Here is a 57671-nt window from a genome sequence, read left to right as displayed (position 1 = left end):
GCGAGCGTCTCGTAACCTTCACGGGAGCTGAGGTGTAATGAGATCGTTTCGGATTGCGGTTTTTGCTTCCGGCAGAGGCAGCAACTTTCAGGCTTTGGCAGACGCGCAGCACAGGGGGGCTTTGGGCGGGGTAATCAGCATTCTGGTATGCGATAAGCCGCAGGCTCCCGTCGTGGAGCTGGCTCAAGCGGCGAAGGTGGATGTATTCGCGTTTCAGCCGAAGGAATATGCCACGAAGGAAGATTACGAACGTGAAATTGCGGTAGAGCTTCAGCAGCGCGGTGTCGAATTAATTGTCCTTGCAGGATATATGCGGTTGTTGAGTCCGTCCTTTGTCGAGTTCTATAGCGGCCGGATTATTAACATTCATCCTTCGCTGCTGCCTGCTTTTCCCGGTAAAGACGCGATTGGCCAAGCGCTGGACTATGGCGTAAAGATGACCGGTGTCACGGTTCATTTCGTTGATGGCGGCATGGATACCGGACCGGTTATTGCTCAGAAAGCTGTAGAGGTCAAGGAAGGTGATACGGCGGAATTGCTGGCACAACGTATTCACGCGGTGGAGCAGAAGTTATACTCTGAAGTCGTTTCCTGGTTCGCCCAAGGGCGGATTTCGCTGAACGGGCGGAATGTGACGATTACCGAATAAGCTTTTGTAATAAAAGCGAACAAGGTCTTTCGGTGAATCGACATGTTCGATATTTCTCGGGAAATAATTTGCAATTATGGATCTTCGACAGCATCTACGGAATCAAGACAGGCTTACTTAATTGATTTTCATTCAAAATAGGGGGTATGAACGTGGGTATCAAAAGAGCTTTGGTCAGCGTTTCGGATAAAACCGGCATCGTGGAGTTTTGCCGCGAGTTGTCTTCATTGGGTGTAGAGATCATTTCGACAGGGGGAACCAAGAACCTACTCGCCAAGGAAGGCGTACCTGTCATCGGCATTTCCGATGTGACCGGATTCCCTGAGATTCTGGACGGACGTGTCAAAACCCTTCATCCAGCCGTACACAGCGGCCTGCTTGCCATTCGCGACAGCGAAGAGCATCAGCGTCAGATGCAGGAGCTTGGCCTCGATTATATCGATATGGTCGTGGTTAATCTGTACCCATTCCAGGAAACGATCGCGAAGCCGGATGTCGAGTATGAAGATGCAATCGAAAATATCGACATTGGCGGTCCAACGATGCTTCGTTCGGCTGCGAAAAACCATGCTTTTGTGAGCGTGGTTGTCGATGCGGCGGATTATGGCAGCGTGATCGAGGAAATCCGCGGCGGCGGCGACACGACCTTGGAAACCCGTAAGCGTCTTGCAGCCAAGGTGTTCCGTCATACGGCAGCTTACGATACGTTGATTTCCGACTATTTGTCGAATGTGACTGGCGATCCGCTTCCTGAGCGCTTTAGCGTGACCTACGAGAAAATTCAGGACCTTCGTTACGGTGAGAATCCGCATCAAAAAGCGGCATTTTACCGTAAACCGCTGGCACCTGCGGGTACCTTGACGACAGCGGAGCAGCTGCACGGCAAAGAGCTCTCCTACAACAATATCAATGATGCGAACGCAGCCCTGCAGATCGTGAAGGAGTTTGACGAGCCGACCGTGGTGGCCGTGAAGCATATGAACCCTTGCGGCGTTGGCATCGGGACGAACGTGCTGGAAGCTTATCAAAAGGCTTATAACGCCGATCCGACATCCATCTTTGGCGGCATCGTGGCAGCGAATCGGACGATTGACGCTCCTACGGCGGATCTGCTGAAGGATATTTTCCTTGAAATTATCCTGGCACCGGACTTCACACCGGAGGCGCTGGAGATTCTGACGAAGAAGAAGAACATCCGTCTTCTGAAGATGGGCGAGTTCGGCTCGGCCAAGGAGCGCCAAAGTACGCTTGCCGTGACAACCATCGAAGGCGGCATGATTGTACAGGAAAGCGATGTGCATTCCCTGGATGCCACTGACCTGCAGGTTGCAACAGATCGCAAACCAACGGAAGAGGAGCTGAAGCAGCTGCTCTTCGGCTGGAAGGTTGTAAAGCATGTGAAGTCCAATGCAATCGTATTGGCAGCAGACGACATGACCGTTGGCGTTGGTGCAGGTCAGATGAACCGTGTCGGCTCAGCGCGCATTGCGGTGGAACAGGCAGGGGAGAAAGCCAAGGGCGCCGTTCTTGCTTCCGATGCGTTCTTCCCGATGGGAGATACCGTGGAGCTTGCCGCGAAAGCCGGCATTACCGCTATCATTCAGCCGGGCGGCTCCATTAAGGATGAGGAATCCATCAAGGCTGCCAACGAATACGGGATTGCCATGGTCTTCACCGGGGTGAGACATTTTAAGCACTAATTCATAAGCCTAAAAAGGTAGCTTCGCTGCAGCCGTCAGGCTGCAGCTGAAGGATCACTTTTCATTCAGCAACTTATAGAGGCGACGCCGCTCTCAGAGCGCGCCGCCTTTAAGTTTAAGGAGACAAGAAGGTGAAAGTGATCTCACGCTTCGCCTTGTAAATCATTCATGTTATGAAATTCTATCGGTAAATTGAAATGAAGCGGGAGGGAAAACCATGGATATTTTGGTTATCGGAGGCGGCGGAAGAGAGCATGCCATCGTATGGGCACTGGCGAAGAGCCCGAAAGCGGATAAGATTTACTGCGCACCCGGCAATGCCGGCATCGGACAGCTGGCCGAGTGCGTACCGATTGCAGTATCGGAGTTTGATAAGCTGGCGGCATTCGCCGTGGAGAAGCAGGTGGGACTCATTGTCGTCGGTCCGGATGATCCGTTGGCTGACGGCATTGTTGATGCATTTGACGCTACAGGCATCCCGGTTTTCGGTCCGCGTAAAAATGCAGCCGAAATTGAGGGCAGCAAAACCTTCATGAAGGATTTGCTCCATAAATACGGCATTCCGACGGCAGCTTACGCGAAGTTCGACAATTATGAGGAGGCGCTCGCTTACTTGCGCGAGCAAGGCGCGCCGATTGTCGTGAAGGCGGACGGGCTTGCAGCCGGCAAAGGCGTTACTGTTGCGCGGACGATCGAGGAAGCCGAGCAGGCGCTCAGCGACATTATGCAATCGAAGGTATTTGGCGAAGCCGGAAGCCGGGTGGTCATCGAGGAGTTCCTGGAAGGCCAGGAAATGTCGATCCTGGCCTTTGTGGATGGTGAAACCGTAAAGCCGATGTCGGCGGCCCAGGATCATAAACCGGCTTATGATGGAGACCAGGGCCCGAATACGGGAGGAATGGGAACGTATTCGCCATTGCCTCATATTCAGCCATCCATCATTGAAGAGGCGATTGAGACGATCATCAAGCCTACGGCAAAAGCGATGGTAGCCGAAGGGCGTCCGTTCCGTGGCGTTCTGTTTGCCGGATTGATGATCACGCCGGACGGCAAACCGAAAACCATTGAATTCAACGCCAGATTCGGCGATCCGGAAACACAGGTTGTATTGCCGCGTCTGAAGACCGATCTGCTTGACGTTTTCCTTGCTGCCGTAAATGGAAACCTGGCTGATCTCGAGCTGGAGTGGAGTGATGAAGCGGCGGTATGCGTCATTCTGGCTTCTGGCGGATATCCTGCATCGTATCCGAAAGGAATTGCGATCACTGGGCTGGACAACGAGCAGGACGGGACGATTGTATTTCATGCGGGTACTTCTCGCGATGCTGATGGAACATGGAGAACGAATGGAGGACGTGTCCTGGGCGTTGTCGGTTTAGGAGCTGATATCGCTTCAGCACGTGCGAAAGCCTATGAACGGGCAGAAGCGATTTCGTTTGAAGGCAAGCAAAACCGGTCGGATATTGCGCTGAAGGCGCTTGTCTAGAGTCATTTTCTGGCTAATAAAATATACTTACAAACAAAAGGAGTCTTCATCGAGAAGACTCCTTTTGTTTGTAATCATAACCAGATTCACGAACCAACGTCTGTCCGACTTCTTGTATTATTCGATCAGTTGTAACATAAATCCCTGTCTGGAACTGCCAAAAGGGCCCATATATGCTGTGCCGTGAGAGGAGTAAATAACCGTGCTCTGCATAATGATGCCTTTTATTAATTTATACTTTGTTCAGTTTCTGTTTACCTAATGTTAACTTTGCCCCGATAGGATGATTAAGAAAGGATAGAGTCGATCCATTTCTTGCACCTCTTAGCAGATAATCTGAGCTTTTGGGAGATGACTCTGTTATATAATAAAATCAGCAGTTTGTTAAAATATGAAATAATGGAGAAAAATGCTATGGATAATATTTCTGTACTGCTTGTGGATGATGAACAGGGGTTATGCGATATGTTGACTACCGTGTTGAAGAAGGAAGGCTTTCGGCATATTCGAAGCGTGGGTACAGGGCAGGAAGCGGTGCGAATATTAACGGAGTTTAATCCGGACGTGATCATACTGGATGTCATGCTCCCGGATGAAGACGGCTTTGAGGTGTGCCGAAAAATTCGCAAAATGACCGAAACGCCGATTCTCTTCCTTACTGCCCGGGACTCTGATTTGGACAAGCTGATGGGGTTTGGCATTGGCGGGGACGATTATATTACGAAACCGTTTAATCCATTGGAGGTCGTTGCCCGGACCAAAGCTCGTCTGAAATATAAAATACAGCGGGAACAAGAGGCTCAGCCGCGATTAATTCAACTGGATTTTGGTTATTTTCGACTGGATCTTGCAGCCGGGGAACTGATCGTGAATGGCAAGCAAGTGGAGTGCCCGGCACGCGAATGGGAGCTGCTTGTGTTCCTATGCCGAAATCCAAATCGTATTTTTAGTACACGCCAATTATACGAATCCGTTTGGAACGAGTCATACCTTGGGGATGAGAAGACGGTTGTTATCCATATCTTCAGACTGCGAAAAAGGATGGAGCCTGATCCCGGAAATCCCCGGTTTCTTGTTAACGTAAGAGGACTTGGCTACAAAATGTTGGCTCCAAGGAAGGAGCAGCAATGAATCCAATGGTCACAATGGCTTTTCGCTTTATCAAGGTAACCATTATTTTGGTGATGATGTTTGTCCTGAGTTTTATTTTATGTGCGGTGATATTTATATATCTTCAGGATTGGATGGATCCCCGGGGCACGATATCCATGAAGACTTTTTTAGCTGTTACGGGCATCGTGCTAATGGCTATTTTTTTCATTGCTTTCGGTTGGTGTGTGGGCAAACCGCTTACTTATTTAATACGCTGGATCAACCAATTATCCGAAAGAAATTACAGCCAGCCGCAGGAACATTTCCGTCAGCCGAGCGAAGGCTCATTACATCATAACAACTATCGTTATCCGTATGTCTTATATAAAGAATTATTTGATCGAATGACGCAATTATCGAATCAACTGCTGCAAAGTGAGACCGAGCGATTAAATATGGAGGTCAAGAAGCAGGAATGGATTGCGTCGATCAGCCATGATCTCAAGACGCCTTTGTCGTACATCGAAGGCTATGCTCATATGCTCGCGGCCGCTGATTATGATTGGACCGATGAGGAGAAACAGAATTTTAGCAGGCAGATCAGCGGCAAGACCATGGAAATGAAGCAGCTAATCCATGACTTAAACCAAACAGGCCGGTGGTCAGTCGAACAGTTCCCGATGAATAGAGAATCTGATGATATAGTGAATTTTCTGCGCGATATGATGATAGATATCGCAAACCACCCGTTAGCTGAGAATGCTTCATTTATGTTTACTACCGAAAAGGATGTTTGCATGATGGATTTTGACAGAAAGCTGTTAGGACGAGCCTTTCAAAATGTATTAATGAATGCGGTTATCCATAATCCGTTCGGCACCCAGGTTCAATGCGATATCTCTGTAAAGGAGAACTATTGTTACATTGTGATCGAGGATGATGGAAACGGGATCGAGGATACGAAATTAAGACAGGTTTTAGATCAATCGGGTAAAGGAATAGCTATAGCCAATGCCTTTGTTGAAGCTCATTCAGGCGACATGAGCATTCTACCGGGGGATTGCAAGGGCACCCGGGTTGAATTTGTATTGCCAATCAGCCCCTAAATTATCCTGTCGTTCATTTCATGTTTACCTCTTGTTTATTTCCGATTGCTAAACTTTAAATGTTAGTTAAGCCAAGCAGGAGGAATAAGAGATGAACGAATATGCTATCGATACACATCAACTGACCCGACGATTCGGGCAGCGGGAAACAGTAAAGCAGATTAATATGAAGGTTCCCAAGCGGGAGGTCTATGGATTTTTGGGACCAAATGGAGCGGGTAAGACAACAACGATTCGGATGCTCCTAGGACTCATCCGCTCGTCATCCGGGGAGATTCGTATACTTGGCAAGGATCTGAAGAAGAACCGAATGGACATTCTGAAAGATGTGGGTTCTCTCGTAGAATCTCCATCTTACTATGCTCATCTTTCAGGATACAATAATTTGAAAATCATGGCGCTAATCCACGGTATACAAGAATCCAGGATTCAGGAGGTTCTGGAATGGGTGAGGCTTAATCATGCAGCTCATCAGTCGGTCAGGAGTTATTCACTTGGTATGAAACAGCGGCTCGGGATCGCAATGGCACTTATTACGAATCCCAAATTATTGATTCTGGATGAGCCGACGAACGGACTAGATCCATCGGGAATTCAGGAAATTCGAGAGCTGATTACAAGACTTCCTCGGGATTTTGATATAACGGTTTTGCTCTCAAGCCATCTATTGAGCGAAATTGAGCAGGTTGCAACCTGGGTGGGAATTATCAACCAGGGGGAAATGATTTTTCAAGGACCGCTTCAGGAATTAACCGACCGAAGTAAGCCTTATGTATGGATTGAAATGGATCGGCCTGTAGAAGCAGCAGCTGCTCTGAACGATCATGGATGGGATGCGGAACCTGAAATAACAACAGGTCAGATCAGAACTTCCATGATCACCAGGCCGCAATCGGCGGAATTGATTCGCTTTCTTGTGAATCGGCAATATGATATATACCGAGTAACGGAGAAGAAGAAGACCCTGGAGGAAATCTTTTTGGAATTGACCGGTCAGGAGAACAGCTTATGATACTGGAACTGATGCGTGCAGAGGGATTGAAGCTGAAGCGGTTATGCCGGTGGATGCCTCTCATTCAAGGCATTATTTTGATCAGCATGACAGCTCTTGAGTGGTATCTTTATTTTCGTCAAGGTCCCGGGGGGATCTACGCTGGTTTTGCTGTCATGTATATGTTTTTATCTTTCATTTTTTTATTGGGAATTACGCTCCTAGCCAGCATTATGGCTGGTACCGAGCACGAAACAAAGGCATGGAAGCAGCTTCTCGCGATGCCTGTTCCTAAAGGCTCTGTATTCCTGGCAAAACTGGCGTGGATATTTATTTTGCAGCTATGTACCGTAATCATTACTATTGCTGGCATGTGCATGATCTGGATTCTATACTCGGATGAACTGATACCATGGGGAATTATGATATTGCAGCCTCTATTCGCATGTTTGGCAACACTGCCGATGATGGCTATTCAGCTCTGGCTGTCTACTGTATTTTCCAACCAGGCATTACCGCTGGCTATAGGGATATTTGGATCTATCTCCAGCTTGTTTTTAGCTCGAAGCCATTCTTTTGTGATTCAGATCCTTCCCTGGTCGTATCCGTCATTATCCAGTCCGCTTATCCCTGGTCATATGCAGTGGATTGGAATCTCACTTGGAATAGGGGGAATGCTGTCGGTTCTGGGAGCTCTCCTGTTTGCCAGGCGAGAATTTGAATAGGGGGTTGCCGGATCATGAGAATGTTGTTACGTGCTGAAGGAATGAAGCTTCAATGGAGCATTATATTTTTACTCATTGTATTGGATACGCTGATTAACTCAGCGATGGGGGCGATGCAGCTTCAGAGTTTAAGAGACTTTTTTCCGCCTAGCTGGTCTACACTTTATATACACAGCGTCAATCTTCATTCTATGTTTTTCTATCCGCTGTATAGCGGGATTGTAGCCTCCTTATTGTGTTTATATGAGCATAAAGATGGAGGCTGGAAGATCACGATGAGTTTGCCGGTCCCCCGTTATAAGATCTTTTACGCGAAATATATTTGGTTGGTCGGGATTCTAGCGTTGGTACAGATCGTATTTTTGCTCGGTTATCTTGGAGCTGGTTATCTTGTCAAGGCTCCTGAAAGGATTCCGTGGGAGACATTACTGTATTCAGTCATTGGGGGATGGATAGGAGTTTTACCACTCGCTGCTTTACAACTTATGGTTTCGATAAGAGTGCGTAATTTCGGAGCCTCGCTGGCCATGTCCATAGGTTATGTGGTACCGAATATCGTGCTGACAGGTTTTCATTCTGCGATCGGGGCTTGGCTTCCATTTACCATTCCCTACTATGTTATGATGCCACAGGCAGCGATTTACGCGCCAAGAGTTGAACCTTATAGCTTGTGGTCAATTGTGTTATTTACAGGATTGGTGTATTTGTTGATAGGGCAGAGATTTGTTGAAAAAAGAGATTGGTTGTAGCCCATTCGCTAACATATAGGTGGTAAATAGGTTTTCTTTACCCTGGTGTACGAACACCGGGGTTTGTTATATCATGGGATCCCTGGTTACAGAGTTACCCTTCTAACTCATTTTTGACAAAGATAGGGAAGGAGCTAGGCTAATTTCTGAAACGGAAACGTCTATCCTATGGAGCTCAACGGTACGTTTATCGGTGAAAGAAGAAGTAGAAGTCATTGTGCAAACGTTTGTTCAATAAACAAGCATTTATTATGGATTCTTGTCTAAAATAACGCGGAAAATGACAGGATTGCACAGCATATGCACAATTATTTTTATGATAACTTACGAAATAGAGTGAATAGTGAAGGGAATAAGAGATTATTTGCTTAAAACGGGTAAAAATGATCTGTGCAAACGTTTTTACATTCACAATTAAATGTTGTATGATGTTTTCAGTGAATGAAGCGCTTTCTCAACGGGATTTTTCCTGAGTATCTCGCCAGATGCTACATAGAAAAAGAGTCGGTGAAAATTTTCTGAAATCGTTTGCGCAGATTTCCAACATTTTCTGATCATTTATTGAGAGGGGTAATCATGGAATGAAGATGAAGAAACTACTTACGCTAGCTGCAACCTTCACGTTGGCGTTCTCCATTACAGCGTGCGGAGGAAATTCACCTGCTCCTGCTGCTGAGGCACCTGCTGAGAATCCACCGGCACAGGAGACGCCGGCCGAAAATACAGAAGCACCGGAACTTAAGCCAGAGGAAGGCGCTAAACTGATCGTATGGGAAAGTAGAGACGAAAGAGCCTATACGGATGCGGTAGCTAAAGAATTTACCGAAAAATACGGCGTTGAAGTAACCATCGAAGAATTGTCTCCAACCGACCAAGTGACCAAGCTTCAACAAGACGGACCATCCGGATTGGGTGCTGACGTTGTATTGTTCCCTCACGATAACCTGGGTAAAGCCGTAGCTACAAACCTGGTTTTACCGAACGATTTTTTTGAAGAGAAAACAAAAAGCAGCAACACGGAAGCCGCTATTCAAGGCGTAAGTTATGACGGTGTTCTGTACGGATACCCGCGCGCTGCTGAAACTTACCTGATGTACTACAACAAGGACTTGGTAAAAGAAGTTCCAGCAACGATGGAAGAGGTTATTGAGTTCAGCAAAACCTTCACAGACAAATCCAAGAACAAATATGGATTCATGTTCGAGACAGGTAACTTGTACTTCGCCTATCCATTCCTTGCTTCCAACGGCGGCTACATCTTCGGTAACGGTGGTGCGGATGTCAACGATATCGGCCTCAACAATGAAGGCGCAGTCAAGAGTATGGAAGTTTACGCAAGCCTGAAGGAAATCCTTCCGGTTAAATCCGGCGACATTACGCCTGATATCAAACGCGGACTGTTCACATCCGGTGACCTGGCTATGGACATTAACGGACCTTGGGAGCTTGGCGGATACAAAGAAGCGCTAGGCGACAAGCTTGGCGTTGCTCCAATCCCAACCATCGGCGGCCAGCCTGCTGTATCGTTCTCCGGTATCAAAGCTTGGTACGTAAGCTCGTTCACGAAATATCCGCAAGCCGCTCGCCTGTTCGCGGACTTTGCAACAAGCAAGGAAGCTCAATTGAAACTGAGCGCATTGGTTGGGTCGGTTCCGACAAACAATGAAGCTCAAGAAGATGATCAAATCAAGAATGACGAGTATGTATCCGCATTCACAGAGCAATTTAAATCTTCCCAACCGATGCCATCCGTTCCTGAAATGGCTAACGTATGGTCTCCTGTAGGTGCTGCACTGGCTGAGATCTGGGATAACAACAAAGACGTGAAAGAAACGCTTGATAAAGCTGTAAATCAAGTAAAAGATCTCAACAGTGGTGGAGCTAGCGAGTAATTACGTTCTTATATAATACGAGAAAGAAGAAGAAGTTCACCCGCCGAACAACCGGCGGGTGATTCCTCGATTATATGGAGAGGAGAATGGAGGGAGCATGCGTCAACATCGTACGACAGCAGCCGTATTATCAGCCATCTGTATGGGTCTGGGTCAGCTTTACAACCGGCAATGGATCAAAGGCGTTCTTTTACTTATCGTAGGTATATTCAGTCTGTATTACTTCATCAACAACCTGGGTGATGCCATCTGGGGAATGACAACTTTGGGGGAACAGGGAAGCCATTTAGAGAAAGTCAACGGTTTAACCCAAATGGTAGCAGGTGACCACTCCATCAATCTCCTGATTGAAGGACTTATCACCATGATTATGTTTGTGATTTTTCTTATTGGGTATTATGCCAATATCAAAAACGCATATAACGCTGGAAAACTAAGGGAACAGGGTGTAAAACCCAACAATTTCAGACAGACCCTTTATTATATTTTTGAATGGAAATTCGCGCAATCTTTCCTGACACTGCCGGCGATCGGTATTTTGTTTTTTACGGTCATGCCGATTATCTTCATGGTCATGCTGGCGTTTACGAACTATTCCGCTCCAAACAATCTGCCGCCGGCGAACCTGGTTGACTGGGTCGGTTTCAAAACCTTTACCAATCTCGTTGCATTGAAATCGTGGAGCCACACCTTCTTCGGTGTCCTGACCTGGACGATCATCTGGGCGGTGCTGGCAACGGTAACAACGTATTTTGGCGGTGTGCTGGTTGCACTGCTTATTCAACAAAAAGGAATTCGTTTCAAAGGCGTATGGCGTGTCATTCTGATCATTCCATATGCGATTCCACAGCTGATCTCGCTGCTCGTGATGCGTAATATGTTTAACGGGCAATTCGGACCGATCAACCAGTATTTAAGATATTTCGGTTTGGAAGGCCTGCCATGGCTGACCGATCCGGTCTGGGCTAAAGTGACCGTTATTATCGTTAATATGTGGGTAGGTATCCCGGTATCCATGCTTCTTGTCATGAGTGTCCTGACTACGATTCCGAAGGATCTCTATGAAGCGGCCGATGTGGATGGAGCGACGGGATTCCAGAAATTCAAGATCATCACCCTACCGATGATTATGTTCTCGACGGCACCGGTTCTGATTACGCAATTTGCCGGTAACATTAACAACTTTAACTTGATTTTCCTCCTGACGAACGGGAACCCGGTTGTGGGTGACTATCAATACGCGGGGGCGACGGACCTGCTGGTAACCTGGCTCTATAAACTGACGCTGGATCAGCAGCGCTACAGCATGGCATCGGCTATCGGTATTATCATCTTCATGATTATTGCGACCTTCTCGATTTACAATTATCGCAGAACCAGATCCTTTAAAGAGGAGGATATGATCCAATAATGGGAATTAAAATGAGAAATGCGATTCGCCTGACGGCAAGTTATATCACGCTTGTTATCATCGCGATCGGTTGTATTTACCCGGCGCTCTGGATTGTTCTGGCCTCTTTCCGTCCCGGAAAGTCGTTGTACAGCAAGTCCCTGATTCCAGAATCTTTTACGCTCAGTCATTATAAAGAATTGTTTACGTCCCAAAGCTTTCTGTTTGGCACGTGGTACATGAATACGTTGAAAATTGCGATTTTCTCTATGATTATCGGGACCATTCTTGTCCTGCTTACAAGTTATGCGGTATCCCGCTTCCGGTTCAAAGGCCGGCAGAATGCGCTATCGGTCATTCTTGTGCTGGGGATGTTCCCGGGCTTCATGAGTATGATCGCCTTGTATATCCTGCTGAACTCCCTGGATCTGCTGAACACGCATGCGGCGATGATTATCGTGTATGCGGCAGGGGCGCCGCTAGGCGGAACCCTGATCATGAAAGGCTTCCTGGATACGATACCGCGAAGTTTGGATGAAGCGGCGAAGATCGACGGAGCCACCAACTTCCAAATTTTCCGCAAAATCATTCTGCCATTGTCGAAGCCAATGATCACGTATATGGGCTTGACGCTGTTCGTTGGACCGTGGGTAGACTTTATCTTTGCAAGACTCGTGCTCCGGACAAAAGAAAACTGGACGCTCGCCGTTGGTCTATGGGATCTCGTCAACTCCACCCAGGACAGCAACTTTACGTTGTTTGCGGCGGCATCGGTGCTGATCGCACTACCGATCACCCTGCTGTTTGTCTTCTTGCAGCGTTTGCTGGTCGATGGCATGACGGCGGGTGCAAGCAAAGGGTAAGCTACGGATCGCTAATCGTATGAATTCAGCATAAGACAGATAGATAGAGAGAACAGCGAAGAGACACAGCCGGTAACTGCTAGCTGTGTCTTTTTGCATTCAAACATGCGATGCAGGGGGACATATACATATGAACATGATGAGACGTTTTCAATTCAAAGCGGTTGGGATGAAACTGTTTGTTATTTTCTTTACCACGATCGTGCTGTTATCTTCGGCGTTGGGGTTATTATCGTATTTCATCTCCAAGGACACGGTGATGGATCAGGTGTCAGAAGCGACTTCGGGGCAGATGATGCAGGCGGCGGACAAGCTGGATTTTCTGTTGGCCCAATATGAAGCCGCTTCCCGACAATGGGCGCTGGATACGGTGCTTCGCGAGGACCTCGTTACGGTGAGTACGGCGGGTATCGGCATTCGGGACAAAACGCAGGCCGAGAACCGAATCCGTGAGAAATTGAACGGGATGGCGTCTTCCGATAAACGTCTGCAGGGCATGCGCCTGGTTGCGCCCAATCTTCAAGCTCAAAGCTCCTATAACTCAACGGGCTTATCGGGAATGTCATCCGCGGATGGCGTGAAGGCGAAGATGGACCGGATTATACAGGCCGATGGCGAACCGGTATGGTTCCCCACAGAGGTTCAAGGCTTTATGGAGAACGAGAAAACTGCCACCATGTCGATGGGGAGATTGCTGAAAAACCTGAAGAACCCGGATGCGCAGTATATCCTGCTGATCGATATCAAGGATGAGGCGGTCGGAGAGGTGTTGGCCAATTTAAAAATAGGGAACAACGGCCGGATGCGAATTGTTGCCGAGGATAACCGGATCGTACACGACATGGACACGGCCCAACTGATGCAGTCGTCCGCCATTACGGTTCCCCAAGATGCCGAAGAAGGAGGAATTTATTACACCGCCGATGAGCAGATGGTGGTGTATACGCCGCTGAAGACGGCTCCTTGGCATATGGTCGGCTTTGCTCCCGTTAGCGATTTTGTAAAAGCCACGAATAAACTGCTGGTTGTAACGCTTGCGGTTATTGTTGCCGCGGTTCTGGTTGCGATACTGATAGGCTATTATATGATGCGTTCCATTGGCCGCCCGTTGAATCAGATGTGCCGTTTGATGGAAGAGGGAGAGCAAGGGAATCTGAAGGTTCGGACCGAGTTCCAGCGTGCGGATGAAATTGGCCGTCTCGGACACAGCTTCAACCGGATGATGGGGCAAATCGCGGCTTTGGTTGATCAGACGAATGCTTCCGCGAAGGAAGTGCTGGCTACGGCGGAGGAATTGGCAGAAGCATCGAAGGGAACCTCGCTGACGGCTGGTGAGATTGCTTCGGCTATGGAGCAGATTGCACAGGGGAGTGCAAGCCTGGCGGTGGAAGCCGAACGGGAGAATCAGCTGGCTGAGAACATTGGCGTCCAGATGAGCAAGGTTTCGGATTCGAATCAAGTGATGGAGGCGGCAGCCGATCGCGTGCTTCAGGTGACGGGAGAGGGCGCGCGGCATATGGACAATCTGGTGGAGAAATCCACGCGGATTAATCAGGTGAACCGGGCCATCGTCCAGAATGCGGAGAAGCTGAAGGAGAATACCGCGTCGATTCACAAAATATTGGAGCTGATGTCGGAGATCACGCATCAAACCAACGTGCTGTCCATTAACGCGACCATTGAAGCGGCCCGTGCGGGGGCAGCAGGCAGCGGCTTCATGGTTGTAGCCAATGAAGTGCGGAGCTTGGCGGATCGTTCCAAGGAATCGATCCATACCGTAGGCGCGATGATCAAGGATATCCATTCTGAAGTGCAAGGCTCCGTGGATGCCTTGATGTCGGCATCGCCGCTCTTTGACGAGCAGCTGCATTCGGTGCAGGAAGCTCAGGGCGTATTTGATCATGTTCGCCATGAGATGGATGCCCTATTAGCCGAGATCCGCGAATCGACCCGTTCGGTCGAGGTGCTGATCGGTTCCCAGCTTACCCTGACCGACTCGATCTCGGATGCGAGCTCGATCGTTCAAGAGACCAGCGCTGCCACGGAGGAGGTCGCTTCGATGTCATCCGAGCAGTTCAAGGTGAGCGAGAAGCTGGTTGTCCTGTCTTCCCGCTTGGAGGAGCTGTCGGAGGGTTTGCGTAAGTCATTGGTGATGTTCAGGACGTAAATAGTTTTCGTATAGTGAGACGCTGCGAGTACGTATCGTTCCTCCAATCGCTGTTGCCCCCAATTTTCTTAGAATTATAATTCTGCGGTGGAAAATCGGGGGCAAAGGCGACCACTATCGTTTTTCCGGAATCGATTCGTCCTCTCCGCTACTTCGTGCTATGCGCATAACTATTTACGCTATAGTGGGGGGGAGGGAAAAGCCGATGAAAGGGAACCAACTTCATCGGCTTTTTGTTGGTGGCGTGTTATGTGGGAGTGCTGGAAATTAGCGAGGGATCGTTGAGCTGCTCCGTCTGCTTGTTGAGTTACCGCCTGCTGGGATGCTCTCCCTTTGGGAATCGCTCATGCAGTGCAGAGTGAATGTGGAGGTGCTTCGTGCGTAACGGGCTATTGCCTACTGGAATTATGAACTGCATGAATAAAAACCAGCTCCGGGACAATTCCCGGAGCTGGTTTTGTTCAGGTGCACTCTTCGGCAAAAGCTAGACGTTCTTGGGTTTACGGCTGCCAGTTCACGTTGATGGTGGCCGTGCCGCTCGCTGGAGCGGTGAAGGTATGGTTCGATCCGCCTTCCCACGTTACCGTCGCGCCCTGTTTTTTCAGGAATTTGAATTCAATGGTTTTGCCAGCGGGAACGCTGACGTCGTAGTACCAGGTTGGGTATTGGTAGATGACCTGGTTATACAACGGACCGATGGCTTTGGCAGGGTCCCAATTGCCGAGCTCGCTTACGCTGCCTGCCAGGTACACGTTTTGTCCAAGCGCGGTGGTGGCATTGTTTACCACAAACCGAACGCTGACTTGATCCCCGGTCAGCACTTCGAAGTTGTCATGCACATTGCTTGAAGTGCCAGCGCTATTGGCGACCTTGATGTTATATACGCCACCGGCAACCGCAGGGATTTTCACTTTGATCTGCGTGTCCTCCCATGCTGTAATGTTTGCGCCCGTTACGGCCGTTGAGCCGAAGTATACCGTGCCTTTGGTTGCGCCGAAGCCGCGGCCGTCAATGGTAACGGTTGCGCCCGGTTTGGCCATCATCGGTCCTACATGCCCGATGGTTGGAGCGGTATTCGCTGTTGTGTACTGCCACACTGCCGTGCCGCCAGCCGCCAGCGTGAAGTTGGAAGCAGCTCCGCCGGAGCCAACGGTAAGTGCATTACCGTTCAGAAGCCCGCCCAATACATCAGCGTAGTTCCCGGCAGGAAGCGAGGTCGCCAATCCTGTAATCGAGGCTGGCGTGTTTACGTTACGATTCACGGCGATGACAGCTACGCTATTGCCGAATTTGCGTTCATAGATCAGCACATCATTGTTGATCCAGCGCTCCTGCGTCGTTCCATAAGCGATAGCCGGGTTGGATTTACGCAAAGGCGCCAGCTTTTGAATAACTTGGTAAGCGGTAGTCGTTGTTGAGAAAGAAGGGATCCGTGCCCGGTTGTTGGGATCGTTGCCGCCGGACATGTATTGTTCAGTTCCGTAATAGATGGCTGGCACGCCACGGGAAGTGAGTGTGAAGGCCAGGGCTTGCTCCAGCTTCCGACGGTTGGCATTGCTGTCGTGGAAACGCTCCATGTCATGGTTGTCGATGAACGTTACCTGATCTTCCACTTGGGCATAATCGGTTGCCGAGCCTTCCAGCATGGACTTCAGACCGTACATATTGTCGGTGTTGTCCCTGAATACTTGGCGTACCTTTTGCGCGAAACGGAAGTCCAGCAGACTCATGCCGGATTCGTTGGCGAACTTATGGTTCTCCGCACTCACTTCGTTCACGCCGAGGAACCATTCGCCGAAGGTGAAGACCGGCTTGTAGTTGTTGACGGTAGCCATGAAACTCTTCTGCCAGCCAAACGGCATATGTTTCACCGCGTCCATTCGAATGCCGTCAATGCCCAGATCGAGCCACATTTTGATGGCATCCTTCAGGTAGGTGTCCACGGTGCTGTTGTTGTGGTTCAGGTCGGCAAGGTCGTACAGGTTTTTGTATATCCCGTTCTCTGTCGTTGAGAAATCGGTGCCCCCATTATGATGGAATAAATTCTGTGTATCGTTCGTGTATCCACCGAGCAGGGTGCCGTTGTTGTACAGCTTGCCGTTCTCCGCGAATGAAGGCTGGTCCGAGGAAGCGGGAGAGGTATGGTTCGGCGCGAAGTCGATGATGACTTTAATGTTCTTGGCATGAGCGGCAGCGATGAGATTCTGGAAATCGGCGATCGTGCCGTAAGCCGGGTTCGTTTTCTTGAAGTCTCTGGCCCAATAGCCGTGATAAGCGGTATTGTTCACGCCGGAATAGTTGATGACGCTGTAGATGTTCTCGACAGGCTGGGAGATCCAGATGGCGGTAACGCCCATGCCGGTCAGGTAGCCGTCGTTGATTTTGTTTATGATCCCTTGCCAGTCGCCGCCGCAGTATAATCTCAGATTGGTACAGGTACCGTCAAAGGCAGGTCCGGTCGGGTTGTTGGCAGCATTGCCGTCGGAGAAACGGTCCGTAAAGATTTGATAAATGACATCCGTGCTGAAATTTTGTTTATTGGACACCGAAGTATCCGGAGCCGCATGAGCAGGACCGAGAAGGCCCAAGGCCAGGGAGAAGCTAAGGGCTAGCGCGGCTGTCAGTTTGTAAAACTTTTTCATCGAAATTCCTCCTATGTAGTTGATATAGAGTAGGTTGGTTTTACTAGATTATCGGCTGCTTTTGTATCACCTCCTATACAAAATCGGGCAACAAAAAACCCCGGAATCTCCTGTAGAGAAACCGGGGTTGTTCCATACCGGGTGTGCGGTTACGGAATGCATGGCCCTTAAATTATGCGAGTGTTTGATTTCAACAATATTGTAAATGAAAGCGCATTCAAATGTCAATATTAAATATCCAAATAAAAGGAAAATTCACATAGAGTATGATGAAATTAAATTTTATAATTATTGATTTTTATTGAAACAAAATTTTACAGGTCATATAATAGGTTTAGGAAACGTTTACATTTAGAGATGATGTTGATGCGGATGGCATGCTTGTTTTTCAGTTGATCCAACTCAAGGACTTGATGTAAAGGAGGGAAGTACATGGAAAGTCATGCTGAAGACGGTGCAGAGCAGCTTCGGTTGGAAGCCAGAGGAGTAAAAGCGGCTTGCGCCGCGATGGAACGCGAGATTGCCGCAGGCACGACACCGGGAGGCGTACTGGGTGTTATGCATGAAGGCAAGCAGTGGTTCTATAGTGCCGGTTATGCCAACCCCAAGCCGAAGCAGGGCCAGCCTGTGCCGGCCAGCAAGGATACGTTATACGATTGTGCGTCCTTAACGAAGGTGGTGGTTACGCTCCCGTTGATTCTGCGATTGATTGATGAGGGGGGCTTGACCTTAAGCACAAAAGTGAGTGACATTCTGCCTTCATTCGGAACGGCGGGAAAAGAAGAGATTACGGTAGGCCAGCTGCTGACGCATACTTCCGGGCTCCAGGCGGATATGAACCTGCACTCGCAGGGCTGGAATAGGGAGCAGATGTGGGATGCCGTTCTTTCAGCACCGCTCGTGACCAAGCCGAATACCGAAGTGATTTACAGCGATTTGGGATATCTGACGCTTGGACGCATCATAGAACGGTCGCTGGAACTGCCTTTGGACCAAGCGTTTAAGCGATGGGTGTTGGATCCGCTGGGCATATGTCATGCCACGCTGACGCCTTCGCCCGAACAGGCCAGCCGTTATGCCGCAACGGAGTATGAGGATACGATCCAGGATCATCTGTGTGGGATTGTGCATGACGAGAAGGCGCGGGCTTTGGGTGGTGTCTGCGGCCATGCCGGATTGTTTGCCACCGCAGGTGATCTGCTGCAGTATGCCCGAATGTGGCTGGCACAAGGGGCGATCCCGGCAACGGCGAGTCCAGAGGCGGGGGGCGGCGAATCCTGCATCTTATCTCGGGCTGCGGCTGTGGCGTCCACTCGTACCCATACGAGCCATATTCAGGGCTCCAATCGTGGTCTGGGATGGGTACTGAAAGGGGATAAGATGGATGCTTCCGGTGATTGGATGGGTCCGGGCTGTTACGGACATACCGGATTTACCGGAACCAGCATGTGGATTGATCCTGAGTTGGATCTTGCGGTCGTTCTGCTGACAAACCGCGTGTACGGGGGACGGAGCAGCAGCGTCACTCAGCTGCGGGCCCAAGTTCATAACGCTTTGACAGGAGCCGTGGCATGGTAAGACGGGGAGGCAGCATTGGGTCGACAGACATCCAAGTATACCCCGGACCACGCACCGTGTGCACAGGGAGCAGCGCGCACGAAGTACACAATAACCGTCGTTCTCGATTCGGCAGCGGCAGCAATTCGAAAGGCGATATAACGCCGGGTGGACGTAAGCAATGACCGATTGAGCCGGTACATTTATGGGAGATCGTACATTGATGTCTTGTATAGCCATATGGAAGCCTTCGTTAAATAAGATCAACCGGTTGCATTCCGTTTCGAGGCAATTGAAGCGAATCCAAGCGAATCCTATGAATTACGATAATAAGGAGGAACACGTAATGACGAGTTTAAGCTGCAGGCCTTACCGGCCAGGAGACGAAGACGCTATCACTACCCTGTGGAATGCCTGCTTACCGGGAGATCCCATGACTCGGCTTCGCTTTCGGAATTTGGTGCTGCTCGATCCGAATTTTGATCCGCAAGGACTGCGGATTGCGGAGCAGGAGGGCCGCATGGTAGGCGTCCTGTATGCGGTACGCCGGAGGCTGCCGATGATCGGAACCGAACTGGAGCCAGATCACGGCTGGATCACCTTCTTCTATACCGATCCATCGGTTCGAAGACAGGGTGTGGCATCGCGGCTGCTGCAGGACGGCGAAGACTATCTTCGCGATCATGGACGCAGCAAAGTCTTTTTCTCCTCGTATGCCCCGAATTATATCGTTCCGGGCATCGATGGCGAGCGCTATCCGGAAGGCTTGGCGTGGCTGCAGGCAAGCGGCTTTACCCGCAATTACACGGCGGTTGCGATGGATCGCTCCCTGGTCGATTTTCATATGCCGCCGGAGGTTGCGGAATTAAAGCGGCAGCGCGAGCAAGAAGGCTTCACCTTCATGCTGGCTCAGGACAGCGATCTGGTGGAGCTGATCCATTTTGCGACGGACGTGTTTAACCCGGATTGGGGCCGGGCGATTCGTGAGGGACTGCTGCAGCGATTAAGAACGGATCAGATCCTGATCGCGCGCGATCAAGGGAAGCTGGTGGGGTTCTGCCTGCATGGCGGATATGAAGGCGTGGCTGAACGCTTCGGTCCGTTTGGCGTTGATCCGTCGATACAAGGGAAGGGACTCGGAAAAATCCTCTTGTATGACTGCCTTGCTCTTATGCGTGCTCAAGGACTGCACGGTGCCTGGTTCCTCTGGACGGGCGAGCAGAGCCCCGCAGGCCATCTGTACCGCAAAGCCGGATTTCACGTGACGCGCCGGTTCGATATTATGAGCAAAACGCTTCGTTAGATTCTACTACTTTTCATACAAAGGGGAGATCCGATGTGACGGAAGCAAAGCAGCATCACATTTTGGCGATTGGCGGGCATGCGGGCGATATGGATCTTACGGCAGGAGCCGTGATTGCTAAATACACCCAGGCTGGCCACAAAGCAACGTTTCTTCATCTAACGCCAGGGGAGAAGGGACACCCTCGTCTGACGCCGGAGGAGTACGCAAAGCAGAAGATTGACGAAGCTCACCAATTTGCGGATATCGTCGGCGCGGATGTCCGATTCCTTGCTTACAAGGATGCCGAATTACCGCTCGATGAGGAAGTGAAATATCAGGTAGCGGACGTCATACGGGAAGTCAAGCCGGATATCATCATCACGCATTGGAAGGAGAGCATCCATAAGGATCATTCCAATACCCATTATATCGTGGAGGACGCCCGCTTCTATGCGGGCCTGAAGACGATTGAACGCGAGCTTCCGTCCCACTATGCCCAGCATTTATACTATGCGGACAATTGGGAGGACCCTTATGATTTTCATCCCGAGGTCTTCATCGACATTCCGGACGAAGCCTATGAAACGTGGGTGAGAGCCATGAACGTGTACGCTTATGCCCGCGGAGAAACCTACGGCTTCCCGTTCATCGAATATTACAAAGCGCTCACGATCGTGCGGGGAGCACCGATGAACTTCAAGCGCGCGCAGGCCTTCGCGGTTCCGAGAGGCGCGTTGACCAAACGGTTACAATTTTTCTAAATATATGGTTTTTCATCCAATCAACTGGAATAATCGCTAACAATATCACAAAAAAATTGTGAGAAATACCAAAACATCCACTGACATTATACCTATCTTTTGATATAATGAGTGATGTTACGGGGGAACACGTACGGAATCATATATAGAGAATACAAACAGGAGAGGAAGTCTTCCATAGTGGAGGCTTCCTCTCTTTTCATTTCGTTCATCAACGGTTGTGAAACACGGGCGACATAGCGTTTCTGATTGCAGCTCTGGCCGGGAGGCGGAAGGGCGGCTGTTGCATTATTTAAAATCCATGGTATGATGTATTTAAAGAATCTTGAATTAAAGATATTAAATCAGGATATTAGGGCAGCCTCTGATGGGGATTACAGCCTAATTTAATGTGATTTTTAGGGCAGCCTATGGTCCTATTGGGCTATTCCAGGGCATTCTAACAGTAAGGTTGTCAAACGGATTCGAAATCTAACGATATAGCCAATCGAAAGGAGAATGAACCACATGGAACATACGCATATTTACCGCCAGGGAACTTCCCCGGAGGCACCAACCTTACTATTGCTGCATGGCACCGGAGGGAACGAGGAGGATTTGCTGCCGCTGGCGGAGATGATCTCGCCCACGTCGAATGTGCTCGGCGTCCGCGGGAACGTGCTGGAGAACGGCATGCCGAGATTTTTCCGACGTCTGGCCGAAGGCGTGTTTGATATAGAGGATCTCGTGAAACGCACGCACGATCTGAATGAATTTCTGAACTGGGCGGCCGCCGAGTACGGTTTTGACCGCAATCGCATCGTGGCCGTCGGGTATTCGAACGGCGCCAATATTGCCGCCAGCCTGCTGTTCCACGAAGGGGACGCGCTGCAAGGTGCCATTCTCCACCATCCGATGGTTCCGCTGCGGGATAAGACCTTGCCGGATTTGACCGGCATACCCGTCTTCATCGCGGCCGGCCGGCGCGATCCGATGTGCACCCCGCAGGAGAGCGAGGATCTGAATGAACTATTGAGCGGGGCAGGCGCGGACGTCAAGCTGCACTGGGAGAATGGGGGGCACCAGCTCAGCCGTGCAGAGGTCGGGATGGCCGCTGCCTGGTTTAAGGAGAAGTTCCTGTAATACCGGGCGTACCAAGATCCATGATGCGTTCCCTGTATAATCAAGTAAAAATGAAAGCGAATATGATCAAAATACCGTCAAAACGTTGGCGGTATTTTTTTTATACTTAACCCATCGAATAAGAATCGAGGGGGTCCGACATGGCACAGACAATGGAGACGATGAATAAGCCTGGCGCCCAGCCGACGCGGAGGGACAAGTCCAGGGGATCCTTGCAGCGGGGAGAGAACCTATGGGGGATCGCATTCGTAAGCCCGATGCTGGTCGGCGTTATCATTTTGGTGCTGTTTCCGATATTGGCAACGCTCGTGCTTGGTTTTGCCGATTGGAATTTCGTGCAGGGCTGGGACGGCATCCAGTGGGTCGGGTTTCAGAATTTCCGCCAGCTGCTGGAGGATGACATGTTTATCAAGTCGGTACGCAACAACATCTTGTTTCTTCTGACGGTTCCGGTCTACATGATGATCTCGATGACGCTGGCCATTTTGATTGACAGGTTTGTCTATATGAAGGGCTATTTTAAAGTGGCTTACTTCATGCCCTACATATCCAACATCGTGGCGGTTGCCGTCGTATGGCAGGTGCTGTTCCAGCCGTCCTACGGGCCGATCAACGAAATCCTCCGGACGATCGGAATATCCGATCCGCCGAAATGGATCGCGGATCCGAATTTCGCGCTGATTTCCATTATGCTGATATCGATCTGGATTTCGATCGGCTTCAATCTGATTATCTATATTGCCGGCCTGCAATCCATTCCGAAGGATCTTTACGAAGCGGCGGATATCGATGGAGCGAACGGCTGGACCAAGTTCAGGCGTATTACGCTGCCCCTGCTGTCCCCGACGTCCTTTTTCCTGCTGGTAACGGGGGTCATCTCCACGTTCAAGGTCTTTGATATCATTGCCGTCATGACGCAAGGGGGACCGATCGGCTCGACGACCATGATGGTGTGGTACTTGTACGATACGGCATTCGTCAACCTGAAGGTCGGTTACGCATCGTCCATTGCCGCGGTTCTGTTCGGCTTCGTCATGCTGATTACGCTGGGGCAGTGGGCCGCTCAGAAGAAGTGGGTCAACTACTAAGAGGAGGGCGTTATATGGGGACAAGAGTCGGCGTCGACTGGCGCAAGCTTATCGTCACGATCGCGATGTTCGCGGTGAGCATGCTGTTTCTCCTTCCTTTTATCTGGATGCTGGTTACATCCTTTAAGGTGGAGCGAGACGTATTCATATATCCGATTCAATGGATTCCGCGGGAGTGGAACGCGATTCAGAATTACAAGGAGGTATGGTTCGGGGATTATCCCTTCTATCTCTATTATTGGAACTCGATCAAGGTCAGCATACTGACAACGATCATCTCGGCCATGGTATCCGCCCTGGCAGCCTACGGCTTCTCCAAAATCCGGTTTGCCGCTGGCAATTGGCTGTTCATCATCGTGCTGGTGACCTACATGATTCCGGGCCAGGCCATCCTGATCCCACAGTTTATTCTGTACCGCAACATCGGGCTGTTCGACAACCATTTCGGCCTCATTATGCTGGGAAGTTTCAGCGTGCTCGGAACGTTTATGCTCAGGCAATTCTTCATGGGGGTGCATCAGGAATTCATCGAATCCGCCAAAATCGACGGCGCGAACCATCCGCGAATCTTCTGGTCGATTGCGCTGCCCCTGGTAAAGCCCGCAGTTGCCACGTATGCGATTCTGCGTTTCATCTGGACGTGGAACGATTATCAGAATCCGCTCATCTTCCTGCGGACGGATCGGCTGTTCACGATTCCGCTGGCGATGCAGAAATTCACGTCCTTAAGCGGAGAATTCTATTCCCTGATCATGGCGGCTGCCGTGTCGGCGATATTCCCGCTGCTGATCGTGTTTATCATCGGCCAGAAGAGCGTCATCGAAGGAATTGCATTGGGCGGGGTCAAGGGCTAGGGAAGCACGAAGAATGAACGGAGTAAAAATAGTTCCAACATCAGTAAAGATTGTTTTATGGTTAAGATGTAAGCGCTCTATATAATGTGGATAGTTACAGCTAGAATCGTCACGACCTTACATATCGATATCAATGGGGAGGGTTATAGACAATGATGAACAAAAAATGGTGGTCAGGCGTTCTCACGGCCGCGATGGTGATCAGCTTGCTATCCGGCTGCGGCGGAGCGAAGGAGGATGCGGCGCAAGAGGGTTCCGCGCAAGGCGGTGGCAAGACCAATCTGAGGCTGTACACCTATGGCACGGAGGAAGCTTACAATTGGAAAAAAACGATCCAAGCCTATGAAGAGGCAACGCCGGGCGTGACCATTGAGCTCGTCCAGCTCAGCGAAAAAGGGGATACGCAGGAGGCGTTCAAGAAGCTTGACCTGGAGGCGGCATCCTCGGCCCAGATGGACATTCTGATGTTCAGCGATCCGGCAGGTTATGCGCAGCGGGTGGCGCTCGGCATGGCCGAGCCGCTGGATGACTTTATCGCGAAGGACGGGTACAGCGTGGAAACGGATTATAAAGTGGATACTCGCCTCGATGGCAAGGTCTACGCGCTGCCCGGCAAGTTCAACCCTTGGTACGTGCTGCTGAACAAGGATCACTTGGAGGAAGCGGGCCTGCCGGTTCCAACGGACTGGACCTGGGACGAATATGCGGATTATGCCAAAAAGTTGACCCAAGGCGAAGGAGCGTCAAAGCGCTACGGAACGTACTTCCATGGTCCGCAAGGGGGCGGATGGCTGGAGTTTTTGAAGCTGATGATGGCCAATCAGCCCCAAGATACCGATTATTTGAAGACCGACGGCTCTTCCAATCTGGATAACCCGACCTTCAGACAGACGCTGGAGCTGCGCGTGCGGATGGAGAAGGAGGACCAGTCCTCGGTGCCCTACACGGACATGATCTCCCAGAAACTGAATTATCGGACGCAATTCTTCAATCAATCCGCAAGCATGATCACGATCGGCAGCTGGATGAACACGGAGATCGGCGGAACGGATAAAGTGCCGCTGGACTTCAATGTCGCCGTAGCCCCATTCCCGAAAAACGAGGAAGGAGATCCGACGGGACTTACGCCGGTAACCACGGATTACGTGGCGGTGGCGGCCAAGTCCAAGCATAAGGAAGAGGCTTATAAATTCGTCCGCTGGTATACAACGGAAGGGCAAATCGTGCAGGGCAAGAACATTCCGGCCTGGCAGCAGGTGAAGACCGAGCAGGTGGAAGAGATCATCGACACCATTCTCTCGGGCACGAAGAGTCCGGAGAAGGTAGACAAGAAATCGCTTGTGGACACATTGGTTGCCTCGAAGGCCTCGGCCATCGTCCCTCCGGCGCCTTATCAGGCGGAAGTGTACGAGGCGGTGAACGAGGAATACGAGAAGCTGATCCTGGGCAATCAGGATATTGATCAGACCGTAGCGAATTCGCAGGAGCGAGTGAACAAAATTATAGAATCCAACAAAAAATGATCTGGTATAATAGACAAAAAAATCGGGACGGAACTCTTCGTCCCTTTTTTGAATCCACGTACACCATTCCCGTCACGCCATACCAGAGGTGGATCCTATGCCCGCACGACTGAAGAGCCTGATCCCGAGCTCCATCAGGCATAAGCTGATTTTGGCTGCCGTCACCTGCATCGTCGTTCCCGCCATCGTCAGTTTGATTCTGTATAATTCGTTAACGAAGGAAGCCTTGAGGCAGCAGGCGGTATCCAATGCAAGCGATGCCCTTCAGCTGGTCCGCGGATCGGTGACGAATCTGCTCTTAAGCAAAATCAATATCGCCAACTACATTCAGATGAATTCCGGTTTGAATTCCTATTTCAAGCAAGTGGTCTCTGGCAACGAAGACCCGGATCCTTACCGCAGATTCATGGAATCCAACCGGGTGCTGGAGCATCTGGACAGCTTGACGGTCGTCGGAGAGAAAAGTTATGTCACCGTCATTCTGGAGAACGGCTCCTATTACATGAATTATTCCGTAAGCGATTACAATCCGCTCGATTACAGGCAGCGCCCCTGGTTCGGCCAGATTTCGGAGCTGCAAGGCTTGGAATCCCTGTGGACGAAGCCGGAGGCCACGATGTTCCGCTCCGACCAAATCGATCATCCGACGCAATTATCGGTGGTGCGCACGCTCCGGCTGCCGGATTCCGAAATTTACGGCTACGTGATCGTGACGTTCATGGAGGATCAGATTAGCGGGATTTTCAACTCCCTTTCGGAAGGCAACGATATGGTCCTGCTGGATGCCGAGGGAACCATCGTTTCCGGCAGCCATCAGAGCCAGATCGGAACGACCTTTGCTTATCTAGATGATTTGGATCAAGAGAAGCCGTATTCGATTGTATCGATGAAGGGGGAGAAGCAGCTGATGGTACACCAGGACATTCCGTTTGCGGGATGGCGCTTGGTGCTGATGCAGCCGTACAAGGATGCGATCGTTAATATCAACTCGATTTTCAACCAGGTGTTCTGGTTTCAGATGTGCTCCTTTCTGATCTTTTTGCTGCTACTTATCGGGCTCGTTCGCGCTTTTACCAAGCCGTTAGTCAAGCTCGGTAAGGTGGCAAGCTCCGTGCAGCGCGGGAATTTGGAAGTCAGATCGAATGTTCACGGTAATGATGAGGTAGGGCGATTGGGGCATTTATTCGATGACATGCTGGATCGGTTCAAGGCCATGATCTCGGAAATATCCGAGAACCAGGCGAGAAAACGAAAAGCGGAGCTTCGAATGCTCCAAGCCCAGATCCATCCCCATTTTCTGTTCAATGTCCTGAATTCGATCCGGATGAAGGTCATGAAACGGGGCGATCCCGAAAGCGCCAAGATGATCGGCTCCCTGTCCGTACTGCTCCGCATGACGATCAGCCGCGAGGAGGACGAGATTGCGCTTCACGAAGAAATCGACCTGATCTCGCATTACGTAGCCCTGATGAACCTTCGGCAGAAGGAGGAAGTCAGGTTGGATTTGGATATCGCGCCGGAGGCTTTCCTCTTCAAGGTGCCGCGCTTTTTTCTGCAGCCGATCGTGGAGAATGCGTTGATCCATGGGCTCAACCAGCAGGCAGGTACGATTCGGATTGCAGCGGCCATGAAGGGCGCGCATCTCGTGCTGGCGGTGAAGGACGACGGCATCGGCATGGATGCCGCCATCCGGGAGTCGATTGCCCGGAGAATCCAGGGCGGCTCCGACGGGTCTTCGATGCAGGATGAGGCAAGGGGAGGCAGCTTCTCCCATATCGGTCTTCAAAATGTGATGGAACGGATGAGCATGGTGTTCGGCGAGGCATTTCAATGTCGCGTCTACAGCGAGCCTGGTCAAGGAACGGTGATCGAGATGTTTATACCGGAAAGAGGGAATGCGGATGTATAACGTGATGCTGGTAGACGATGATTATCCCGTCATCGAGCTGTTGTCGGAGGCCATCTCGTGGAATGAGCTGGGCTTGAATCTGATGGGAAGTTATGAGAACGGAATGAGTGCCTGGGAGGATGCGAGGTCTTCGCCTCCGGACATTCTGATTACGGATATCGGCATGCCCAAAATGAACGGGCTTGAGCTGTCCGCACGCATTAAAGAAGTGAAAGCCGATGTGCGGATCGCCATTCTGTCCTGCCACAACGAATTCCAATATGCCCAGCAGGCCATGCGCCTGAACGTGCAGGATTATTTGCTGAAGGATATGCTCGATCCCGAAGAGCTGGCACAGCTGCTGCGGCGGTTCAAGCAGGCAATGGACGAGGAAGCACAGAAGGGCTGGGAGCGGTCACGGATGGTCCATCTGGTGGACGAATCCAAGGAGCTGCGGAAGGAGCAGAGCCTCAAAAATTTTATCCACCAGCCCCTGCTGTCCCCCGAAAAATGGCGGCTTGAGCTGTCGGAGTACGGGGTGCTGAAGCCGGGGCATCACTGTCTTCCCGTGGTCGGACATTTGGAGGATGTCCGGGAGATCAAGCACCGTTTCGCCTCCAACCAGACGCTGCATTTTGCTCTGGGCAACGTGCTGCGGGAGGTGCTGGATCAACTGAATCCGGATGCGGTGCATGTCCTATACGATGCCAAGTCTTCGCTGCTCCTGTTCTCGTACCGGCCCGGCTTGGGCAGCAACATATACGATGAGGCCGCCGCCTGCCTGAAGGAGGTGCAGCAGACGCTCGAGCGAGTGCTGCGAATCCGCATGTCGTTCCTGATCGGCCGGGGCTGCGCGGATCCCGAAGGCTTAAAGGCAGGGCTCAATGAACTGCTGGCCTGCCAGCACCAACGGTTCTATCTGAAGCCGCAGGAGATATCCAAACTGAACGGAGCGGTTGAACAGAAAAGCCTGCATGGGGATCCGGATCTTTTCGCTTATTATGACCGGGCCAGTTCGGAGCTGCGGGAATCGCTGCTCGGAAAAGAGGGCTTATGCGGAGCGCGCGACACGGTCGATCGGTGGATCGTTTGGATTCAAGAGAAGCGGTATGCACCGGAATCGGTCAAGGACTGGGTATTGAAGCTTCTATTGGATCTGAAGCTAAGGCTTCATCTCCTGCATTCGCTGTCACCCGCCTATACGGCCGATGCGCTGCACAAAGAGATCATGGACATGGATTCCCTGAACGAGCTGAAATCCTGGCTTCACGATTATTTGGAATCCACCATGCAGGCTATGGATCGGGGATTCGGGGGCAGCAGAAGATCGGAAGTGGCGGAGGCCTGCAAATACGTGTCCCTTCGGCTTGACCAGAGGATCACGCTGGATGACGTTGCGGGCTGCCTGCACCTGAATCCGAGCTATTTTAGCCGCATGTTCAAGAAAGAAACCGGCATTACCTTCATCGAATACGTCACCCGGATGAAGATGGAGCGTGCCAAGGAGCTGCTGCGGCAGACGGACCGCACGGTCGGGGAAATCTGCGAAAGTCTGGCTTATGACAATGTGAGTTATTTCAGCAAGACATTCAAGGCGTATGCGGGGGTAACCCCCGTAGAGTTCCGGAACGGTTGAAAGGGCGTCTCCAACACGCGTCGAAACGGGAAGAAGGAGGTTTTAGCCCGATGAACAGGATACAGGAGCTGATAACGATCGTGAACGGGATGGCTCCCGCCGATCTAGGGATGTATTACCAAGGCGGGGACCAGAGGTCCTTCTGGGAAGGCATCCGGCGAAGCGAAGATTACGAGCAGGACATATCCGAGATTCGCGAGGAAGGGGAACGGCTGCTGTCTGTCCCGAACCCGCCGCTGACGTATGACTTATTCACCCGGTTTGCCCAGCAGGGAACGAGGCTGGACTATGAGAAGGTTTATTTCGAGCGAAGGCGCCGGCTGAATACATTTGCCCTGCTGACCCTTCTCGAGCCGGATAATGAGGCGTACCGGACGGCTCTCCAGGAGATGATCTGGTCCATCTGCGATGAGTATACCTGGTGTTTGCCGGCGCATGTGAACGCGGAATCGCCGGGCGGCATCAAGGGGACCATTGATCTGTTCAGCGCCGAGACCGGGTTTACCCTTAGCGAAATCCACGTGCTGCTGCGGGACCATCTGTCTTCGCTGCTGATCGCAAGAATCGAGGAGGAGGTTGAAGCGAGGTTGTTCCTTCCTTTTCTGAGTCACGAGCACGGATGGGAGACGGCGACGCATAATTGGTCTGCCGTCTGTGCCGGTTCCATCGGCTCTGCCGCGCTGCTGGTTATGGAATGCGGGGAATCCCTTGCCGGGATTCTGCTCAAGACGGAGCGGTGCATGGACTATTACCTGCAGGGCTTTGGCCCCGATGGAGCCTGTCTGGAAGGGCTGGGATATTGGAATTACGGGTTCGGGTATTTCGTGTATTATGCCGATTTGCTGCGCAAGCGCAGCCGAGGCGAGATGGACTGGTTTCGTGCGGAGAAGGTCGGCCGTATCGCTTTGTTTCAACAGAAGGGCTTTTTAGGAGGCAAGGCCGTCGTCAATTTCTCCGATTCGCAGCCGGAAAACACGGTACATCTCGGCTTGTCTCATTATCTGGCCGGATTGTACGCAGACTTCGAGTCTCCGCCGCAGTCTCTCCGGTCGGGCTACCGCGACGATCATTGCAGCCGCTGGGCTCCGGCTTTGCGCAACCTGATCTGGCGGGACCCTCTGATGGCGGGAAGCGATTGGGAAGAGGCAAGTTATTATTTGCCCGATGCCCAGTGGCTGATCTCCCGCAGTTCCCATGGAGGCGATGTGTATGCGTTTGCCGCCAAGGGCGGCAGCAACGGGGAGCCGCACAACCATAATGATCTCGGGCATTTTATCGTGTACGGCTCGGGGGAAGTATGGTGCTCGGACCTCGGCTGCGGCGAGTACACGGCGGAGTATTTCGGCAAAGGACGGTATGGCTATGATTGCAACGGCTCCCAAGGCCACTCCGTGCCGATCATCGACGGCCATTATCAGCAAGAGGGTTCGGATAGCGCCGCGGTCGTATTGGAAGTGGCGGCGGGTGAAGCCGTGGATCGGCTTGCGCTTGAGTTGACCTCGGCCTACCGGGTTCCTGCACTTCAGTCATTCACGAGGACGCTGGAGTGGAACAAGAAGGGGAATCGGCCGGAACTGACGCTAAGCGACCGGTTTACGTTCGATTCACCCCCGGAGAGTCTGGTGGAGCGGATCGTCACCAGGATACGGCCCGAGTTGGTGCTGATCGATGGCCAGCAGGTTGTTAGGTTGCGGGCACCGGGTACTTATGAGCAAGCAGAGGCGGGAAGGCAAGAAGCCATTCGGACTTTGGAAAAGACGGCGGAGCTGATAGCAGTTGTAGAGGGGACCGGGGAGCAGCCTGCTCAGGTTCGAAGAGGAAATCGGGAGGAACCGGCTCAGCACCGAGGAGGGAACCGGGAGCAGCTCAAGCTAAAAGGCTCTATATCGGAGTCAACGATCCCCCGGTATGACAAACCCGGCCTGCTGATCCACTACGACAACGAGCTGGTGGAGCCTGATCTGGCAAGCCATGTTTTCCGTGATCACTTCGGCAAGGAAGCGGCTTGGTATGCCGTCGATTTCAAAGTGAAGGCCCTTGGTTTGCATGCGAATATCGATTTCAGATTTCAATTCATATGAACAGAGGAGTGGAGAGGAATGAAAACGGAGATCGCTTTGAATTGGTTGACGGAGGCCTGGGAGAAGTCGCTTGCGAAGACGCAGCGGAACGTAACGGGGATCGGAGCGAGGTTTCCGCATGCCAGTCAGAATGGCGTCTACCAGCTGGAGCCGCCGCATTGGTGGACGGCCGGTTTCTGGCCGGGAATTCTGTGGCTTCTGTACAATGACAGTGGCCTGGCGGAGCTTAGAACCACCGCCGAGCAGTGCGAAATCATCCTGGATGACGTGCTGAACCAATATGTGCGCCTGGATCACGATCTCGGCTTCATGTGGACGCTGACCAGCATCGCTTCCTACAAGCTGACCGGCAGCGAAGAGTCCAAGGTGCGCGCGCTCAAGGCAGCCAACTACCTGGCTGCGCGCTTCAACCTGAAGGGCCAATATATTCGGGCCTGGAATCCGTGGTCTGAAGGGGAAGATAATGCAGGTCTCGCCATCATCGATTGCGCCATGAATACGCCCCTGTTGTTCCTGGCGTCGCAGATCAGCGGCGATCCCCGCTACCGGCATATTGCCGAAGCGCATATGGACACGGTGGTCCGGGACTTCGTCCGGCCGGACGGTTCCGTCTATCACATCGTACGGTACGATCCGGTTACCGGTGAGCGCCTGGAGGGGATCGGCGGGCAAGGCTTTGCGCCGGAATCCGCTTGGTCCAGGGGAACGGCGTGGGCGATCTACGGCTTGACGCTTGCCTACCATCATACGGGCAAGTCGATATATCTCGACACGGCGAAAACGGTGGCGCATTTCTTCCTGGCAAATCTGCCGGAAGACCATGTGCCATTCTGGGACTTCCGCGCGCCGGACGAGGCCCGCATCTACCGGGATTCGTCCGCCGGAGCCTGTGCCGCCAGCGGGTTGCTGCTACTGGCAGACAAGGTGGATCAAGGACAGGCAGCTGTGTACAGGAAATCTGCGATTCGGATTCTGGAATCGCTGTACCGGAATTACGGCACGTGGGATAACGATGAAGAGGAAGGCTTGATTCTCCACGGGACCAGTCATTATCCGGAAGGCAAGAATATCGACGTGCCCCTGATTTACGGCGACTTTTTCTTTGTCGAAGGACTGGCGCGGCTGAGAGGAAAAGGGCCGTTTTACTGGGAATAACGGAGATTGGATAAAAAAGCATTCCGGAAATGGAGTGAGCATATAAGATGAGCATACAGGTTACTGGGAATCCCGAGGGCGGCTTGATCCATCCGGTTGCCCGGAATCCGCTACGGACAAGAGGCGATGTGCAGGAAGCACTCACCCAACTGCTCGAGCCTCTGAATAAATGTTACAGCGAGGGGCGCGCACGCTTAATCCTCGAAAGATCAGGCGTCGACGCCTATGCCGATATTGCGGAAATGGAGGGGTTCTCGCGGGTCCTGTGGGGGCTCGTCCCCGCCGTTGTCGGCGGCTCCCATGACGAGCCGTGGGAACTGTGCCTGCAAGGAATACGTTCAGGGACGGATCCGGCGCATGCGGAGTATTGGGGTAAGGTGAACGATTATGATCAACGGCTGGTGGAGATGGCGGTGTTCGGATTGGCCTTTGCCCTGATTCCGGATCGCCTCTGGCAGCCGCTGAGCGAGAAGGAGAAGGACAACCTCTATCAGTGGCTCTATCAGATCAACCATCATCCTTGCTATGATTGCAATTGGCTATTTTTCCATGTGCTTGTCAACGTTGGTTTCCTCAAAGCGGGTTTGCCGTATGATGCCGAGCAGCTGGAGAACAATCTCCAGCGCATTGAGGAATTCTATCTGGATGAAGGCTGGTATAGCGATGGGATCGGGGGGCACAGCGATTATTACGTGCCGTATGCTTTTCATTTCTACGGCCTGATTTATGCACAGCTGATGGGAGACGAAGATCCGGAACGCGCCGGGCGCTACAGGGAGCGGGCAGCTTTGTTTGCACGCGATTTCATTCACTGGTTTGCTCCCGACGGGGCGGCCGTTCCTTACGGACGCAGCTTGACGTACCGCTTTGCGCAGTCGGCCTTCTGGTCGGCTGCGGCTTATGCCGGGCTGGATGGGTTTAGTCCGGGCCAGCTGAAGGGGCTGGTCCTTAGAAATCTCAGATGGTGGTTTCAGCAGCCTATATTCGACCGGGACGGGGTGTTGACCGTGGGTTATGCTTACCGGAACCAAATCATGTCGGAGAACTATAACGCGGCCGGCTCGGTGTACTGGTCGCTGAAGACGTTCCTGATCTTGGCTTTGCCTGAGGAGCATCCGTTCTGGATGGCCGAGGAGCAGGAGATGCCGGAAACGGGTAGAATCTCGTTACAGGAGCCCGCACATCTGGTCCTTTGCCGTGACGAACAGACCGGCCACGTGGCCGCGTTCAATACGGGCCACCCGTCTACCAACGAGCATACGCATACTTCGGCCAAGTACGAGAAGTTCGTATACTCTACCGCCTTTGCGTTCAGCGTGCCGAGAGCGGAATGGGGACTGGCCCAGGGGGCTTTTGATTCCATGCTGGCGCTTAGCGAAGGCGATCGACTGTTCCGGGTCAAACGCTTATGCGTGGAGACGCGGATACAGGAGCATGTGCTGTATGCACAATGGAAGCCATGGAGGAACGTGGAGGTGCAAACATGGATAGCTGCAGGTCTGCCTTGGCATATCCGCATTCATCGGATCAGCACGGGAAGGAGTCTCGATGCTGCGGAAGGCGGGTTTGCGTTGGGCTTAGGTTTCCTGCATAGCTCCCAAGCGGGAGATAGAGAAGCTTCGGCTTCCGGCACTTTCGGCACCAGCGCCATCTATGGCATGCTCGGTTACGATACGGCAGAGCTCATCTACCCTCATGCTAATACGAACCTTCTGCATCCCCGCACTGTCATTCCTACGCTGATGGCGGCGCTCGAACCCGGAAACCATTGGCTCATAGCAGCCGTGCATGGCACCCCCAGCGCTCCCGGCACTCCCGCCATTGAGGAGCCTTCCATGGAAGACGTGAAAGAAAGGCTGGGTGTCGAGATCTTGCAGGGTCAGATTACGATCACCACACAGACGGGGAACGTGATCGTGATTCCGATGGACTAACAAGCAGGTGGTCTCACCCTAACAGGTATGAAGCAGCGGTTTGTCAGAGCTAATATAGATCATACAGATAAACAGGCGAAAGCCGGGGGTTATTAACCCCCGGCTTTCAATATCATGGCCTTCCGCCCGCGAATCATCATAAGGACTTATTTTGTCAAATAGGAACTGGTCAGAGGAACAAACAGGGAAGTGCCAGGACCTTCATCAACGATCTCCACAAAAATAAAATCGGCAGCCGATACATCGACGTCTACGCCGACCAGGCCATCTTCAGCAGCCAGGGACACCTTTTTGAGCGTTGAGTTGTTGTGGTCCATAATTACGATTTCTTGCGCACCGCCAGTCACGGCCAGCTCAAGATGCAGTTTGGCATATTTTTTACCCGTCATGATCTGGAAGCTGTTTCCTTGTTTGGCCGAATCGGTATGTAAATAAACGTCTTTATAATCCTTGCCTTTGTAGACTGTATCGCTGGAATCTTTGGTGTGCCAGGCCGATGTCCCCAATACGGAGGCTCCGAGCGAGCTTAATGATAACGGACTGGAGGTTTCGGATGGGGATCCCTGATTGCCGCCAATCAGTACTGAAGAAGTTGCGCTGTCATAACGAATGTCGATATTCATCAGATCGCCTACAGCTCGCACAGGCAAGTACGTTGTGCCGTTGTAGGTGATCGGCAGCACGGTTTTGCCGTTTGCGTCTTTCGGCGTTACCACCGTACCGTTTAACTTCAGGGAAATCTTGCTGTTCAAATAGGCTTTGATGGGCTCCAAAGCTGACGACGCCATAGCGCCTGTACCGATCCCCAGCGTGAGCGTACCGGCCAATAACCCATACAGTACTTTCTTCTTCATTAAAACCCCTCCCAAAATTTAGGTTAATTTTCATGCTTTATAGTAGTAAAGTATCAGAAGGAAGTCAACCCTTTTTAAAGGGAAGGTCCGATCCTTCATGGCTGCGTACGGGTAACGGCTGTGCATCCGGGTTATGCTTGTTGCAGAAATGGCTCTTTTGCGAGAGCTTGCCAGAAAAGGGCGGGATATTTTCATGAAAAGTGATACAATGATAAAAATACGTAAACAAGGGTAGCGGAAGGATCAACGTTTACCTGGCAGCGAAGTGGGAGTGTGATCAAGAGAATGGAAGAGACGTATACGGCAAAACGGGCAGTCAGCATGGAAGACATCGTACGCGCACACCACGTGCTTCGCGAAGTGATCGTGCGGACGCCGCTGCAGCGGGACGCTGTGCTATCGGCTAAGTATGACTGCGAAGTGTATTTGAAGCGCGAGGACTTGCAGGTGGTTCGCTCCTTCAAGATCCGTGGCGCTTACAATATGATTCGCAGCTTGTCGGATGAGGAACGGGGCAACGGCATTGTGTGCGCCAGTGCGGGAAACCATGCGCAAGGGGTAGCTTTCTCCTGTAATGCGCTGAATATTAAAGGCAAGATTTATATGCCGAGTACGACTCCGAAGCAGAAGGTGAAGCAGGTGAAGCGTTTTGGCGGGGGCAGTGTTGAGGTCATTCTGATCGGCGATACCTTCGACGATGCCTACGCTGAAGCGATCAAGGCCTGTGATGAGTATGGCATGACCTTTATTCACCCGTTCGATGAAGCAAAGATCATCGCGGGCAATGGCACCATCGGGATGGAAGTTATGGAGGAACTGGACGCGCCGGCGGATTATATGTTTGTTACCATTGGCGGCGGCGGTCTTGCGGCAGGCGTGGCAACGTATGTCAAAACCGTCAGCCCAACGACGCAAGTCATTGGCGTCGAACCGCTAGGGGCTGCATCCATGATCGAATCCAAGAAGCAGGGTGAGGTGGTCACCATGCATGAGATCGACAAATTCGTGGATGGCGCCGCCGTGAAGCGCGTCGGACAGCTGACGTACGATATATGTAATGAACTGGTCGATGACATCGTGACGGTTCCGGAAGGAAAAGCCTGCACCACCATCCTGGAGTTATATAACGAAAATGCGATCGTTGTAGAGCCTGCCGGGTCGCTGGCCGTGGCTGCGCTGTATATGAACCGGGACCGGATTCGCGGAAAAACGGTGGTATGCATCATCAGCGGCGGCAATAACGATATCGACCGGATGCAGGAAATCAAGGAGCGTTCCTTGATATATGAAGGGCTGAAGCATTACTTCATGATTAACTTCCCGCAGCGTGCGGGAGCACTCCGCGAGTTTCTGGAAGAAGTGCTGGGTCCCGACGACGATATTGCACGCTTTGAATATACGAAGAAGCATAACAAGGAAGACGGACCTGCCCTGGTGGGCATCGAGCTGTTAAAGCCCGAGGATTACGGTCCGCTGGTGGAGCGGATGCAGCGCAAGGGTCTGGATTATACGGAGCTGAACAAGAACATGAACCTGTTCAATCTGCTGATTTAAGAGGCGCACAGACCGCGATAACTAGGCACAAACCACGTTTAAAAGCCGGATTCTCCTGTAAACGGGAATCCGGCTTTTTTTCATATCTAGACATGTGGTTGACGATCCTGCTGAACGCGGACAATGGTCTGTGGTTCGTTCGACTAGTCGAGTGGGGCCGCCTTCGCACGATACTGCTCCACTTCCTGGGTCAGCTTGTCCTTGTTGCTCTCAAGCACCTCAGACCAGGACTTCAGCTTTTTCAGGAGAGTGCTTTTGGAGACGGCGTCGCTGTCCTTGAGGACGTTATCGAAGGCTTGCCGTACTTCCGGATCGAGAAGATTGTCCTCGTACTTGAATAGAGGCGTATTGTTATAGCCGTAAAATAAGCTTAGCTCGGTAAAACGAAGTTTCAGCTTCATATCCGCGACCCGGTTTGATTTGGGATATGTCGTGATAAAATCCTCCTGCGCAAGTCCACGTTCAATGACCTCGGACCAAGGGATGACCAAGGCCGCATCACTGACCGCAGGCTTCTGGGATTCCACGATCATGATGTCGATATAGGCTTGAAGATCCTTATTAATGTAAGGCTTGTATGGTTTCAGTGTCGTATAGTCAATAATCGGGAAGATGACGCCTTCGGTCGTATACAGTCTGTAGCCGCTGTCCCGCAGGTTGATGAGCACCTTCCGAAGCGTGTCGTCCTTGGCTTTGTTGATGGTGGTGTTAATCGGCTCCCCATATTTGTATAGGTTCATCAGCTTATCCTGAATGCCGATTTCATACACCTTGTCGGTTTTTGCCGGGAGCGCATCATTCATCGCGTTCTCCAGTTTGAGCACCAGCATGGTCGCCTGATACGTGGTTACGCTGCCGATATGCTTGGTGATGTAAGACTTGGCATAAGCCACATCGGATTCCTTCAGCAGTTTACTGGCTTTGCTGTACACCGCATTGCCGAAGGCGGTAGCTTTGCTTGAGACGGCGGTTGAACCAGATTGGGATACGGATGCAGTTGCTGCGTTAGCGATGACGCCGGTCTGGATCGATAGAATAAGTGCAAGGATGGCAGCCATCGCGGATTTTTTGGATTTTGACATATATATTCCTCCCTTACCACACATTACCCTTATCCTATCATCTTCTATAGAACATTAGTTTACATTGATCGAAAAAATATTAAAGATTTTGTTAAGCTCCGACCGCGAATCCATGACGAGTTTGTATTATTTGCTCGAAAAAAGAAGTTTCGTCCCGGCGATTCCGACCAGGAATATAACGAGACTGATCCATGGCGCTATTGTCAGAACCGGCAGCAGCCGCCCCAGCCACACGCCGACTACCAGAATCAATACGGTGATGGCGACATAAATCCCCATATTGCGAACATTAATCTTGCGCTTGTCCTCCTCCGGCTTGAAGGTGTCGCTCTTCATCCATCTTAACAATGCGTGGATAAGCACATAGGAACCGCCTGCTATCAAAATCAGGGTGGAAATACGTACCTGCGTCATGCGCTCAACCGGCCCTCCGGCCCACATCGTGATGAATCCGACCAGCGCTTGGACGAAGAAAAACCAGGTTAAGGCAATCCAAGGGATCATGAAATGGTATTGGAGACTGCTCAGGCCTTTTATTTTTGGCAGCTGCTCCACCAGCTCCTTGCAGTAGGATTCGGGATCGCTTCCGAACACATCCTCGGCGCTCCTGCCCTTGGCTTGGGCATCCAGCAGGTGCTGGGCGATTTCAAGCAGCAGTTCCTCTCCTTTTTGCTCCTGCACGAAGCTGCTGCGGATATAGACCACCATGTCTTGGTAATAGCTAAGATTGTCAGGCGTCATGGCATCCTGGAGTCGGTTGTTCTCTTTGATCATCTGTTTGGTATTCATCTTCATTGTCCTCCACGGGTTAGAATATGGTCCACACTATCTTTAAGCGTTCCCCAATGTTCCTTGAATTGTTGAAGAACGTGCAGGCCTTTATCGGTCAGATTGTAATATTTACGGGGCGGTCCCCCGGCACCGGGGGCAGGCCGCAGTGTCCCTTCGATAAGCTGGTCTTTCTGCATGCGAAGCAGCAGGGGATAGATACTGCCTTCGCTTACAAACGTGAGTCCGCTGTCTTCCAGCAGCGTGCTAATCTCATAGCCATATACCTCCCGATGCTCCATAAGCGAGAGAATGCAGCCTTCGAGAATGCCTTTTAGCATTTGACTTTGGGTGGTCATGAATGGGATTATCCTCCTTCAAGTATATTGCTATGCAAGGTAGCGGGGCGTATTTAGGCTGGGCTACAAATGAGAATGATAAATGCCGAGTGACGAATGACAGTGATGTCGGATGAGAATGACAATGGCGAATGGCAATAGGGAATGGCAATTTGCAATGACAATTTGCAATGACAATTTGCAATGACAATTTGCAATGACAATGGCGAATTACAATTGTGAATAAAGAATAGCAAAACCTTGATCCCTACAAAACGGACGTCCCTGTCAGCTACCTTGTTATGCAATATATCATACCAGTAGCATACTTGCAATGCAAGGTAGCTTGTAAATCCATGTCGTATTCGTGAACCAGGTATAATTCTGCCGTTCCTATTTCACAATAATAAGCATTCTGAAGCAATAGAAGACACCCTAAACATTTAGGGGGAAGAAGGAGGAGTTCTTTAGGTGAGTGCTAACTTTTATGACGATGAATTGCATGGTGGAGACGCTGTGCCGGCAAACGGGCAAGAGGTTGTTACGGGCAGCAGTGCAGCCGATGGGGTATTTGGCCAGCCTGAAGGGGGATACGACTCCGAGGGTGATGAAACAGATCTGTCTGCTTCAAGCTTATGGGAGAACGACCCCATCGGGAAGACCTGGATGAATGATTGGAGCGGACGAGAAGAGACGCATGCGATGTTTCGCCAGAGCTATGAGTGAGGCTCGAGATTCGATGTTTCGCCAGGGCTATGGGTAAAGCTCAAGATTCGATGTTTCGCCAGAGCTATGAGAAAGGCTCGAGATGCGGTGTGAAAGCTGGGCGGAACGATTAAAGCAGGCGAGAGAACGATGCCACGTTTGTCTGTGGTATAAGTAGTGGTTAAATGGACCGTTTCATAACCGGTGGAGCTGTAGTAAAAGGCTGAATCACGGAATACAACCGATGTACACATGCTTCGCACATTGCATTGTAGCTCGCCGTCTTCCATTTGCGTTGACAATCCATAATCACGATGCTAAGATAAGCTTAACTAATTCATATTAAACTTATCGGAATTGTTAATATTATGATTACGGCGTGTTATCGCAAGGAGGAATCGGCATGGAGCGGCAAATTACAATCCGGCATAATCAAGAGGAACTTACGGCAACGATCCACTACCCATTGAAGGAAGCGGCCCAAGGCGGCAGGTGCAATCGGGTACCGTTGGTCATAATCTGCCACGGCTTTGTTGGAAGCCGGATCGGCGTGGACCGGCTGTTTGTCAAAACGGCGCGTGAGTTGGCCGAGGACGGGTATATGGTGATCCGGTTCGATTATATCGGATGTGGAGAGAGCTCTGGCAATTACGGAAGCGAGGGGCTCGACTCGATGATTGCCCAGACGCGTTCCGTTCTCGATTATGGACTCAGCTGTGCCGATGTCGATCCGACGCGCATCACACTTATCGGACATAGCCTGGGCGGCGCTGTCGCTTTGCAGACCGCCGTTCGTGACCGGCGGGTGAAGAATCTGATTCTATGGTCTGCGGTGGGTTATCCGTTCAACGATATCGTCAAAATCACCGGTCGCGATGTATACGATACCTCTGTTAAGTCCGGATCCGCTGACTTTTTGGGATACTCGTTTACCCCGGTCTTTTTCGATTCGTTGGCACAGGGTCAGCCTTTCCAGGAAGCGATCAAGTTTACGGGGAACGTGCTGGTGGTACATGGTACCTCGGATGAAGCCATTCCGGTCGATTACGCATTTTTGTACCAAAAAGTGTTCTGGATGCGCCAGGAAGGTCGCTGCGATAAGGAAATCATCTTCCAAGCCGATCACACGTATTCCGCCGGGCCTCAGCGCGAGCTGCTCCTTCAGCGGACACGGGATTGGTTGAACGAGCAGGAGAACATTCAGCAGGAGTGGCAGCACTGGATGATTTAAGGGAGTTATTTGGCATATTGGGCGATTTAACGGTACAATAGAGTTGTCCCTTGATTTTGAAGCTGGAGGTGGCATCGATGACGTTACCTGCTTTATTTATTGCCCATGGCTCGCCGATGATGGCCCTGGAGGACAACGAGTACACCCGCTTCCTTGAGCAATTGGGGCGGGAGCTGCCTGTACCTAGAGGCATAGCGGTATTTTCTGCCCATTGGGACGATCCGGATCAGCGGCTGACCGAAGATGCCGTGCATGGAACGATGCATGATTTTTACGGATTTCCGGATGAAATGTACCAGATCACGTATCCTGCCCCAGGCAGCGCGGAGCTGGCTGCTCAGATTCGTCAGCGTTTTGAGGCAAGCAATCTGCATGCCAAAGCCGTGACCGGCCGTGGACTGGACCATGGGGTTTGGGTCATTCTGCGAAAAATGTACCCCGATGCGAATATTCCCGTGGTGGCCTTGTCCGTGGACTCCAAGCGCTCGCCAAACGAACAATATTCCATCGGTACGATGCTGTCCGATTTGCGTGAGGAAGGTATCCTGATTATCGGGAGCGGCGGTTTGGTGCACAATCTGCGGATGGTGCATGAGAGCGATGAACCTGATGAATGGGCGACTGCATTCGATGAATGGATCGCGAAGCAGCTGACGGAATGGAATCTGAATAATCTGTTTGCGTTTGACAAAAAAGCGCCTCATGCCAGCGATGCGGTCCCTTCTTATGGACGGGAGCATTTTGTCCCTTTGTTCTATGCAATGGGTGCTGCCGATACCGGCCGCAAGGCAAAACGATTGTTTCAATCTTACCAATATGGCAGTTTGAGTCTGAACTGCTGGTCATTCGAATAATGAGAAGCCGGGCTTGGATTACAAGCTCGGCTTTTGTTGTGTTTGAGGGGATTGTGTGTGGGATTTCTGTTGGCAGTGAGTCGGGGCAGATGTCTTTGGGGAGAAGCAGAAGATAGTGGGGGGCGTTATTGGGTGACCAGTGTACTTAGTCAGTCCGTCGGCGGCCCGGCAAATATAGAACCTCAGATCCGCTATTTTCGCTATAGGCACGGTATTGTGGGGGTTATCGGACACACGATCCGTTAAGTTGCGGATCAGTGCACTCGCTCAGACCGTAGGGTCGGCAGTATCGGACCTCAGATCCGCTATTTTCGCTATTGGCTCGCTTTTGCGGGTTTATCGGACACACGATCCGTTAAGTTGCGGATAATCGGCAAAATGAGGACCTAATTTGGTGAATAACGGATCTCTGGTCCGTTCGTGTTAAAGAAATGGTGCTTTTGGTCAAAATAAGGTCTGCTGAGTCCGCTAAAATTGTAAGTCGCTAAGCAGTGTGCCGTAATGTACGTCGCTCGAACGTAAGCCCAAGCTCAAATGTATGCAAAGCTCAAACGTATGACGGCGCTCGAATAAGTACAACCGCTCTTTGGACCTCAGATCCGTTATTTTCGCTATTGGCTCGCTTTTGCGGGTTTATCGGACACACGATCCGTTAAGTTGCGGATAATCGGCAAAATGAGGACCTAATTTGGTGAATAACGGATCTCTGGTCCGTTCGTGTTAAAGAAATGGTGCTTTTGGTCAAAATAAGGTCCGCTGAGTCCGCTTAAATTGTAAGTCGTTAAGCAGTGTGCCGTAATGAACGTCGCTCGAACGTAAGCACAAGCTCAAATGTATGCAATGCTCAAACGTATGACGGCGCTCGAATAAGTGCAACGCTCTTTGGACCTCAGATCCGCTATTTTCGCTATTGGCTCGCTTTTGCGGGTTTATCGGACACACGATCCGTTAAGTTACGGATAATCGGCAAAATGAGGACCTAATTTGGTGAATAACGGATCTCTGGTCCGTTCGTGTTAAAGAAATGGTGCTTTTGGTCAAAATAAGGTCCGCTGAGTCCGCTAAAATTGTAAGTCGTTAAGCAATGTCGCATGTACTCGTTAAGCAATGTTGCATATACTCGCTAAGCAGTGTCGCATGTACTCGTTAAGCAATGTTGCATATACTCGCTAAGTAGTGTCGCATGTACTCGTTAAGCAATGTTGCATATACTCGCTAAGCAGTGTCGCAATGTACTCGTTAAGCAATGTTGCATATACTCGCTAAGCAGTGTCCCATGTACTTCGTTAAGCAATGTTGTATGTAACAACGCTCGAACGTTGCCATAACAAAAAAACAACCCGGCTTGATTGCTCAAGCCGGGTTATCTAATCAATAGCTAGAATTTTTTTAACTACAGTTACTTACCCTGTTATGCCGTTTGTTTTTTGAATGGTGTGTGCGTGGTTCCGTCACCTTTGCTTGTTTTATGGGTCATTTTGTTCCACAACCCGCGGAGGTAAGGGAGAACCCAACGGTCGAGACCGATTTTACCAGCGTTGGCCGCAGCGACGATGATCAGCACTTCAAGCAGTAACATTTGGGCGTTGGTGCTCACAGTGCCCGAGAAGAGGAACGCGGCGTTCATGACCAGTCCCATCAGGGCGGCGAAGGTGGTGAAGGTACCGAGAATGAGTCCGAGACCTACCAGGAATTCACCGAGCGGGATGATGACGTTGAAGAGCTTCACGCCTGGCAGTGCTCCGTGTTCGAGGAACGCTGCCCACCAGCCTTGTACCGCTGGGTGATCGCCAGCTGCCTTCGCAATCGCGCCTTGGAGGAAGCCTCCTGCGTCAAATCCGCCTGTCAATTTACCCCAACCTGCTGTCAGCCATTCATAACCGATATAGACCCGAATGATGGTCAGCAGCCACATTGCAAATTTGTTTGTTCTCAGCCAGTTGTTAAACATATAAACCACTCCTTAAAAGTATGAATTCTCTTTTTATGAAAGCTTCCTTGCAAATTCTCGGGTGTGTTGAAGTTCTGCGTTGTTGTTGTTTTAGGAAGATGATCATCTCTTTCATGTCTTTATTATAAGTGAAATAAATCACAATATATGTGATTAAAATCACATTTGTGATAAAAATCATAAAAAACTTAACAGGTTGACGCAGTTAACGTACAGCAAAAGACGGATGATCGGGATTGAGGTCGCGATCACCCGTCGGTTGAAGATAAGGAGTTACAGTTAAAGTTACAGTTACAGTAATGATGTAGTTGTTGTAGTTGTTGTAGTTGTTGTAGTTGCGTAGCTGCAGCTTACAGAAGAGGAAGCAAGCCGCTTTTGATTCTAGTTATAGCAACCAGCTAATGTTCATCGGCGTTGATTTAACTTTAAAGCCCTTCAGACTGCCTGATTCTGTAGAGAGGAGGGGTCACTGCTGATTTTTGCTTTGCGTGTGAATTTATCTTGGAGGTAGGGCATGAGCCAGCGGTCGATCCCGATCTTACCGCAGTGGGCTGCCGAGAGGATGATCAGAAATTCGAGCAGTAGGAGCTGACCATTGATGCTGATGGAACCGGAGAAGAGATACGCGGCGTTCATCACGAGCCCCATCAGGGCGGCGAACACAGTGAATGTGCCGAGAATGAGGCCAAGCCCGACGAGGAATTCGCCCAGCGGAATGATGACGTTGAACCATTTGACGCCGGGCAGCGCGGCATGTTTCAGGAATACGGCCCACCAATCCTGAACGGCAGGATGCTCACCAGTGGATTTGGCGATGGCCCCCTGCATAAAACCGCTCGCATCGAAGCCTCCCATTAACTTGCTCCAGCCTGCCGTCAACCACTTATACCCGACGTACACCCGAATGACTGTCAGCAGCCACATTGCGATTTTGCTTGATTGCAACCATTGAATAAACACCAGCACCAACTCCTCCATGAATAATCATTCTCTTTTCTGTTTTCAGATTTTTGCAAATTTGAAATTCGTAAGCGCGATGGAAGCCGAAAAAAACAGCAACGATCTATTTAATGTCGCATCCGAACAAATTATTCATATTTGCAAAAATCTGTATTTAAATACAGTATTCGCAAAGGTCTGGATTTGGCATGGGTTCTTGGCATGAAAAAAAGACGATGGAGAACCGAATGGTTCTCCATCATCTCATGTTTGATGCTTTATCTTTACGCGGTGCGTTTTTTAAGCGGTGTTGGCGCGATACCTTCATCTTGGTTTGTTTTGTGGGTCATTTTATTCCACAGGCCACGAAGGTAAGGGAGAACCCAACGGTCGAGACCGATTTTACCGGCGTTGGCCGCAGCGACGATGATCAGCACTTCAAGCAGTAACATTTGGGCGTTGGTGCTCACGGTGCCCGAGAAGAGGAACGCGGCGTTCATGACCAGTCCCATCAGGGCGGCGAAGGTGGTGAAGGTACCGAGAATGAGTCCGAGACCTACCAGGAATTCACCGAGCGGGATGATGACGTTGAAGAGCTTCACGCCCGGCAGTGCCGCGTGCTCAAGGAACGCTGCCCACCAGCCTTGTACCGCTGGGTGATCGCCGGTTGCATTGGCAATCGCGCCTTGGAGGAAGCCCCCTGCGTCAAATCCGCCGCCCGTCAATTTACCCCAACCTGCTGTTAGCCATTCATAACCGATGTAGACCCGAATGATGGTCAGCAGCCACATTGCAAATTTGTTTGTTCTCAGCCAGTTGTTAAACATATAAACCACTCCTTGAATGAGTTTTGATTTTTTGGATTAATGGGTTATTGCGATGTTACTGATGTCGTTGTTGTTAGTTCTTGTTGCCTTGGGAAGTGATCACCTTCTCTATGTCTTTATTATAAGTGAAAATATTCACATTACATGTGATAAATATCACAAAGTTGTGAACATTCCAAAATGAGCGCCACACGAAGGGTGTTTTGTACATCGTGTGTACTCTGTCTTGTGCGCATTGCAGACTTGTGAGCACTGCAGACTTGTGAGCACTGCAGACTTGTGAGCACTGCTGTCTTGTATGTACGGCAGTCATGTGTGTACGCCTGTCTTATGTGAACGGCAGTCATGTGTGAACGGCGGTCTTGTGCGTACGGCAGTCATGTGTGAACGGCAGTCATGTGTGTACGGCAGTCTTGTGTGTACGGCAGACTTGTGAGCACTGCAGACTTGTGAGCACTGCAGTCTTATGTGTACTCTGTCGTGTGAGCACTGATGTCTCGTGTGTACGGCAGTCTTATGCGTACGGCAGACTTGTGAGCACTGCTGTCTCGTGTATACGGCAGTCTTATGTGAACGGCAGATTTGTGAGTACTGCTGTCTCGTGTGAACGGCAGTCTTGTGGAACGGCTGTCTTATGTGTACGGCTGTCTCGTGTGCACGGAAGTCATGTGTGTACGGCAATCTTGTGTGTACGGCAGTCTTATGTGAACGGCACTCTTAGTGTGTGCGGCTGTCATATATGCACCGCTCTCTTGCGCGCTGCTATTTTTTGAGCAACTGCTCTCCAATGCCCAGCTGCTTCCGCAAGGCACGTTACCCTGGGCATATTTGGGTGTCTGTTCAATCCCCAATCATCAGCCTCCGGCAGAGCATAAAGCGCTGCCAAGGCAATTCTGTCAAGGTTATTCATTAAAGGATTGTATCCCTCCTTTATACAGACAAAGCACGGATTTTGTGATTAAATGTAAACTAAAGTTGAATTGTTGGTTGGAAATTTTGGGCAAATCGGTTGGGAAATTAGGGTAATAAGTAATGGGAGCGTTCATAGGGGGAAACAATATGCATAGCAATGGGTCTTTCAGGAAATTCGCATGGAGGACAAGCTTGTTGTCGATGGCGGCCGTAATGCTGCTGTCCGGATGTGGTGGTAAGCAGCAGGCAGAGTCTGTCCCGGCGCCGGTGGTGGAGGCTCCGATCGAGCAGCCAGTGGAAGTGCCTCAGGAGAATGCATCTTCTCCATATAAGGCACCGCTGACAGGATTGCCGTTAGAAGCGTCACTGACGCAGCGGCCACTGGCCATTATGATCAATAACGCACCGGCGGCAAGGCCGCAGTCGGGTCTGGGACAAGCGGACATGGTGTATGAAGTGCTGGCGGAGGGAGGGATCACGCGTTTGATCGGCATTTTCCAAAGCCAGAGCGGTATTGAGAAGATCGGGCCGATTCGCAGCATTCGTCCTTATCTGATCAATCTAGGCGAGAGCTACGGCGGCGTGCTTGTACATGCTGGCGGCAGCCCTGAAGCTTATAGCATCATCCAAAAGCAAGGCAAGCAGGATATGGACGAGATCGGAAATGCAGGCTCTTTCTTCTGGAGAGACAAGGAACGCAAAGCGCCGCATAATCTGTATTCCAGCGACGAGAAGCTCCGTGAAGGAGCAGCCAAGCTTAATTATGGCAACGACGTGAAAGTGCCGCAATATTCGTTCTATTCGGAGCCGGCAGCTGCAAGCGGCGATGGTGCAGAGGGAACGGCGCCTGTGCAGGTTGTGTCCGGTGAACCCGGGGAGAAGGTAGAAATCAAATTTTTACTGGATAGTTATGTGGTGGCTTATGAGTATGACGGTTCGACCAATACGTACAAACGGTGGGTCAACGGATCGCCGCATGTGGATCTCAACGATAATGTTCAGCTGGAGGCCGCGAATGTAATCGTGCTGGGGGCGGATCATAAAGTGCTGGATGATGTGGGCCGGCTTGCCGTGAATGTGGAAACGGGCGGGAAAGCGATGCTGTTCCAGCGGGGAGAAGTCATCGAGGGGCAGTGGGTACGCGCAGCGGGCGATGCGATCCGTTTCGTGAAGGACGGCAAGGAAGTGCCGTTGGTGCCGGGAACGACGTATTTCAACATTGTGCCGAATTCGCCTTCTTTTGAAAGTCATGTGACCATTACGAATCCTTGATGCATAAGATGTGGATGGAGGATGCTCTGTCGGGATAATTTGCACTCATACGGAGATGTTAATAGGCAGGAGAATTGAAGCGATATCCATGCATCTTCTTTTTTGTTAGTTCCTTACATTTCTGAGTGTTACTTTTCTATACACACCCTGCCATGGATGTGATAAGATAGTCAAGGTTGTCTATCTTTTGAGGGCGTTCGCGGCAATTTATCGAAAAAAGGGGTTAAGAGTATGAAATTGAAGAAAAAGGATATATTCTTCCAAACGCTGGAGAATATGGCCGATACGGTGGTACAAGCCGCAGATTATTTTTCGCAGCACGTTTCCAATCTTCAAGATGTGCTTGAATTTGCCAATGAAATGAAAAAATACGAGTCCCAGTGTGATACCTATACACATACCATCATTACTGAGCTCAACAAAACGTTTATCACGCCAATCGAACGCGACGATATTATGGACCTGACAACCAGCATGGACGATGTGATGGACGGATTGGAAGCAACCGCATCCCGGTTCTATATGTACAATTTGGGGAAACCTGACGAGTACATGGTACAGTTTGCTGAAATTCTGCGTCAATCGGCTTACGAAATTCAGAAAGCCATTCATTTGCTCTCTCAAAAGAAACTGCTGGCTATTCGTGAGTACACGATCCGCTTGAACGATCTGGAGAACCAAGGCGACGAGCTGCTGCGCATCTGCATCAAGGATCTGTTCGCCACCGTCTCTGACCCGATTCTGCTGATCAAGAAAAAAGAGATTTACGAACGTCTTGAAACGACCACGGACACCTGCGAAGACGTGGCAAATATGCTGGAATCCATCATTATGCGCAACTCGTAAGGGAGTCCTGAACAATGGATACAACGATGTTAGTATTAGTAATTGTTGTTTTTTTGGCGCTTGCATTTGACTTCATCAACGGGTTCCACGATACGGCGAATGCCATTGCAACGTCGGTATCAACCCGGGCCTTGAAGCCGCGGGTAGCCATTTTGCTTGCAGCCAGTATGAACTTCATCGGTGCGATGCTGTTCACAGGGGTTGCCAAAACCATCGGCGGCAGCGTCGCGGATCCGACCAAGCTGGATAACGGGATCGAGGTAGTTATTGCAACATTGCTTGCAGCCATCATCTGGAACCTGGTTACCTGGTGGTTCGGATTGCCTTCGTCCTCTTCTCATGCACTGATCGGGGCATTGGCCGGTGCGGTATTTGTCGGCGCGGGAAGCGACATGCTGAATTACGCCGGATTTAAGGATATCGTCTTGGCGTTGATCTTATCGCCTATCATTGCTTTTGTGATCGGTTATCTGGTCATGCAGCTGCTCAAGGTCATCTTTGCTAAACGCAGCCCGCATACGGTGAATAAAGGCTTCCGTACGATGCAAATTTTTACGGCAGCACTTCAATCCTTCACGCATGGTACCAATGATGCACAGAAGGCGATGGGGATTATTACCTTTGCTCTGGTTACCTCCGGTCAATTGACCGAGATGGAAGTTCCGCTCTGGGTTAAAATTTCGGCAGCGACAGCGATGGCGCTCGGAACCTCGATCGGTGGCTGGAAGATCATCAAGACCATGGGTACGAAAATTTTCAAAATCGAGCCGATCAACGGGTTCGCAGCTGACTTCTCGGCCGCATCCGTCATCTTCTCGGCTACGCTGCTTCATCTGCCGATCAGTACAACCCATGCGATCACCTCGGCGATTCTCGGTGTAGGTTCAGCGAAACGCTTCTCCGCCGTGAAATGGTCCCTGGCAGGACGCATTATTGTGACTTGGTTTATTACGATTCCCATTACGGCTGTACTGGCAGGAGTCATATTTAAAATTCTTTTCTAAAACGTAATTAGACATAGATAATGGATAGTAGTGGGCCAATCAGGAATCGATTGGCTTTTTTTGTTCAATGAAACCGAAGGTGCAGGGAAGGAGTGTGTATTTATGATTCGCACGTTAGCTATTACGCCAAGCCATGAAGCCGTAATCGGGCTTCCGCTTGAAGAGATTCGAATCGAGGATTACGCCTGGGTCTGGGCCGATTTCAGTGAGCCGACGCCGGAGGAGGCCCGGATGCTGGAGAGCTATTTTCACTTTCATCCGCTGGCGGTGGAGGATTGCCTGCACATCCTGCAGCGACCGAAGCTGGATTATTACGAACAGATGCAGTTTTTTGTTCTGCATGCCCTTCAGCCGGATACGCTGGAAGCCGTCGAGGTGGATCTGTTTCTTGCACCTTCGTTTATTGTCTCCTTCCACCAGAAGGCACTGCCCGAAATGAATGACGCTTGGGATCGCGTTACTTCGGTCGCCGGCAAGGGTCCGCTGGGCCAGGACGGTCCAAGCTTCACGGCTTATACGATCGTGGATAAGCTGGTGGATCAGTACTTCCCGAGCTTGTTTGCCATCGAGGACGAGCTGGCTGAGCTGGAAAGCCGAGGGGAGAAGGATTCGGTTGAGGAGCTAATGAATCAGGTGTTTGCGCTGCGTTCGCGGCTGCTTCGCCTGCGGCGGACGGTGGTGCCGATGCGGGATCTGCTGTACAGGATTGTAAACTCGCAGCATTTGGAGCATCATGCGCACCATGCTTATTTTTCCGACATCTACGACCATCTGCTGAAGCTGGCGGACATGATCGAGGCCGACCGGGAGATGACGGCGGATCTTCGGGACAGCTACATATCGGTGAATTCGAATCGGATGAATACGATTATGAAGACACTAACGGTGATCACGACCATCTTCATGCCGCTCACCCTGATTGCCGGGATTTATGGGATGAATTTTCAGAATATGCCGGAGCTGCAGTGGCATTACGGATACTTCTTCGTGCTGATGCTCATGTTTGTGCTCGGCGGCGGCATGGTGATGTGGTTTATGCGCAGAGGCTGGTTTAAATAAAAAGGTTTAAGACGAATGCTAAATTGCTGGGGTTTCTTGTTCCTCCGTAAGGGGTAAAGGCTTGCTGAGGAGGGACTACATATGAAACTCAGGCTCAAACCACATCCCAAGAAGCGTTCATCACGTCAACCAGATGAGCCTTTGCGTTCCCGGCTGCTGCGCCGGCTGCTTCGTCTGGCTTGGAAACGAAAGCGAAAGCTGGCCGTGACGAATCGCTATGAAGTGGGCATGGTCATCAGCGAGATTGCGACCGGCCTGTTGTTCATTTCAGGCAGCATCATGATGTTCTATCCCCATATGAAGCGAATCCCGACCGTACTGTACCTGCTGGGCAGCATTATGATGCTGCTGCGTTCCGGTCTGCGCGGCTCGTATTGGTTCCGGTTAAAATCACTCGAAAGCGTCGAGAATAAAGAAGCCGGCCCCGAAGGAGACTGGACGCGCTGATGAGGATAGCATAGGGTGATAAAAGGATATGGCTCCAGCCTAGGGTAACAGACTGGAGCCTGCTGCATGATGTATGTTGGTTCGGATGATCCCGCCTACTGTGAGTTTCAAACGGTTATTCTCTTTCAATACGTAACGTTACGTAGTGTCATAGCCGTTTTTCCAACGTTGTCATTAGCGGAATCATTACACTTTGGGTTGTCCCATTGAAGTAATAACTCTATGAATAGAAATGTCCTTAAGTTCTAACTAATGGAACAAGTCTGATAATGAATATTATAATCAAGAGGCCAATTATCATGAAACCCAAAAATTACGCAACCATTTTTAATGGTATTGTTTTCTGCTCTCGGATGACTGTAGGTAAACTCTATATGACAATCTTAATGCTCTTTAGACATCAGAAAAGAACATTTTTTTATAAAAGATCATATTGCGTTACGTTACGCAATATGATACTATAAAGATAGTTAAACAAGCTGCTTAAACTTATAAACTGTGGGGTACAGGTTATGAGTTTAATATCCCAGTAGCTCTTTAACACTAATTATATTCTGTAAAGTAAACATTTTATATTATTTGGTGAATGAAGAGATCTATACAAAGGATTGATTATATCCTATCTCTTCCTCTGCCAACCAAACCAATAACAAAATATGAATAATGAGAGGATGAAGAAATATGTCTACAGCAAAATATACTAGTACGACTTATAACTCCCGTGAGGTACGTATCATTGAAGCTGATCCTGAAGCAGTTGCAGTTGAAAAGATCACTGGTACTGTTATGAATTCAGGCAAATATGGCGTTAACGGAACTTTCTTCAATAATTCAAATGATTTCTTAGGAATCGCAGTAAACAGGGGTACTGGTATTGGTGGAAATGCTACATTTAATGCTTATGGTCAAAAAAGACGAGGAACTTTCTACAGCTATCATAAAGAAATCGGAAATTTCCGAGTTCAGGAAGTAGCAAATGTTCAAAAGCTATCTGATTATCCTACTTTCCCCAATACGAACTACTTTGCAATTGGTGGGTTGAACTTGTATGCCAATTTAAGTATTGATAAGACAGAATTTTACCGTCGTTTAGATGTTGATGAAGGAGCTGCTAGTGTTAACGACGTTATCAACAAGAGCGCTAATGGTACCTACTCTGACCCTAGTTTACGTGCACGTACAGCAATTGGAATTAATTCGGCTGGGAAAATTGTTTTAGCTGTATTTAAATCTGAAACTCCTTGGGGCATGCGTGAATTTATGCGTAGCAAAAACTGCTATCAAGCCGCATATTTAGATGGCGGTGGATCTTCTCAAATGCGCTATAAAAGTGGTAGCACTTCAGGAACATTTGATCCAACAAATAACGCTCGTCCTGTGTATAATATGGTTACAGTTAATCCAACATCCTGGACTTAAAATAGGGGGGAATTCCCCCCTATTTTTTAATCTATGGACATAATTTTCCATTTTCCTTCTTCTTCATTCAAGGCAATATAATACCAAAATTTAAGTTCTTCATTCAACATATTATCTTCAAGTGGTTTGACGTTTAACATTATCGTTACAAGACCTTGATTTCCCTTCATTTCTTTGAATTCATCTACCTTCAAGCCCAAAATTTCAAAAGAAGGTAAGCCTTGGTCTTGATTATCAAATAATTCTTTGAACTTTTCTTCGTCTTTTAAATTTACATATTTTGCATGAAGATTAATTAGTTTAATCATTTCCTTTTGAATGCCATCATATTTACTTTCGTCAAGCGGTGTAAATTGTGGTACATCATTTTCTTGTTTAGGAACCTCTGTCTCGATTTTCTGTTCCGTATTAGTAGGTATCTCTGTTGTACTTTTACAACCACTAAGTAAAATACTAAAAACAATGATAATAACGCATAGCTTCTTCATAACATTCCTCCTAGAATGGTTAGTTCTCAAGTACAACGATACCATATATTGGATTTTGTTTAAATTAAAGAGAAAACAATTCAGAAAAGGACTTTTACATAACAACAATCAAGTTTTAAAGATAAAACGGCCAGGATAATGTGGGTATATCCTCTTTTCCGAATAACTTATTCATAAAAAATTTGATTATATTGAAGGAGGTTTATTCTGTCCAAACAGCATCTTCATTTACAACAGTATTATTCTGAATACTATAATAATCAGCGATCTCATTTAATGTCTAATTTTAAATTTGATAACGCACAAGCCACTCAAAATGATGACCAAGCAATTATCGTTTTATTTTCTTTTTTCTTACTTGAATAAACTTCCCCCCGATTACGTGCTCCATGACCATTGGAAAAACACCCTGGTGATAATCCGATGAAGGGACTCACCCCATAGAGTGAGACAAATTAAAACACCTTCCAGAGAATGCAATCATGTCGTAAGATATGGAGGATAGCTTGGAGGTGTTTTTGCGTTGGCAACACGAGTTAGTTAAATGCAACTTTTTTCTCTCTCTTGTGTTCTTACATATATACCAAAACTTACAAGGAGAATTCAACCTAATGAAAAATCTCTCTCGCGGTATTTTATCTTTATGTTTAATCGGAGCATTACTTCTCTCCGCATGCGGGAAATCAGATGACACTGACACTCTTTCCAATAGCGAAGAACCTACCAACACAACAAGCCCAGCACCTTCAACCAACAATACACCAACAAACACAGAAAGTCTGATCGAACCAGCCGAGAAAGAAGCAATTAAGGACATCGCAGCGGCCGATTTTAAGAAAGGCGTCTCTATTGACTTTGACAAATATAAAGGCAGCTTCTTTGACGAAAACATTATCTCCAAGATAAGGAACAATCTTGAATCGGTTGTGGAGAACAACAAAGAAAAGTTTAAAGAGAATCTGAATAAGGAGTCTTTGGAATCTATAAGAGAAGGCTTCTATTACACAAACGAAAGCGATCAATTTATGTTCTATGATTTGGATCTTATAGAAAAAGTCGATCAGCCAGAACAAATTAGAGTAGGTGTGCGCTTTGCAAAAAAATCCTCAGACGGGAGTATTGAAAATCAAGGAATTACCTACTTCTTTACTAAAAACGAAGCAGGAGAATGGGGTATTGAAAATATAGATTAAAACCCATACAAGAAATAGAGGCGGCTCCCTCGTAAGGAGCCGCCTTGTTGTTGCTTAAGTAAAAAGAAAACTAATCCTATCCTTCTATGCCTTCATACAGCTCCGTTATCGTCATGATCGGCAGTAATGCGGACTTCCGGATATTGCTCCTTATAAGTTTGGACGTATTGGTAAACGTCCGCTGCCGTTTCTAATGGATCAGGTGCAGTCTGCCGGTCGCCTGGGATTCAGCTCGTGGACGCTCCTAGTGTGCTTGGCTGCTCGATACTTCCGGAAGGAGACAAAAGGACGGCCTGGGCCGTCCTAGGTGTGAGCTGCGCTGGTGGGCGCTATGGAGCTGCGCGGATCTCTGAGACTCACAGTAGGGTTTATAGCCTACCGATCTACATAAATCAACGGCGACGTTTGCTTTTGCCGGATGTTCTGCGCGATCCGGAGCGGCGTCGGTTTCTCGAGGAACGGCGTCTTCTTGGTCTATATTCGTAGCCGTCCTCATTCTGATCCGTAAATGCGCTTTGAGAGGAGCCTCCTTTTTTCTTCTTAAGCGCGCCTGCCAGCACGGAGAATATGGGCGCAAGCTGCTGGAAGCCCTGCATGACCTTTTGTACCTTGCCAATATTGCTAACGATGCCGTCGATGCCGCCCATCCGATCGATGAGACCCTTGATGTCACTCATATTGTTGACACCGAGCCCGCCGAGGAGCTTGCCTAATCCGCCTCCACCGCCGCTGCCGCTGCTGCCTCCTCCGCCAAGGAGACCTGCCAGGCCACCGCCGCCGGAATTCGTGGATGGAGCCAGAGCCGAAGCCGAAGCCTCCATGTCCGTTACACCGTCGGTATATGGATATAACGCGGTTTCACCCACTTCCGGATAATCGCTGTATGGAGAGATGCCAGGGTATGGCGATGGCGCCTGCGGCAGTGATTCATTTTCAATGAGGGAGCGCTGGTTGGTCGGTCGACGGTGATAATAGTGAGAATGACGCGTCATGATATCACTTTCCTTTTTGAGTTAAGATACTATACTGTATGACACGGGTGGGCGATGGGTTTAGGCGGATGTCCCGATTTTCGGGATAGGAGCGGAATTGGGCGATAGCCCAGGAAGATTTTGGCGAGCACTTGATATGGTAAAATGAGAGCGTGCATAAGGGATGATCCCGCCGGGTAATGGTTGTCCTGTAGTGCGTGAAATCGTTAATGCTTGAAAATACTATATCCGCTCGGGTACAATGGGAGTGCGAGTGTTATACACAGTAACAATAGGGGATGATCATCCAGTGCAATTAAAGAAGCTAAATGATAAAAGCATCGATCAATTATTCGAAGCGATATTAACCCTGGGCAGTGTGGAAGAGTGCTATGTATTCTTCGATGATCTCTGCACCGTTAACGAAATTCAGTCCTTGTCGCAGCGGCTGGAAGTGGCGCGCATGCTGGGCAAGGGATGCACATACAACCAGATTGAAGCAGAAACGGGAGCCAGCACCGCAACGATTTCGCGTGTGAAGCGTTGCCTGAACTACGGCAATGACGGTTATAAAATGACGCTGGAGCGTTTAGGACGTTAAACTGATGACGAAGCCGGGTGTGCTGGTTATTAGTCATGGTTCACGTGAACAGAAATGGGTGTCGCTGGTGGACGAAGCCGTCCAGAAGCTGGCCTCTCATATGGATATACCCGTCGTATCTTCGTACCTGGAATTGGTAGAGGGCCGTCTGATTCAGGACGGCATCACGGCCTTGGAAGACCAGGGTGTCACCGACATTCTGGTCATTCCTCTATTTGTCTCGTCCGGCAGCACACATGTCGACGAAATAGCTTATGCTATAGGAGCGAAGGCCGTTCCGGACATGGAGACGGACCTGGCTCCGTTTCGGGTCCAGTCCCGGGTTCATTTTGGTAACCCGATGGACGACGACCCCGAGATTGCGGCCATGGTATGGGATAAGGTAAAAGAGCTGTCTGTAAACCCGGCGAAGGAAGTTATTCTTCTCGTCGGACACGGCAGCCGGCATGATCTGTTTCGCAGCCGCTGGGAAAAGGGTATTAACTCTTTGGCACAGCGAGTCAGCGAGGTAAGCGGAACAAGCGCAGATTATGCCTTACTCAGTCCCGGCGATGTTCGGGACAAGGTGACAGCATGGATGGAGCGCGGCTGCGATGTGATCGTAGCTCCGCTTTTTTTAAGTGAGGGGTATTTTACGGAGAAGGTCATACCTGATCGCCTCGAGGGGCTTGAATGCCGATATTCAGGCAGAACCTTGCTTCCGCATCCGCTGCTGCCGCAGTGGATGGAGTCGCAGGCTAAACTTCTTCTTCTATCCTTGAAATCATAAGTAGGTGGCGTATCGTTAATGAGAAATGCAAGGTTAATCTATAACCCAACCTCCGGCCGGGAGGAAATGAAGCGTCGGCTTGCTGATATATTGAACCGTCTGGACAGTGCTGGCATCGAAACCTCCTGTCATGCAACAACCGGAGAGGGGGATGCGACCCGTGAAGCCGCAGATGCCGTCGAACGCGGCTACGATCTTGTGATCGCAGCTGGCGGAGACGGTACGCTGAATGAGGTCATTAACGGGATGGCTGGCAGGGATAACCTTCCGCCGCTCGGTATTTTCCCGCTGGGTACCACGAACGATTTTGCGCGAGCACTCGGCATCTCGAAGAACTGGGAAGAGTACTGCGACCAGGTCATTCGGGGCGAGACGCGGCCGATTGACGTGGGCAAAGCGAATGATCGTTACTTCATCAATATTGCGGGCGGCGGCACGCTGACCGAGCTCACATATGAAGTGCCAAGTAAGCTGAAGACGATGATCGGGCAGCTGGCGTATTATTTGAAGGGGATCGAGAAAATGGTCAGCCTCGCGCCGCAGGAGCTTATCATCAACGCCAGCGGTCATCCGGCGATCCATGACGAATTCATGGTGTTCCTCATTGCCAACAGCAACTCGGTCGGCGGCTTCGACAAAATCGCGCCGGGCGCGAGCATCGACGATGGCTTGTTCGACGTCATTGCGCTGCGCAAGTGCAATCTGGCGGAGTTCGTGCGCGTGGCTACGCTCGCCTTAAGGGGCGAGCACATCAACGACAAGCGGGTCGTGCATTTCCGCACCGATTATATGGAGGTCGTCTCTCCGGGACCGGTTCAGCTGAACCTGGACGGCGAGTTCGGCGGCGTTCTGCCGGGCACGTTCCGTGTCCTGCCACAGCACTTAAGGATTTTTGGCTGAGATGAGGCAGGTAGGGGCGGAAGGCATCGGAGCGCGGGGCGCGTAAGGCGTGATGGTTGTTGTAAGTAAATGATTGGATTTGCAGGCTGGATGGATTGAATAACATACGAGGCTCTCGTATAATGATGGACGTGAGCTTGTGCGCTAAGCTCCCTTGGGGGAGCTTTTTGTTGTTTAAGCGAATGAAGGTTAACGGAAGATCATCTGCTATTATTAAGTGCGTGTTCCAAAAGGTCGGTTTTCAGCACCGAAGCTTATGCTCCCGATGTGCGTTTTTTCAAAACGCTTCAGTTGGATGAAGCTAGGGACTGAGGAGTGGAGCGTACGCTTGTACGTGAGCACCGGAAGGCC

At 50.3% G+C, this 57671-nt stretch carries 50 protein-coding genes (1 of these 50 running past the window's edge); 40 read left to right on the top strand and 10 right to left on the bottom strand.

Annotated features, from left to right (window positions below):
- The 13 genes from purM to ABEW73_RS22480 form a co-directional block, all read left to right on the top strand.
- A protein-coding gene (purM, locus tag ABEW73_RS22540; protein ID WP_430169333.1) for a phosphoribosylformylglycinamidine cyclo-ligase crosses the window boundary here: on the top strand, positions 1 to 38 show its end. It extends 1003 nt beyond the left edge of the window; the window shows 38 of its 1041 coding nt (coding positions 1004-1041); its start codon lies beyond the left edge, outside the window; the stop codon is at positions 36 to 38.
- Positions 38 to 649, top strand: a complete 612-nt coding sequence (gene purN / locus ABEW73_RS22535; protein WP_430169331.1) for a phosphoribosylglycinamide formyltransferase — start codon at positions 38 to 40, stop codon at positions 647 to 649. The genes purM and purN overlap by 1 nt, the downstream gene beginning before the upstream one ends.
- 152 nt (positions 650 to 801) lie before the next feature.
- The gene (purH, locus tag ABEW73_RS22530) at positions 802 to 2349 is read left to right on the top strand and encodes a bifunctional phosphoribosylaminoimidazolecarboxamide formyltransferase/IMP cyclohydrolase (protein WP_076325604.1); all 1548 of its coding nucleotides are present in this window, start codon (positions 802 to 804) and stop codon (positions 2347 to 2349) included.
- 217 nt (positions 2350 to 2566) lie between these two features.
- Complete coding sequence (gene purD / locus ABEW73_RS22525) at positions 2567 to 3835, top strand: phosphoribosylamine--glycine ligase (RefSeq protein WP_430169328.1); 1269 nt, start codon at positions 2567 to 2569, stop codon at positions 3833 to 3835.
- Positions 3836 to 4249: 414 nt separating this feature from the next.
- Positions 4250 to 4966 carry a response regulator transcription factor gene (locus ABEW73_RS22520; protein ID WP_430169325.1) on the top strand — a complete coding sequence of 239 codons (717 nt, stop codon included), beginning with the start codon at positions 4250 to 4252 and terminating at the stop codon, positions 4964 to 4966.
- Complete coding sequence (locus ABEW73_RS22515) at positions 4963 to 6033, top strand: sensor histidine kinase (RefSeq protein WP_430169322.1); 1071 nt, start codon at positions 4963 to 4965, stop codon at positions 6031 to 6033. Before ABEW73_RS22520 ends, ABEW73_RS22515 begins: the two co-directional genes overlap by 4 nt.
- A gap of 91 nt (positions 6034 to 6124) precedes the next feature.
- Entirely contained in the window at positions 6125 to 7045 is a 921-nt protein-coding gene (locus ABEW73_RS22510) for an ABC transporter ATP-binding protein (RefSeq protein WP_430169319.1), read from the top strand.
- Entirely contained in the window at positions 7042 to 7749 is a 708-nt protein-coding gene (locus ABEW73_RS22505) for an ABC transporter permease (RefSeq protein WP_430169317.1), read from the top strand. The genes ABEW73_RS22510 and ABEW73_RS22505 overlap by 4 nt, the downstream gene beginning before the upstream one ends.
- Before the next feature lie 14 nt (positions 7750 to 7763).
- Positions 7764 to 8498 (top strand): ABC transporter permease, encoded by a 735-nt coding sequence (locus ABEW73_RS22500; protein ID WP_430169314.1) that lies wholly within the window; start codon positions 7764 to 7766, stop codon positions 8496 to 8498.
- Between the two features lie 581 nt (positions 8499 to 9079).
- Positions 9080 to 10390, top strand: coding sequence for a sugar ABC transporter substrate-binding protein (locus ABEW73_RS22495; RefSeq protein WP_430169311.1), 1311 nt, complete (start codon positions 9080 to 9082; stop codon positions 10388 to 10390).
- Between the two features lie 97 nt (positions 10391 to 10487).
- A complete protein-coding gene (locus ABEW73_RS22490) occupies positions 10488 to 11801 on the top strand; it encodes a sugar ABC transporter permease (RefSeq protein WP_215154662.1) in 1314 nt (437 codons plus the stop codon).
- Positions 11801 to 12643 (top strand): sugar ABC transporter permease, encoded by an 843-nt coding sequence (locus tag ABEW73_RS22485; protein ID WP_071221547.1) that lies wholly within the window; start codon positions 11801 to 11803, stop codon positions 12641 to 12643. Before ABEW73_RS22490 ends, ABEW73_RS22485 begins: the two co-directional genes overlap by 1 nt.
- Positions 12644 to 12773: 130 nt before the next feature.
- Complete coding sequence (locus tag ABEW73_RS22480; RefSeq protein WP_430169307.1) at positions 12774 to 14810, top strand: methyl-accepting chemotaxis protein; 2037 nt, start codon at positions 12774 to 12776, stop codon at positions 14808 to 14810.
- A 500-nt stretch (positions 14811 to 15310) separates the two neighbouring features.
- Here the strand turns inward: ABEW73_RS22480 and ABEW73_RS22475 are convergent, their stop codons facing one another.
- Positions 15311 to 17452: an alpha-amylase family glycosyl hydrolase gene (locus tag ABEW73_RS22475; protein WP_430169304.1), complete on the bottom strand. Its 2142-nt coding sequence runs from the start codon at positions 17450 to 17452 to the stop codon at positions 15311 to 15313.
- A 432-nt stretch (positions 17453 to 17884) separates the two neighbouring features.
- Here ABEW73_RS22475 and ABEW73_RS22470 point away from each other — a divergent pair, with 432 nt between their 5' ends.
- The 13 genes from ABEW73_RS22470 to ABEW73_RS22410 all read left to right on the top strand — a co-directional run bounded on the left by ABEW73_RS22470 (position 17885) and on the right by ABEW73_RS22410 (position 34336).
- Complete coding sequence (locus ABEW73_RS22470) at positions 17885 to 19030, top strand: serine hydrolase domain-containing protein (protein ID WP_430169301.1); 1146 nt, start codon at positions 17885 to 17887, stop codon at positions 19028 to 19030.
- Positions 19024 to 19194, top strand: a complete 171-nt coding sequence (locus tag ABEW73_RS22465) for a hypothetical protein (RefSeq protein WP_430169298.1) — start codon at positions 19024 to 19026, stop codon at positions 19192 to 19194. The genes ABEW73_RS22470 and ABEW73_RS22465 overlap by 7 nt, the downstream gene beginning before the upstream one ends.
- Positions 19195 to 19355: 161 nt before the next feature.
- On the top strand, positions 19356 to 20312 hold the full coding sequence (locus ABEW73_RS22460) for a GNAT family N-acetyltransferase (protein ID WP_430169295.1): 957 nt from the start codon (positions 19356 to 19358) through the stop codon (positions 20310 to 20312).
- A 35-nt stretch (positions 20313 to 20347) separates the two neighbouring features.
- The gene (locus ABEW73_RS22455) at positions 20348 to 21055 is read left to right on the top strand and encodes a PIG-L deacetylase family protein (protein WP_009592358.1); all 708 of its coding nucleotides are present in this window, start codon (positions 20348 to 20350) and stop codon (positions 21053 to 21055) included.
- A gap of 507 nt (positions 21056 to 21562) precedes the next feature.
- Complete coding sequence (locus tag ABEW73_RS22450) at positions 21563 to 22177, top strand: alpha/beta hydrolase (protein ID WP_430169291.1); 615 nt, start codon at positions 21563 to 21565, stop codon at positions 22175 to 22177.
- A 140-nt stretch (positions 22178 to 22317) separates the two neighbouring features.
- Positions 22318 to 23265, top strand: coding sequence for a carbohydrate ABC transporter permease (locus ABEW73_RS22445; protein ID WP_430169288.1), 948 nt, complete (start codon positions 22318 to 22320; stop codon positions 23263 to 23265).
- A 14-nt stretch (positions 23266 to 23279) separates the two neighbouring features.
- Positions 23280 to 24119 (top strand): carbohydrate ABC transporter permease, encoded by an 840-nt coding sequence (locus tag ABEW73_RS22440; protein ID WP_430169285.1) that lies wholly within the window; start codon positions 23280 to 23282, stop codon positions 24117 to 24119.
- A 152-nt stretch (positions 24120 to 24271) separates the two neighbouring features.
- A complete protein-coding gene (locus ABEW73_RS22435) occupies positions 24272 to 25642 on the top strand; it encodes an ABC transporter substrate-binding protein (protein WP_430169282.1) in 1371 nt (456 codons plus the stop codon).
- A gap of 97 nt (positions 25643 to 25739) precedes the next feature.
- A complete protein-coding gene (locus ABEW73_RS22430) occupies positions 25740 to 27551 on the top strand; it encodes a cache domain-containing sensor histidine kinase (protein WP_430169279.1) in 1812 nt (603 codons plus the stop codon).
- On the top strand, positions 27544 to 29166 hold the full coding sequence (locus ABEW73_RS22425) for a response regulator transcription factor (RefSeq protein WP_430169276.1): 1623 nt from the start codon (positions 27544 to 27546) through the stop codon (positions 29164 to 29166). Before ABEW73_RS22430 ends, ABEW73_RS22425 begins: the two co-directional genes overlap by 8 nt.
- Before the next feature lie 50 nt (positions 29167 to 29216).
- Positions 29217 to 31247, top strand: a complete 2031-nt coding sequence (locus tag ABEW73_RS22420; protein ID WP_430169274.1) for a hypothetical protein — start codon at positions 29217 to 29219, stop codon at positions 31245 to 31247.
- A gap of 18 nt (positions 31248 to 31265) precedes the next feature.
- On the top strand, positions 31266 to 32402 hold the full coding sequence (locus tag ABEW73_RS22415; RefSeq protein WP_430169271.1) for a glycoside hydrolase family 88 protein: 1137 nt from the start codon (positions 31266 to 31268) through the stop codon (positions 32400 to 32402).
- A gap of 47 nt (positions 32403 to 32449) precedes the next feature.
- Entirely contained in the window at positions 32450 to 34336 is a 1887-nt protein-coding gene (locus ABEW73_RS22410; RefSeq protein ID WP_430169268.1) for a DUF2264 domain-containing protein, read from the top strand.
- Between the two features lie 146 nt (positions 34337 to 34482).
- On the opposite strand, the gene ABEW73_RS22405 is transcribed toward ABEW73_RS22410, so the two are convergent.
- Positions 34483 to 35190, bottom strand: a complete 708-nt coding sequence (locus ABEW73_RS22405) for a hypothetical protein (protein ID WP_430169265.1) — start codon at positions 35188 to 35190, stop codon at positions 34483 to 34485.
- A 285-nt stretch (positions 35191 to 35475) separates the two neighbouring features.
- On the opposite strand from ABEW73_RS22405, the gene ilvA reads away from it, so the two are divergent.
- Positions 35476 to 36744, top strand: a complete 1269-nt coding sequence (gene ilvA, locus ABEW73_RS22400; RefSeq protein ID WP_430169262.1) for a threonine ammonia-lyase IlvA — start codon at positions 35476 to 35478, stop codon at positions 36742 to 36744.
- 143 nt (positions 36745 to 36887) lie between these two features.
- On the opposite strand, the gene ABEW73_RS22395 is transcribed toward ilvA, so the two are convergent.
- From ABEW73_RS22395 to ABEW73_RS22385, 3 genes are all read right to left on the bottom strand, one after another.
- Positions 36888 to 37826, bottom strand: coding sequence for a hypothetical protein (locus ABEW73_RS22395; RefSeq protein WP_430169260.1), 939 nt, complete (start codon positions 37824 to 37826; stop codon positions 36888 to 36890).
- Positions 37827 to 37952: 126 nt separating this feature from the next.
- Positions 37953 to 38615 carry a DUF1129 family protein gene (locus ABEW73_RS22390; RefSeq protein ID WP_430169257.1) on the bottom strand — a complete coding sequence of 221 codons (663 nt, stop codon included), beginning with the start codon at positions 38613 to 38615 and terminating at the stop codon, positions 37953 to 37955.
- 2 nt (positions 38616 to 38617) lie between these two features.
- Positions 38618 to 38953 (bottom strand): PadR family transcriptional regulator, encoded by a 336-nt coding sequence (locus ABEW73_RS22385; protein ID WP_076325576.1) that lies wholly within the window; start codon positions 38951 to 38953, stop codon positions 38618 to 38620.
- A 450-nt stretch (positions 38954 to 39403) separates the two neighbouring features.
- Here ABEW73_RS22385 and ABEW73_RS22380 point away from each other — a divergent pair, with 450 nt between their 5' ends.
- The 3 genes from ABEW73_RS22380 to ABEW73_RS22370 all read left to right on the top strand — a co-directional run bounded on the left by ABEW73_RS22380 (position 39404) and on the right by ABEW73_RS22370 (position 41722).
- Positions 39404 to 39658, top strand: a complete 255-nt coding sequence (locus ABEW73_RS22380; protein WP_430169255.1) for a hypothetical protein — start codon at positions 39404 to 39406, stop codon at positions 39656 to 39658.
- Between the two features lie 382 nt (positions 39659 to 40040).
- The gene (locus tag ABEW73_RS22375) at positions 40041 to 40868 is read left to right on the top strand and encodes an alpha/beta hydrolase (RefSeq protein WP_430169253.1); all 828 of its coding nucleotides are present in this window, start codon (positions 40041 to 40043) and stop codon (positions 40866 to 40868) included.
- 77 nt (positions 40869 to 40945) lie between these two features.
- Positions 40946 to 41722 carry a DODA-type extradiol aromatic ring-opening family dioxygenase gene (locus ABEW73_RS22370; RefSeq protein WP_430169250.1) on the top strand — a complete coding sequence of 259 codons (777 nt, stop codon included), beginning with the start codon at positions 40946 to 40948 and terminating at the stop codon, positions 41720 to 41722.
- 1411 nt (positions 41723 to 43133) lie between these two features.
- Here the strand turns inward: ABEW73_RS22370 and ABEW73_RS22365 are convergent.
- From ABEW73_RS22365 to ABEW73_RS22355, 3 genes are all read right to left on the bottom strand, one after another.
- Positions 43134 to 43673, bottom strand: a complete 540-nt coding sequence (locus tag ABEW73_RS22365) for a DoxX family protein (RefSeq protein WP_430169247.1) — start codon at positions 43671 to 43673, stop codon at positions 43134 to 43136.
- 435 nt (positions 43674 to 44108) lie between these two features.
- Positions 44109 to 44633 carry a DoxX family protein gene (locus tag ABEW73_RS22360; protein WP_430169448.1) on the bottom strand — a complete coding sequence of 175 codons (525 nt, stop codon included), beginning with the start codon at positions 44631 to 44633 and terminating at the stop codon, positions 44109 to 44111.
- Between the two features lie 263 nt (positions 44634 to 44896).
- Entirely contained in the window at positions 44897 to 45439 is a 543-nt protein-coding gene (locus ABEW73_RS22355; protein ID WP_076325570.1) for a DoxX family protein, read from the bottom strand.
- A gap of 1059 nt (positions 45440 to 46498) precedes the next feature.
- Here ABEW73_RS22355 and ABEW73_RS22350 point away from each other — a divergent pair.
- From ABEW73_RS22350 to ABEW73_RS22325, 6 genes are all read left to right on the top strand, one after another.
- Positions 46499 to 47623 (top strand): DUF3048 domain-containing protein, encoded by a 1125-nt coding sequence (locus tag ABEW73_RS22350; RefSeq protein ID WP_430169245.1) that lies wholly within the window; start codon positions 46499 to 46501, stop codon positions 47621 to 47623.
- Positions 47624 to 47854: 231 nt separating this feature from the next.
- Positions 47855 to 48469 (top strand): DUF47 domain-containing protein, encoded by a 615-nt coding sequence (locus tag ABEW73_RS22345; protein WP_053489885.1) that lies wholly within the window; start codon positions 47855 to 47857, stop codon positions 48467 to 48469.
- A gap of 14 nt (positions 48470 to 48483) precedes the next feature.
- The gene (locus ABEW73_RS22340) at positions 48484 to 49473 is read left to right on the top strand and encodes an inorganic phosphate transporter (RefSeq protein WP_430169242.1); all 990 of its coding nucleotides are present in this window, start codon (positions 48484 to 48486) and stop codon (positions 49471 to 49473) included.
- 102 nt (positions 49474 to 49575) lie between these two features.
- On the top strand, positions 49576 to 50532 hold the full coding sequence (corA, locus tag ABEW73_RS22335; RefSeq protein ID WP_430169239.1) for a magnesium/cobalt transporter CorA: 957 nt from the start codon (positions 49576 to 49578) through the stop codon (positions 50530 to 50532).
- An 81-nt stretch (positions 50533 to 50613) separates the two neighbouring features.
- Positions 50614 to 50979: a YrhK family protein gene (locus ABEW73_RS22330; RefSeq protein ID WP_430169236.1), complete on the top strand. Its 366-nt coding sequence runs from the start codon at positions 50614 to 50616 to the stop codon at positions 50977 to 50979.
- Between the two features lie 681 nt (positions 50980 to 51660).
- Positions 51661 to 52398 carry a phosphodiester glycosidase family protein gene (locus tag ABEW73_RS22325; RefSeq protein ID WP_430169233.1) on the top strand — a complete coding sequence of 246 codons (738 nt, stop codon included), beginning with the start codon at positions 51661 to 51663 and terminating at the stop codon, positions 52396 to 52398.
- A 26-nt stretch (positions 52399 to 52424) separates the two neighbouring features.
- Here ABEW73_RS22325 and ABEW73_RS22320 read toward each other — a convergent pair whose 3' ends face one another.
- The gene (locus ABEW73_RS22320; RefSeq protein WP_430169231.1) at positions 52425 to 52886 is read right to left on the bottom strand and encodes a hypothetical protein; all 462 of its coding nucleotides are present in this window, start codon (positions 52884 to 52886) and stop codon (positions 52425 to 52427) included.
- A gap of 611 nt (positions 52887 to 53497) precedes the next feature.
- On the opposite strand from ABEW73_RS22320, the gene ABEW73_RS22315 reads away from it, so the two are divergent.
- On the top strand, positions 53498 to 54079 hold the full coding sequence (locus ABEW73_RS22315) for a hypothetical protein (protein WP_430169228.1): 582 nt from the start codon (positions 53498 to 53500) through the stop codon (positions 54077 to 54079).
- Positions 54080 to 54471: 392 nt separating this feature from the next.
- On the opposite strand, the gene ABEW73_RS22310 is transcribed toward ABEW73_RS22315, so the two are convergent.
- The gene (locus ABEW73_RS22310; RefSeq protein ID WP_430169225.1) at positions 54472 to 55071 is read right to left on the bottom strand and encodes a hypothetical protein; all 600 of its coding nucleotides are present in this window, start codon (positions 55069 to 55071) and stop codon (positions 54472 to 54474) included.
- Positions 55072 to 55360: 289 nt separating this feature from the next.
- Between ABEW73_RS22310 and ABEW73_RS22305 the strand changes: the two genes are divergently transcribed.
- Genes ABEW73_RS22305 through ABEW73_RS22295 form a run of 3 tightly spaced genes read left to right on the top strand, consistent with a single transcriptional unit; the run spans position 55361 to position 57320 of the window.
- On the top strand, positions 55361 to 55651 hold the full coding sequence (locus ABEW73_RS22305; protein WP_053489879.1) for a YerC/YecD family TrpR-related protein: 291 nt from the start codon (positions 55361 to 55363) through the stop codon (positions 55649 to 55651).
- Positions 55652 to 55655: 4 nt separating this feature from the next.
- A complete protein-coding gene (locus tag ABEW73_RS22300; protein WP_430169222.1) occupies positions 55656 to 56420 on the top strand; it encodes a sirohydrochlorin chelatase in 765 nt (254 codons plus the stop codon).
- A gap of 18 nt (positions 56421 to 56438) precedes the next feature.
- Positions 56439 to 57320, top strand: a complete 882-nt coding sequence (locus tag ABEW73_RS22295) for a diacylglycerol kinase (protein WP_430169219.1) — start codon at positions 56439 to 56441, stop codon at positions 57318 to 57320.
- Positions 57321 to 57671: the final 351 nt, after the last annotated feature.

The sequence above is a fragment of the Paenibacillus lautus genome, from assembly GCF_050482385.1.
In the GTDB taxonomy this organism is placed as follows: domain Bacteria; phylum Bacillota; class Bacilli; order Paenibacillales; family Paenibacillaceae; genus Paenibacillus_AQ; species Paenibacillus_AQ lautus_B.
Note: the sequence above shows the minus strand (reverse complement) of the source record. Positions and strands in the feature narration are given on the sequence as shown.

Bases quoted from the DNA above. Each gene is read 5' to 3' on its own strand.
- ABEW73_RS22340 (WP_430169242.1), top strand. From the start codon at position 48,484: ATGGATACAACGATGTTAGTATTAGTAATTGTTGTTTTTTTGGCGCTT.
- ABEW73_RS22435 (WP_430169282.1), top strand. From the start codon at position 24,272: ATGATGAACAAAAAATGGTGGTCAGGCGTTCTCACGGCCGCGATGGTG.
- ABEW73_RS22295 (WP_430169219.1), top strand. From the start codon at position 56,439: ATGAGAAATGCAAGGTTAATCTATAACCCAACCTCCGGCCGGGAGGAA.
- ilvA (WP_430169262.1), top strand. From the start codon at position 35,476: ATGGAAGAGACGTATACGGCAAAACGGGCAGTCAGCATGGAAGACATC.
- ABEW73_RS22515 (WP_430169322.1), top strand. From the start codon at position 4,963: ATGAATCCAATGGTCACAATGGCTTTTCGCTTTATCAAGGTAACCATT.
- ABEW73_RS22420 (WP_430169274.1), top strand. From the start codon at position 29,217: ATGAACAGGATACAGGAGCTGATAACGATCGTGAACGGGATGGCTCCC.
- ABEW73_RS22480 (WP_430169307.1), top strand. From the start codon at position 12,774: ATGAACATGATGAGACGTTTTCAATTCAAAGCGGTTGGGATGAAACTG.
- ABEW73_RS22330 (WP_430169236.1), top strand. From the start codon at position 50,614: ATGAAACTCAGGCTCAAACCACATCCCAAGAAGCGTTCATCACGTCAA.
- ABEW73_RS22445 (WP_430169288.1), top strand. From the start codon at position 22,318: ATGGCACAGACAATGGAGACGATGAATAAGCCTGGCGCCCAGCCGACG.
- ABEW73_RS22325 (WP_430169233.1), top strand. From the start codon at position 51,661: ATGTCTACAGCAAAATATACTAGTACGACTTATAACTCCCGTGAGGTA.
- ABEW73_RS22425 (WP_430169276.1), top strand. From the start codon at position 27,544: ATGTATAACGTGATGCTGGTAGACGATGATTATCCCGTCATCGAGCTG.
- ABEW73_RS22390 (WP_430169257.1), bottom strand. From the start codon at position 38,615: ATGAATACCAAACAGATGATCAAAGAGAACAACCGACTCCAGGATGCC.
- ABEW73_RS22385 (WP_076325576.1), bottom strand. From the start codon at position 38,953: ATGACCACCCAAAGTCAAATGCTAAAAGGCATTCTCGAAGGCTGCATT.
- ABEW73_RS22415 (WP_430169271.1), top strand. From the start codon at position 31,266: ATGAAAACGGAGATCGCTTTGAATTGGTTGACGGAGGCCTGGGAGAAG.
- ABEW73_RS22510 (WP_430169319.1), top strand. From the start codon at position 6,125: ATGAACGAATATGCTATCGATACACATCAACTGACCCGACGATTCGGG.
- ABEW73_RS22475 (WP_430169304.1), bottom strand. From the start codon at position 17,452: ATGAAAAAGTTTTACAAACTGACAGCCGCGCTAGCCCTTAGCTTCTCC.
- ABEW73_RS22465 (WP_430169298.1), top strand. From the start codon at position 19,024: ATGGTAAGACGGGGAGGCAGCATTGGGTCGACAGACATCCAAGTATAC.
- ABEW73_RS22500 (WP_430169314.1), top strand. From the start codon at position 7,764: ATGAGAATGTTGTTACGTGCTGAAGGAATGAAGCTTCAATGGAGCATT.
- ABEW73_RS22310 (WP_430169225.1), bottom strand. From the start codon at position 55,071: ATGACGCGTCATTCTCACTATTATCACCGTCGACCGACCAACCAGCGC.
- ABEW73_RS22375 (WP_430169253.1), top strand. From the start codon at position 40,041: ATGGAGCGGCAAATTACAATCCGGCATAATCAAGAGGAACTTACGGCA.
- ABEW73_RS22320 (WP_430169231.1), bottom strand. From the start codon at position 52,886: ATGAAGAAGCTATGCGTTATTATCATTGTTTTTAGTATTTTACTTAGT.
- purD (WP_430169328.1), top strand. From the start codon at position 2,567: ATGGATATTTTGGTTATCGGAGGCGGCGGAAGAGAGCATGCCATCGTA.
- ABEW73_RS22495 (WP_430169311.1), top strand. From the start codon at position 9,080: ATGAAGATGAAGAAACTACTTACGCTAGCTGCAACCTTCACGTTGGCG.
- ABEW73_RS22300 (WP_430169222.1), top strand. From the start codon at position 55,656: ATGACGAAGCCGGGTGTGCTGGTTATTAGTCATGGTTCACGTGAACAG.
- ABEW73_RS22470 (WP_430169301.1), top strand. From the start codon at position 17,885: ATGGAAAGTCATGCTGAAGACGGTGCAGAGCAGCTTCGGTTGGAAGCC.
- ABEW73_RS22430 (WP_430169279.1), top strand. From the start codon at position 25,740: ATGCCCGCACGACTGAAGAGCCTGATCCCGAGCTCCATCAGGCATAAG.
- ABEW73_RS22450 (WP_430169291.1), top strand. From the start codon at position 21,563: ATGGAACATACGCATATTTACCGCCAGGGAACTTCCCCGGAGGCACCA.
- ABEW73_RS22485 (WP_071221547.1), top strand. From the start codon at position 11,801: ATGGGAATTAAAATGAGAAATGCGATTCGCCTGACGGCAAGTTATATC.
- ABEW73_RS22460 (WP_430169295.1), top strand. From the start codon at position 19,356: ATGACGAGTTTAAGCTGCAGGCCTTACCGGCCAGGAGACGAAGACGCT.
- ABEW73_RS22490 (WP_215154662.1), top strand. From the start codon at position 10,488: ATGCGTCAACATCGTACGACAGCAGCCGTATTATCAGCCATCTGTATG.
- corA (WP_430169239.1), top strand. From the start codon at position 49,576: ATGATTCGCACGTTAGCTATTACGCCAAGCCATGAAGCCGTAATCGGG.
- ABEW73_RS22365 (WP_430169247.1), bottom strand. From the start codon at position 43,673: ATGTTTAACAACTGGCTGAGAACAAACAAATTTGCAATGTGGCTGCTG.
- ABEW73_RS22350 (WP_430169245.1), top strand. From the start codon at position 46,499: ATGCATAGCAATGGGTCTTTCAGGAAATTCGCATGGAGGACAAGCTTG.
- ABEW73_RS22440 (WP_430169285.1), top strand. From the start codon at position 23,280: ATGGGGACAAGAGTCGGCGTCGACTGGCGCAAGCTTATCGTCACGATC.
- ABEW73_RS22370 (WP_430169250.1), top strand. From the start codon at position 40,946: ATGACGTTACCTGCTTTATTTATTGCCCATGGCTCGCCGATGATGGCC.
- ABEW73_RS22505 (WP_430169317.1), top strand. From the start codon at position 7,042: ATGATACTGGAACTGATGCGTGCAGAGGGATTGAAGCTGAAGCGGTTA.
- ABEW73_RS22405 (WP_430169265.1), bottom strand. From the start codon at position 35,190: ATGAAGAAGAAAGTACTGTATGGGTTATTGGCCGGTACGCTCACGCTG.
- purN (WP_430169331.1), top strand. From the start codon at position 38: ATGAGATCGTTTCGGATTGCGGTTTTTGCTTCCGGCAGAGGCAGCAAC.
- ABEW73_RS22345 (WP_053489885.1), top strand. From the start codon at position 47,855: ATGAAATTGAAGAAAAAGGATATATTCTTCCAAACGCTGGAGAATATG.
- ABEW73_RS22355 (WP_076325570.1), bottom strand. From the start codon at position 45,439: ATGTTTAACAACTGGCTGAGAACAAACAAATTTGCAATGTGGCTGCTG.
- ABEW73_RS22520 (WP_430169325.1), top strand. From the start codon at position 4,250: ATGGATAATATTTCTGTACTGCTTGTGGATGATGAACAGGGGTTATGC.
- ABEW73_RS22315 (WP_430169228.1), top strand. From the start codon at position 53,498: ATGAAAAATCTCTCTCGCGGTATTTTATCTTTATGTTTAATCGGAGCA.
- ABEW73_RS22410 (WP_430169268.1), top strand. From the start codon at position 32,450: ATGAGCATACAGGTTACTGGGAATCCCGAGGGCGGCTTGATCCATCCG.
- ABEW73_RS22395 (WP_430169260.1), bottom strand. From the start codon at position 37,826: ATGTCAAAATCCAAAAAATCCGCGATGGCTGCCATCCTTGCACTTATT.